A 57,671-nucleotide genomic window follows, 5' to 3' on the forward strand; every position below is an offset into this window, starting at 1 on the left:
CGGGGTGGAGCAGCCTGGTAGCTCGTCGGGCTCATAACCCGAAGGTCGTCGGTTCAAATCCGGCCCCCGCAACCACTATTTAAACACCTGAAAGGGTGTTTTTTTGTTTCTGCCGTTCCCCTTCTCTTCTGTTTTCTCTCTTTCCACGGCGAAAAGTCTGCGGATAACCGGGGCTACCCGCACGTTAATTAGCGATGCGCCAGCGCGGCCCCGCTCTCTACATAGGCTTTGATGCCGTTCAGAATCGCCTCCGCAACCTGATGCTGATAGCGGGTGGTGCGTAACTTCCGCTCCTCCTCCACGTTACTGATAAACGCCGTTTCCACCAGAATAGAGGGGATATCCGGGGCTTTCAGCACGGCAAATCCCGCCTGATCGACGGTGCGCTTGTGCAGATGGTTGATGCGGCCCATGCGATGCAGCACCTCTTTACCGAACTTCAGGCTGTCATGGATCGTCTGACGCTGCACCATGTCGAACATGGTGTGATCGAGATAGCGGTCCCCGCTTTTGCTGACGCCGCCAATCAGATCGGATTCATTCTGCGTCTGAGCCAGAAAACGGGCCGCGGCGGAGGTTGCCCCGCTGGTGGATAAGGCAAAGACTGACGAACCGCGTGCCGCCCGGCTGGTGAAGGCATCTGCATGGATGGAAACAAAGAGATCGGCGCGCTGTTTGCGGGCTTTAGCAACCCTGACGCGCAGCGGAATAAAGACATCCTCATTGCGCGTCATGTACGCCTTCATGTTGGACTCTTTGTCGATCAGCGCTTTAAGCCGCCGTCCGATCTTCAGCACGATATCCTTTTCACGGGTCTTATATTTGCCGTGTGCGCCCGGATCTTCCCCGCCGTGCCCCGGATCGATCATGATGACAATTGGTCGATCGCGTCCCGCCCTGCCCGGCAGAGGGGCCTGAACCCCGGCGTCTTTCTCCAGCGCGCCCTGATTATAATCTTTCAGCAGGGCCAGCAACGGATCGTCTTCCGCCTGGTTCTGGGTCGGATAGAGATCCACCACCAGCCGGTGATTGATTCCGGCGACCGGGGCCAGATTAAAGATCTTCGGCGAAACGTTGCGCTTTAGTTCGAGAACGACGCGAACCGTGTCGCTGTCGAACTGGCCGACCCGGGCATGTTTAATAAAGGGATCATCGACCCGCACCAGTTTATTGACCCCTTTCAGGACCGGATTAAGGTGCAGGCCCTGAATATCTATGACCAGGCGTTCAGGATTGCTCAGCGCAAACTGCTTATATTTCAGCTCAACGCTGGACTCCAGCGTCATCCGTGAATAGGTCGATGAGGGCCAGATACGCACGGCCACAATGTGATTTTTTGCCGCCAGCCCGGTGCGGCTGACGCTTAACAGCAGTAAGGCGCCTGTCCCCTGTAAAAATCGTCTGCGTGAAAAATGGGAATTAACGTCTGACATGCCGCTCCAGCTGCTGAGTAATGTCTAAAAAAGCGCCAGTTAATAAAATGGCGGCGAAAACTTTATCCAATCCCCGGAATGATGTCACCCCGGAAAACCTAAATAATGCAGGCTGTTAGCGGCTTTGACACTCAGAAAAACGTAAATTTTCGTCAGGATTAAGGCTTGCAAAATGGCACGCAAAAGCATAAAAATACAAAAAATACGAATAAACATTCATTGAGGGTTGGCCGTGAAGGAACGTAGTACCGAGCTGGTTCAGGGGTTTCGCCATACCGTTCCCTATATCAATGCCCACCGGGGTAAAACCTTTGTCATCATGCTGGGTGGCGAGGCGATTGAGCATGAGAACTTCTCCGGCATCGTCAATGATATCGGCCTGCTTCACAGCCTGGGTATCCGTCTGGTGGTGGTCTATGGTGCCCGTCCGCAGATTGATGCCAGTCTGGCGCAGCAGCAGCTGGAGCCGGTTTATCATAAGTTTACCCGGGTGACCGACGCGCAATCCCTGGAGCTGGTAAAACAGGCGGCCGGCCGGCTGCAGTTAGATATTACGGCCCGCCTCTCGATGAGTCTGAACAACACGCCGCTGCAGGGTGCGCATATCAATGTGGTGAGCGGCAACTTCATCATTTCTCAGCCGCTGGGCGTGGATGATGGCGTGGATTACTGTCACAGCGGCCGCATCCGTCGTATTGATGAGGCGGCGATTCATCGTCAGCTGGATAACGACGCCATTGTGCTGCTTGGCCCGGTGGCGGTTTCCGTGACCGGCGAGAGCTTTAACCTGACCTCCGAAGAGGTCGCTACCCAGCTGGCGATCAAACTTAAAGCGGAAAAAATGATCGGCTTCTGCTCTGAGCAGGGCGTGCTGAATAGCGACGGCGAGATCATTTCTGAACTCTTCCCGAACGATGCGCAGGCCCGCATCGACGAGATTGAAAAGGAGGGTGACTACCTTTCCGGCACGGTGCGCTTCCTGAGGGGGGCGGTGAAAGCCTGCCGCAGCGGAGTCCGCCGCAGCCACCTGATCAGCTATCAGGAAGATGGCGCGCTGTTGCAGGAGCTCTTTTCTCGCGACGGTATCGGTACGCAGATCGTGATGGAGTCGGCAGAACAGATCCGCCGCGCCAACATCAACGACATTGGCGGCATCCTCGAACTGATCCGGCCGCTTGAGCAGCAGGGCATTCTGGTTCGCCGCTCACGCGAGCAGCTGGAGATGGAGATCGATAAATTCACCATCATTCAGCGAGATAACCTGACCATCGCCTGTGCGGCACTCTATCCCTTTATGGATGAGAAGATTGGCGAAATGGCCTGTGTGGCGGTGCATCCGGACTATCGCAGCTCTTCACGTGGTGAGATGCTGTTGCAGCGTGTGGCGCTTCAGGCGCGGCAGATGGGGCTGGAAAAACTGTTCGTGTTAACCACCCGCAGCATCCACTGGTTCCAGGAGCGCGGCTTTACGCCGGTAGATATCGAGTCACTGCCGGAAAGTAAAAAAGAGATGTACAACTATCAGCGGCGCTCAAAAGTGCTGATGGCCGACCTCACCTGATTTTACCCCTCCGGGGGAGAGCGATCATGGATGTGAACTCTCCCCTCTCTTCTATCCTGCTGCGCTCAGTCGATCGACCAGACCACTGCGTCGCTGCGTCTGCAGCTGCACGGCGCGCTGAAACACACCCGGTTCGCTGTAGATGGTCAGCTGACGCCGCGCGCGCGTAATGGCGGTGTAAACCAGTTCGCGGGTCAGTACCGGCAGAGACTGGGTTGGCATGACCAGCGCAGTGTGGTCAAACTCCGACCCCTGTGATTTATGCACCGTCATGACCCAGGCGGTTTCATGTGAGGGTAAACGGCTCGGCTGAATCGCTTTGATCGTGCCATCCGGCAGCGGGAAAAAGACCCGGAGGTTGCCCTCATCATCACGCAGCGCAATGCCAATGTCGCCGTTAAACAGGCCGAGCGCGCTGTCATTGCGGGTGATCATCACCGGCCGCCCGGCATACCAGCGGCTACCGATGCCAGGCCGACGGAGGCGCTGCAACTGCATCAGCCGCTGTTCGATGCGCTGATTCAGCCCCTGTACGCCAAAGGGACCGTCTCGCAGTGCACAGAGCAGCTGATAACGGCCAAACGCCGCAATCACCTCTGCGGGTGAGGCCTGCTCCCTGATCAGCTGCAGGAAGGGCTGATAACCAGCGGCGACTTCATCCAGCATCGCCTGATAGGCTTCCGCACTGTCCAGCGGCTGATAGCTGACATCCTCATAGGCCTCAGCAAACACCGCCCTGACCTCCTCCGCGTCACCACGATTGATGGCTTTTGCCAGCAGACCGATGCCGGATGAGGCGTCAAAACGGTAACTTTTCTGCAGCAGGCAGATGCTGTCGCGCACCGTCGGTGCCTGCAGATCGTCACTGCCCTGCAGGGTGCAGCCGGTCAGCAGGGCAAGCTGTTCTGCCCGCGCCTGGCTGTAGCCACTTTCGGTACAGCGGCAGATGTCGCCCAGCACCGCCCCCGCCTCAACCGAGGCCAGCTGGTCGCGATCGCCCAGAAACACCACGCGGGCATGCGGCGGCAGCGCGGCAATCAGTTTGGCCATCATCGGCAAATCGACCATCGAGGCTTCATCCACCACCAGCACATCGAGATGCAGCCGGTTACCGGCATGATAGCGCAGGCGCTGGGTATCAGGTTGCGCACCCAGCAGGCGATGCAGGGTCGTGGCTTCAGCAGGAAAACGCTGACGCTCTTCGTCACTCACGGCCAGATCCTGCAGTGCCCTGCCCAGAGATTCGGTCAGCCGCGCGGCAGCTTTACCGGTCGGGGCCGCCAGCTGGATCCGCAGCGCGCCGGGATGCAGACGAATCAGCGCCGCGAGCAGTTTCGCCACGGTGGTGGTTTTCCCGGTGCCGGGGCCGCCGGAGATCACCGCCGTCTTGCGGGTCAGCGCCACCGCCGCCGCTATCTTCTGCCAGTTTTCCGGCTGGTCACCAAACAGGCTGTTGAGCACCTCACCGGTGGCACGCATATCCAGCGCGGAGCTCATCTCCTGAGCGGCAAAAAAGTCGGCGACCCGGCCTTCGCTGTGCCACAGACGATGCAGGTAGAGACGCTGATTGCTCAGCACCAGGGGTGTCACCCGACTGCCGTCGCTGACCGCCGACCAGTCAGCAAGACGAGCTGACCAGTTATCGGGCGCACCAGCAGCCTGCCAGATCGCCTGAGCCAGTGCAGGCTGCCGGCCGGCGAACAGCCGGGCTTCACAGAGGTTGCTCAGCGGTAAACAGACGTGCCCTTCGCCCGCCTCGGCGCTGACGCAGGCCGCCGCGAGCAGCAGCGCAGGCTGTGATTCAGCAGCCACAAGGCGGGCAAACTGAATATCCAGCGGACGCAGGAGACGTTTGTCGACTGCCTGCAGCAGCAGACTCAGCATGTCACTCATCCTCTCTCTCCGTTCTTACCAAACAGTGCATCCATCTCCTCCACACACTCTGCGGAGGGACGGGTAGCAAAAATGCCGTTGTCGGGCGAGCTGCCATCCATCCCGCGCAAAAACAGATAAAAGACGCCGCCAAAATCGCGATCGTAGCGGTAATCCGGCAGGCGATGGGTCAGATAGCGATGCAGCGCCAGCGTATAGAGCTGATACTGCAGATCGTAGCGGTGCCCGATCATCGCCTGCGCCATCGCCTCCTGGGTGTAAGCGCTGTGGCTTTCCCCCAGCCAGTTCGACTTGTAGTCGAGCAGATAATATTTTCCCTGCCAGCGGAAGACCAGATCGATAAAGCCCTTCAGCATGCCCCGCACCTGACGAAAATCCAGCGAGGCAGCCTGCTGAGAGAGGCTGTCGTGCCGCCGCAGCAGCGCATCCAGCCCGGCTGCCGTCAGCAGATTATCGATCGGCAGATAAAACGCCATCTCGATCAGCCGTTCGCTGCTTTTGATCGCCGACAGCGTCAGCCCCTCCGCGTTGAGCGGGGTCTCTAACACCCGCGCGATCCACGTCTCCAGCACCGGTAACCAGCTCAGCGGGTAGCCATTGTGCTGCAGCTGATCTTCCAGCCAGATGCGCTCCGGCGGTTCAGTAAAGTCGATAGACTCAAACAGGCCGTGCAGAAACGTACCGGGTGCCGCACCGCGCGGAAAATGGTGCGGCGTCAGTGCCGTCTCTTCACCGCTCTCCTCTTCGCCCGCCGCGTCAATATCGAAGCTGGGCAATGCGTCCAGCAGCGGCGAACTGTGGTGCTGCTGCAGGCCGGAATAACTGGTGACCCGCCAGACATCCGTTCGCGCCTGAGTCACGACGCGGCTGCTCAGGACGTCGTCGCCCGGCTGCGCATCCTGCCATCGTTCGCCGGGCAGCAGATCTGCCTCGACCAGCGCAATGCCCGTCCCGGTTAACGCCTGCAGAGAACGGCTGAGCTGCTGCGCATCGGCCGCCTCGCCTTTCTGAATCAGATAGCCGAGCGCGCTCTTGTGCAGATCGCTTTCGCCCTCTTTTTTACGCGTGCCTTTGATCAGCGGCGCAATCCCGACGCTGCAGTGATACACCGAGCGGGTCAGCGCCACATAGAGCAGGCGCAGATCCTCTGCCAGACGCTCCTCTTCCGCCAGCGCCAGGCTTTGCGCATCGCCCTGAACGTCCAGCAGGGCCGCAAAACTTTCGCGGTCGTGGTAAAGCGCACTGGCCGCTTCGCGGAATCCGGCAGCAAACGGCAGCCAGACCAGCGGGTATTGCAGCCCTTTCGATTTGTGGATGGTGATAATCTGCACCAGGTGGCGGTCGCTCTCCAGACGCAGCTGCTGGCTGGCGGCCTGGCTGTTCGGGCGGGCGATCTGCTGCGCCAGAAAACGCACCAGCGCATGCGGGCTCTCCAGCTGCACCGAGGCCTCCTGCAACAGTTCACCCAGGTGCATCAGATCGGTCAGGCGCCGCTCTCCGTTCTCCGACGCCAGCATATTCTCCGCCAACTGCCGTTTGATCATCACGTCGCGCAGCATCGGTAACACACCGCGCTGGTGCCACAGCTGCTGCCAGACGGCAAACTGCTCGACCAGCGCATCCCACTCGCGTTCGTTCTGGCTCAGCGTTTCCAGCGTCGCGGCATCAATGCCAAATATGGAGGTGGCCAGCGCGCTGCGCAGCAGCCGTTCCTGCTCCGGGGCCTGAATCGCCTGCAGCAGCCAGAGTAATTCACGCGCTTCCGGCGTGGTATAGACGCTGTCGCGGCTGGAGAGGTAGACCGAGGGGATCGCCAGCGCATTCAGCGCATCGCGGATTAAGGTGGCTTCATTGCGGCTGCGCACCAGCACCGTGATATCGGAAGCCCGCACCGGCTGCAGCGCCTCACCTTTACCCGTAAAGGCGCGCCCCTGCTGTCCGGCCACCAGCCAGCGGCTGATGTCGGCGGCACACTGCTGCGCCATAAACTGCTGATAATCACTGCTGCCGACGCCCTCACCGGGTTGCAGCCAGAAGCGTAACGCCGGTTGCGGCTGCCCATCATAAATCAGTTTCAGTGACTGATTGGGTGCCGCAGGCTGCACCGGCTGAAAAGGGATTGCCGAGAACAGGAACGGTGACTCAAGCTGCGAGAAGAGGCGGTTAACGCTTTCGACCATTTCCGGCGAAGAGCGCCAGTTCGTATCCAGCGTGTAGTGAGCACTGACTTCGTTTCTGGCCCGCAGATAGGTAAAGATATCCGCGCCGCGAAAAGCGTAGATCGCCTGTTTCGGGTCACCGATCAGAAACAGCGCCTGCTCCGGCTGATTCACATAGAGCGTGCGGAAAATACGATATTGCTGCGGGTCGGTATCCTGGAATTCGTCAATCAGGGCAACCGGGAAACGCGCCCGGATGGTTTCCGCGAGCAGAACCCCGCCAGGCTGTTGCAGCGCCTCATCCAGCTTACTGAGCAGGTCGTCAAAACCTAACAGCGCCCGCAACCGCTTCTCGCGCTGAACCGTGGCGCGCACATCGATCAGCGCCTGAGCAATGATCACATCCCGCAGCGACAGCGGCTCTGCCAGAAACTGGTCGATGGCCTCAAACAGGGCGTGACGTGGTGCTACACCCTTTTTGGTTTTCTCCTCCAGCACCTGCTGGCCAAACCGCTCCAGCTCCTTCGGCAGCTGATAATCCAGCGTCTCACTGCTTGCCCACTGGGTGACTCTGGCGACCCAGTTGGGCAGATGTTTACTGCTGTAGCTGCGCTTATCCACGCCTGAGGCGCTGATGATGCCTTCAACGTCGCGACTCAGCGCCTGCCACTGCTGTTTGATGGCGTTGATGCGCGCCAGGTTGCGGGCATGGCGGGAGGCCAGTGTCTCATCGGCCGCGGGCGGTCGTTTCAGTCCTGGCGTTTCGCCCTGAAGCCAGGGACGCAGCGTGGCCAGCAGGCTGTCCGGCCCGCTCCACTCTGCGGCGATAATCCGCGCTACATCCAGCGACAGCGGATAGCACTGGCGACGCCAGAAGTCGGCGGCGGACTGCTTCAGCAGCGCCTGCTCATCTTCGATCAGCTCCTGCTCAAACAGCATGCCCGACTCAAACGCATTCAGATTGAGCATCCGCTGACAGAAGCCGTGGATGGTAAAGATGGCGGCTTCATCCATCTGCCTTTCGGCGGCCAGTAGCTGCGCCGCGGCCTGACTCAGATCCGGCTTCTGCTCCAGTAATCGCTGATGCATCGGATTGCTGCTTTTGCCCCGGATACAGGCCAGACGCAGCTGGTGGATGTTCTCGCGGATACGGCCGCGCAGCTCGGCGGTGGCGGCCTCGGTAAAGGTCACCACCAGAATCTCTTCAACCGAGAGCGGCCGGCTGTAGGCGTTTTCTTCACCCAGCCCCAGCAGCAGGCGCAGATAGAGCAGGCCAATGGTAAAGGTTTTTCCGGTGCCCGCAGACGCCTCAATCAGCCGCTCACCCCTGAGCGGCAGCGTTAAAGGATTCAGCGATACGGGGGGTAACTGCGTCATTGGGTCTCACTCTTCACCGGCAGCGACTGCTGCAACTGCGCCACTTCATCCCAGGTTTTCCAGCCAGGCTGCCGGGCATAGTCAATTTTGCCATTGTTACTGCCTGCAATCTGCGAGGTCATGACCATGCCATTATGTTCGATAACCGCTTTACGGAAAAAGTCTGCCACGCTGGCCGGGGTGAGCAGCTGTACCTGCTCTATCACTTTCTGCCGGGTATCAAACGTCTCATTCTGACGATCGAAGTCCCGGCTGTAACGATCGGCTTCTTCATCCAGCGTCTGGGGACGCTGCTGCAGGTCATTGATCATCGCCTGCTGATACTGCGCAAAATCGGCCTGGCTCATGTTGCGCAGACGTTTTTCCGCCTCGGGATAGAACGCCTGGTAACGCTGCAGCAGCCAGTCAGGTTGTCGGCTGTTACTCTGCAGCAGGAAGCCAACGCCCCACTGTCGGCCGACCGGCATCTGGAAGGCAAACACCGCATAGCCGAGCTGCTCTTTTGTGCGCAGCTGATTGTAGAACCACGGCTGCACGATCTGGCTCAGCATGGAGCTGTTGGCCATGCTCTGATATTCGCTGTAGCCCAGCGGAATATAGAGCGCGGCAAGCGCCGAGTCGGTACTGCTGCCCGGCTGCTGCAGATTGGCCTTCAGCGGTTTATCGAACGAGACATACTGACTCTGCCAGTCGCGGGTCGCGTGACTCTGCATCTGCTGTTTCAGTTCATGTCCCAGCTGCGTCACGCTGTCTGCACTGAGGTTGCCGACCACCAGCATCTCTGGCGTCGCATCGCGGAACAGCGCGTCGCGGTAAGCCGTCACCTCATCAAGCGTGATCGTGCTGACCAGTCTGCGGCGCGTCTCGCGCTGGGTATAAGGCAGCTGAGAGAGCATCTGCATCGGCTGAATCGCCTGTTCAAACGCCTTGCCCTTTTCCGCCGCCTCCAGCCGCTCCAGATACCAGGATTTTGCCTGCGCCAGTTGCTGCTCTGTCGGCTGGAAGTGGGCATACCCTTCGACCAGTTTCTTCAGCAGCACCGGCAGGCGCTGCGTGAAGCCGCTGGCATTGAACACCAGACCTTCATCTTCACCGGTTGAAAAGCTGATGCCGCCCACCGAAGCCTGCGAATTTAGCTCGTCCAGCGCCAGGCTGGAGAGGTAGTCATTCAGGCCGAACAGCACCTGCTGACGCGCATCGCTGATGGCGTGCCTGTTGCGTAAGGCCAGGGTGATCGCCGCCTTTGGCTCGCGGGCATAATAGCGGCTGGGCATCCAGTAAATGCGCATGCCGTCGTCGTTAGCCAGTCTGACCGGATGCTGCCAGGTTTTACCGTCAGCGGGCAGCAGCGTGAAGTCGTCCGGAATATAGGGGTTCAGCGCAGGCATTGCCAGCGCGATCTGACTGGCGCGCTGCTGCCAGTCAGCAAAGGTCTGCGGCGTGATTTTCTCTGCCTGATAAGGCGCGTCCACAAAGTAGGCTTTTTTGTTGTGCGGCTCCTGCGGGCTGATGTACCAGATACGCGCACGTTGCGGCGTCATCTCCTGCAGGCGGGCAGCGATCGCGGCGGCATCGTACTGATCGGCCAGGTAAGGCGCATCCAGCGTGTGTTCCACCGGCACCCGCAGCATGGTGTCGGCCAGCCACTCAATGTAATCCATATCGCGGGTGATGGAGGGATAGCGGAAGTCGAGCGCCAGTACGTGAGAGACCTCATCGAAATAGCGCTTATCGTCGCCCTGCTGACGCAGCAGATTGATGTAGCTGAAAACCGCCGCCACCACTTCATCACGCTGCGCCAGGCCTTTATCCGTCAGGGAGACCGTAATGGCAAACACGCCGCTGTTACGTTCGGTCATCGGGTCGGCGCCGGCATTGACACCGTCCGCCAGCCCCTGCTTCTGCAGCCAGTCGGTCAGCGTATTTTTGCTGCGGTTACTGATTAAGTAGCTGATCAGCGTGTCCGTTTTACTGCGAAAACGATCGCTGTTGTTCCCGATGCGGAATTCAATTTTGAGCTGCTTGCGCGGCTGGGCGGGCACATAGTGAATGATGATGCCCTGCTGCGCATCGGTGACCACCGGCACGTTGATCTCCGGCACGCTGGCATGGTGATTTTTGATGCGGCCAAAGGTTCTGGCCGCAATCGACGCCATCTCCGGCAGCGGTTTGTTGCTGTAGATGACCGCCTTCATCAGGTTGGCGGAGTAATGCGTGTGGTAGAAGTCCAGCAGCGCCTGGTGCAGTTTACTGCCCGGCTTATCTTTCAGGGTCTCTAAATTACCGCCAGAAAAACGCGACGCCGGGTGTGCCGGGTTCAGGGTTTCGGCGCCGACCTGAGCCATGCGCAGGCCATCACGCGCGCGCGCCATGGTCAGCTCGGCATTGACGGCGTGACGCTCGCGGTCAGCGTTGACCGGATCCAGCAGCGGTGCCGCCACGGCATCCGCCAGGCGGTCGACCGCCGGTTCCAGCGCCGCATTTTCCACTTCCAGATAAAAGGCGGTGCGATAAGAGGCGGTGCTGGCATTGTGACTGCCGCCATGCTTTTTCAGGAACTCGGCCAGGTTGTCCGGCTGCGGGTAGTGCTTTGAGCCCATCAGCACCATATGTTCGAGGTAGTGAGCCAGTCCTGCCTGCTGATCGGGATCGTCCAGCGATCCAATCGGCAGCGTCAGCGCCGCCAGCGATTTCGGTGCCACCGGATCGGACACCAGCAATACCGTCAGTCCGTTATCGAGACGGATGGCCTGATAGTTTCGGGGGTCCTGGTCACTTTTGCGAATGGTGTCGTTAACTGGCTGCCAGCCTGCAGATGTCTGCGCCAGGGCTGAGCAAGCCACCAGGCTCAACAGTAGTGCCGCTATCCAGCGTGCGTGTAGCCGCATATAAACCCCTCTTGTTTCCCGATAAGCCGCCAATTACTGACGCGGCGGCTCAAAGTCAGGCAAAAATTTCTGTGTGTGTAGTCAGTCTGCAAAATACGATCTGACCTGCTATTCATCATCCTGATGTGCGGCCAGCACCGGCAAATACCAGCGCTGCGCCGCCTCAGTGATCTGCTGCAGTTGCGCCTCATCCAGCACGCGGCAGAGCCGCTGCAGATAGGGGTCGCTGCCTTCACCCTCCACCTGGTAGCTGCCTGACCAGGCCGTCAGCAGGCGATTGCGCGCCTTCAGCTGCGTGGCCTCATCCGTGAGTAACTGCTGGCTCTTTTTGTCGTAGCTGGCGGTCAGCCACGCACCGCCACTTTTGCTGAGCAGCATCAGCGGCTGACGCAACCCGTCGAGGTAACCGGCGATATAGTCATTCAGGGCGGCCATCGCCTCTGACTGCGGCACGGCAGGAAAACACCAGCGGCTCTGCTGGCGGCCATACATACGGCTGCTGCCGGTGCCGCCCAGCGCGCAGTAAATCAGATGCTCCAGCCAGAGCAGCAGGCCATCGTTCATGTTGAGGACGCCAGGCCGCCAGCGCAGGAGCCCGTCGCTCTGCACCTGCGTCAGCCAGCCGGTTAAGCTGACCTGCTCCAGTTGCAGATTCACTTCCCAGCTCTCGCCGTCGCTGCGCTGGTTCACCACTTCCGCCGCCACTTCCTGCATCTCATCACGCTGCGCCTGCCAGAAAAGTTCGCCAAATGCGCCGTAGGGCAGGTTACCGGCGGCGCGATGGTGCGCATAGAGCCGCTGGGTATCCTCACCTTCGACCAGGGCATTCAGCAACTGGGCATTGATCTGATAACGCTCCAGGTTGTCGAGCGCAAAAGGTTCGCTGTCGGGCAGCTCATCCTCCTCCAGCCAGAAGCTCACGCCGAGACGCTGGTGGAACCAGGCGCGAACCGGGTGCCGCCAGAAGCGCAGAAAGGCCTCTAAGGTGAGTGCATCAATGTCCGGGGCCGTCAGCGGCTGGACAAATTCGGGTTGCGGCTGCCCCGCCCCCTGGGCGGCAGGCAGCCACTCGCGGGCGAAGCTCTGCAGTCTGGCGGCAGGCTGGAAGTTCTCAGCGGCAAACGGCATCCTGCTGTTGAGGTGCTGCAGATGCGCCCGCACCCGTCCGGCACTCTCATCCAGCTCCAGATGACCATCCCCCTCCAGGTAAAAACTCTGTCCGATGTAATCCAGCAGTTCTGTGACCAGCACCGAGGGATAGCGTTCCGTATTATCCTGAATCGCCCGGCCGATATAGCTGATGTAGAGCTGCTGCTGAGCGGAGAGCATCGCCTCAAGAAACAGGTAACGGTCATCATCACGGCGGCTGCGGTCGCCTTTACGGGACTGCTGCTGCATCAGATCAAAGCCTAACGGCGCAAGCGTGCGCGGATAGACGCCGTCGTTCATCCCCAGCAGACAGACCAGCTGGAACGGTATTGAACGCATCGGCATCAGGGTACAAAAGTTGATCTGCCCGGCCAGAAAGCGCTGGCTGATGCGCTGCTGATCGAGCCGGCTGCGCAGGTCGTCGCGCAGCAGCGCCACCGGGATCGCCTCCTCAAACCGCGCATCCATTCCGTACTGAATCAGTTGCTGCCACTGCTCTTCCACCAGCAGTAAAGCGGCCTCGGTTTCCGCGTCAGGCGTGAAGAAGGCGTTCAGCAGTTCCCGGCACATCGGCAGCCACTCCGCCAGCGGGCGGGGTTCCGCCAGCCGCTCACGCCAGTGATTCAGCCGCGCGAGCAGCTCAGCCAGATGGCCCGCCAGCTCCCCCACCAGGCCACTCGACTCGTCATAAGGCAGAATCCCCTCCCAGTCGCCGTTGTGGCTCTCCATCGCATAACCCAGCAGCATACGCTGCAGGCCAAAGCGCCAGGTGTGCTGGCCGGTAATCGGCAGTGAGAGGGCTTCAACGCTGGCATCATCCAGCCCCCAGCGAACGCCTGACTCGCTGACCCAGCGCCGCAGCAAACGCAGGCCGCTTTCATCAATGGCGAAGTGGGACGCCAGCGCCGGCACATCCAGCAGCGCCAGCACATCTTCTGAGACAAAACGGCTGTCCGGCAACGCCAGCAGATGCAGAAACGCCACGATGGCCGGATGCGCCTGACTGGCCCGCCGGTCTGAAATCGCAAAAGGCAGATAGCGATCGGCGGGCGCATTGGCGAACACGGCCTGAATGAACGGTGCATAAGCGTCGATGTCGGCCACCATCACAATAATGTCGCGTGCTTTCAGCGTCGGATCAGCCTCCATCATCGCCAGCAGATGATCCTGCAGCACCTCAACTTCGCGCTGCGCACTGTGGCAGACCTGCACTACGATCGAACGATCCGCCGGATCGAGGAGGCGCTTGCGATCGCTGTGCGCCAGTTCCGCCGCGTTCAGCCCGATGATGGCACTGTCCTGCAGATTGAGAAGATCGTACTGCATGCAGTGCAGCAGGTTGTCCGGCTCTACATCCACAAAGGCATCGATGTCATCGCTGGCATCCATCTGGCTGAGCAGAAAGAGGTTGTCACGCCCCAGCTTGCCCCAGGAGGCCAGCAGCGGATTCGTCAGTTGCTGTTCACCGGCCTCGTTAAACAGCTGCGGCGCCTGCTCTGCGTCCCGGAACAGCCCACGCGCCGCCTCAGCGTCATGGCGGCGGCGCTGGCGGCTTTGCAGCTTCGCCAGGAAGGCATAGTCCTGAATGTCGCCCCAGTAGTCGCGGCAGGGATTGGTAAACAGCAGGTGGATGTCGATGTGACGTCCCAGCGCCTGCAGCGCCTGCAGATAGATCGGTGGCAGTGCGGAGATACCACAGATAAAGACCCGCCTGGGCAGGTTTTCCGGCGTGCTCTTCGCCTGCTCCAGCGTGCGGATGAATCGCGCATAGAGATTCGCGCGGTGCCATTCCGGCTGTCGCAGCGTGCGGGTGTAGCTCACCAGATCGCGCCACAGGGCGGCCTGCCAGCGCTGCGCTTCGCCCAGCCCGTCGATACTTTCGCCGCGCTCCCAGCTGTTGAGCCAGTCAGCGCGATAGACCAGATACTGGTCAAACAGATCCGCGACACGGGAGCTGAGCTGAAACAGTTTGCGCTTGTCGCCGTCGTCATGGAGATAGTGACGTAAGGAGGTAAACTCCTCCTGCTCCAGCATCACCGGCAGCCGGTGCATCAGCTTCCAGCTCATGCTGGCCTTGCTGAAGGCACTCTCTACCGGGATGTCGGGCAGCACGCGCACGAACATCTCCCAGATGAAACTGGCGGGCAGCGGAAATTCGATGTTGGCTGCAATGCCAAAGGTCTGCGCCAGCTCCATCTGCAGCCACTGCGCCATACCCGGACTCTGCACCAGTATCATTTCTGACGCGAAAGGGTCATCAAGAGGATCATGTTTAATCACCGCAGCCGCGAGAATTTTCAGCACATCAAGCTGATTTGAGTGATAGACGTGAAACATGACAACTCCTGTGGTAACTCAGAACATGACTGCGGTATTGCGGCCCTGTCACTTTACCGCGTATCGCTGTTGAAACCCATCAAAAGGGCGTCCCGCAGGCGTTAACATCGCAGTCGGCTCAGGGAGGCATGACGCCCGAAGGGACCGGTGACGTCGGCCCGTTCCAGCATGCAGCCCGCGGGCCCCGGCTGCTGTTGCAGCGTGGATTGCCAGCCCGCAACCTCATGCCCCGCCAGGCGCTGTTCAGCGACGTACCAGGCCTCCTGCTGCGCCCACTGCTGACTGAATCCCCGCGCCAGAGCGCGATGATAGTGCAACAGCGTGCTGCTGCTTAATGCCATCAGCAACAGAGCAAATAACACCTCTGGCAGGGAGAAGCCTGCGCCTTTACAGACAGGCGGCGGGAGGGGTGAGCGGGCAGTAGTCAATCCAGCCGTGCGGCAACGCACGGATCTGATTGTCCCGTAACCGAACCCACTGCCAGACCGCCATGCCACTGCCGCTGGCTTCTCCTTTAAGCAGACCTTCATCTTTTTCACTCCGTTGCAGACAGCTGACCCAGCCCTGACGCACCTCCTGCTGACAGCCTGAATCCGCATGCGCTGACCAGCTCAGCGTTAAGCCCCATTGCAGCGCAGACTGCGCCCGCCAGAAATCCTGGATAAACTGCTGTTCATCCGCCAGCACGCGCATACCCTGCTCTGACAGCCTGCGGCTGGCGTGCAGCGCCACGCTGCCCATCACCATGATCATCAGAACCATGCCCAGCGCGCTGCTGCCTCGCTGCTTCACAGGTTCTCTCCTTCTACCCAGCGCTCTGTCATTTCGTGCCAGCGTCCGGCCCGCCCCTGCAGCATGATCCTGATCTGTCCGCCCTGCCGGCTGACGCTGAACTGCTCCACGCGCATAAACGCGGGGTCGGAGAGCCGCTCCCAGCCCGCAGAGTGACACTGGTCCACACCCCGCTGCATCTCCAGCTGCTGCTGTCGCAGGCGATAGCCGTAATAGTCACTTTCGGCATGGCCGACCCCTTCCCACCTTCCATTGCTGTTTTCATCCCAGCGCAGCAGCAGGCAGTTCTCCTGCAGAGTGAGTGCGCCACTGCCGCACTCGCCGTGACAGTAACCGGCACGCCGCACCGCCTTTTCCAGGGTAGCCATCATCTGCTGTAACTCCTGACGCAGTTGTGCCCGCTGCAGCATCCCGGCGTTCTCTGTCAGCAGCCGCGGCAGAAGCCGCCCGGCACTCATCATCACGACCGCGCTGATGGCCAGGGCGACCAGCATCTCCGGCAGGCTGAATCCGGCGACTTTCAACGGCAGTTCTCCTCATCGTTCAGGCAAAGACGAATACGGGCTCTGGCGGAGATAATCAGCCAGATGCGCCCGGCAGCATTGCCCAGCTCAATGCTGCCCGCCCTGGCGACATTACGACGACCATAGAAGCCCGGTTCACCGCGCAGCCCATGCAGCGTAACTCCGGCATGGGGAGCGATGAAATGGAGCCGTTTTCCCCCTTCACACCCGGCCGCAGGCAGGCGGCCTGCCCCGATACACCATGGGCTGCCCGGCTGCGACCACAGGATCAGGTCACGGTTTTGCCGGTTGGCCTGCGCACGCAGCCGCAACAGGAAGCCCTGTAGTTGCTGTGCGCTGTCGCGCAGTTGCTGCCGCTGTTGCCAGCGCTGCCAGCCATGCAGTGCGGCAAGGCTCAGCATGCCGGCAATCACCATCACCAGCAGCAGCTCCGGCAGGGTAAAACCCCGAACGTTTGCACTTTTCATGGCATCAGACTGGCGGGAATGAGCGGGTGAGACAAGCCGCAGCGTCACGGGCTGGAGAGGCTGTCGCAGAGAACCGGCGTGACAGACAGACAATCTCAGGAAGCGTGCGCGCGATGCCGCAGATGTTCCGGACAACAGGCAAAAAAAAGCCCCGGCGGAGTGCGCCAGGGCTTGATGTTTATCGCGGGTCAGATGGCGACGGGGGCTTTGATCGCAGGATGCGGATCGTAGCCTTCAATCTCAAAATCGTCGAACTGATAGTCAAACAGTGACGCCGGTTTGCGTTTGATAACAAGCTTCGGCAGCGGGCGCGGTTCACGGGTCAGCTGCAGACGCGCTTGCTCCAGATGGTTGCTGTAGAGGTGCGTGTCACCGCCGGTCCAGACGAAGTCGCCCACCTCCAGTTCGCACTGCTGCGCCACCATATGCACCAGCAGCGCATAGCTGGCGATATTAAACGGCAGGCCCAGGAAAATGTCGCACGAACGCTGATAGAGCTGGCAGGAGAGCTTGCCGTTCGCCACATAGAACTGGAAGAAAGCATGGCAGGGTGCCAGCGCCATCTGGCTCAGTTCGCCGACGTTCCAGGCTGAAACGATGATCCGGCGTGAGTCGGGATCGCGCTTCAGCTGCTCCATTACCTGGCTTAACTGGTCAATTTCCTGACCGCTGGCCGTTCCCCAGCTGCGCCACTGTTTGCCATACACCGGGCCGAGATCGCCCTGCTCATCGGCCCACTCATCCCAGATGGAGACCTTGTTATTTTTCAGATAACCGATGTTGGTCTCCCCTTTCAGGAACCACAGCAGCTCATGAATGATCGAGCGGATGTGGCATTTCTTGGTGGTGACCAGCGGAAAACCATCCTGCAGATTGAAACGCATCTGGTGACCAAAAATTGAAAGCGTACCGGTGCCGGTACGGTCAGCTTTTGGCGTGCCTTCATTCAGCACATGCTGCATTAAATCCAGATACTGTTTCATTTTTCCTCGCGAAATTGTGGCTGCGGGCGACGACGATACGCCCAGATCATCATAATTATACCGGCAATAATCATCGGCACAGAGAGGATCTGTCCCATACTGATACCGCCTTCAAACAGGCCCAGCTGAGCATCCGGCTGGCGGAAGAACTCAACGATAATGCGGAATGCGCCATAGCCGATCAGGAACAGGCCAGACACGCTGCCCATCGGACGGGGTTTACGGATAAACAGGTTCAGGATGATGAACAGCACTACGCCTTCCAGCGCCAGCTCATACAGCTGCGACGCATGACGTGGCAGCACGCCGTAGGTGTTGAGCAGCGCCTGATATTGCGGATTGGTGGCGGCCAGCGCCACATCTTCGCTGCGGGAGCCGGGGAACAGCATCGCATAGCGGAAGTTCGGATCGACACGACCCCAGAGTTCGCCGTTGATGAAGTTACCGAGACGCCCGGCACCCAGACCAAACGGGATCAGCGGTGCAATAAAATCGGAGACCTGGAAGAAATTACGTTTAGTCCGGCGGGCAAAAATCAGCATCACCACAATCACCCCGATCAGGCCACCGTGGAATGACATGCCGCCATCCCAGACTTTGAACAGATAGAGGGGATTTTCCAGGAAAAGCGGCAGGTTGTAGAACAGCACATATCCAATGCGTCCCCCCAGGAAGACACCCAGGAAACCCGCATAAAGCAGGTTCTCAACTTCCTCTTTTTTCCAGCCGCTGCCAGGTTTGTTAGCACGGCGTACCGCCAGCCACATGGCGAAAACAAAGCCCACCAGATACATCAGACCGTACCAGTGAAGCGAAACCGGTCCAATCGAGAAGATCACCGGATCGAACTGCGGAAATGCAATATAGCCGTTATTCATCTTTCACCGTCTATTTTTCTACCCTGAAAAGGGGCGTTGTCAGGCACATAAATTAAGGCTGCGCATCATAGCACAGCCGGTTTTTTGAATTGTCGTGCAAATGTAAACACGAATAACGCGCAGAGGCAGAACGTGAAGATCGTGAGCACCCGTCCGGGACAGGACGAAAATTCAGTCTGTCAGGATGGCGCTTAGCGCCCGCCGCGAATCAGGCCACCCAGGCCGCGCCGCTCCATAAAGGCCGACACCAGATGGCGCACTTCGGTGGCGGTATGCGCATTCATTCCCTGCTCGCTGAGCTTCTGCGTTTCTTCGTGATCCAGATGACGCAGCAGATATTTCACCCGCGGGACATTTTTTCCGTTCATGCTGAGATGGCGATACCCCAGCCCGACCAGCAGCGCCACGCACATCGGATCACCGGCCATTTCACCACACAAACACAGTTCAATATTCGCGAGACGGGCTTCCTGCGCGATGGCATTCAGCGCGCGCAGCATCGCCGGATGCAGCGAGTCGTACAGGTTCGCGACGCGGGTATTGTTGCGGTCTACCGCCAGCAGATACTGCGTCAGGTCGTTGGTGCCGACCGAGATAAAATCGATCCGCGACGCCAGATGCGGGATCATAAACAGCATGGAAGGCACTTCGATCATCACCCCAATGCGCGGCGCGGGGATCGGATAGCCCAGCATCTCCTCCACTTCGCGACCGGCGCGATCGATCAGCCGTTTCGCGTCGTCGATCTCGTCGATGTGACTGATCATCGGCAGCAGAATGCTGAGATTGCCGGATGCCGCATTGGCGCGGAGCATGGCACGCACCTGCACCAGAAAAATTTCTGGCTGATCGAGCGTCAGGCGGATGCCGCGCCAGCCCAGGCAGGGGTTCTCTTCACTGATCGGCATATAGGGCAGCTGCTTATCCGCCCCGACGTCCAGCGTTCGCAGCGTGACCGGCTTGTTGTGAAACAGCTGCAGCATGCCCTGATACTGCGCCACCTGCTCCTCTTCCGACGGGAAACCGTTCTGCAGCATAAACGGAATTTCGGTGCGATAGAGCCCGATGCCATCCACCCAGCTGCCGAGCGCCTGCTCATGCTCCGGGCTTAATCCGGCATTGAGCATCACCTGCACCCGCTCGCCACTTTTCAGTTCGCCCGGCTGATCGACGACCCCTTCCGCCATCCTGCTCAGCGCATTCTCTTCGCTGATCAGGCGCTGATACTCCTGCACCAGCACCGGCTCCGGATCGATCAGCAGCTCACCGCGATAGCCATCGACAATCAGCAGACGTTTGTTGAGCTGATGCGGCTGGATATCCGCGCCCATCACGGTCGGGATCCCCATCGCCCGGGTCAGGATCGCCGCATGGGAGTTGGCTGCACCATCCCGCACCACCACGCCTGCCAGCCGCTCCTGCGGCAGCTCAGCCAGGGTCGTTGCGGTCAGCTCATCGGCCACCAGTACGAAGCGTTCCGGCCAGGCGTTAGTCCCGACCAGCGAGTCATCAAGGTGAAACAGCAGACGCTGGCCCAGCACCCGCAGATCGCCTGCGCGTTCACGCAGATAGTTATCCGTCAGGCTGGCGAACTGCTTAGCAAACTTCTCGATCACCTGTCTGACCGCCCACTCGGCGACCGATCCGCGTTCGATCTCATCGAACAGATCTTTCTTCAGCCGGGCATCGGTCAGCAGGTGGGAGTAGAGGTCGAAAATGGCCGCGCTCTCTTTCTGTGCGCTGGCGCTGAACCGTTTACTGAAGCGGCGAAATTCACTCGCGGCTTCGGTCATGGCGATCGACAGTCGCTCGCGCTCACGCTGCACATCCAGCGTGGAGGCGGCGGAAACCTGATCGAGCAGCGGCTGCGTCTCATCGACCCAGCCAGGTGCCACCGCCACGCCAGGCGCGGCCGCAATCGCGCGCACCCGCGTCTGCCGGAACTGACCAAACAGCTGGCCCATCTGAGACTGCGACAGCAACGCCGCCATCTGGGTCGCCAGGGTGACCAGAAACGACTCTTCGCTTTCATCAAACTGACGGTGTTCGCGCTGCTGCACCACCAGCACGCCCAGAAGCTGACGGCGGCTGATAATGGGCACGCCGAGGAAGGAGCGATAGCGCTCCTCTTTCACTGCGGGGATATATTTGAAGCTGGGGTGGCTCTGGGCGTCTGCAAGGTTAATCGGCTCGGCCAGACGGCCCACTAAACCGACGATCCCCTCGTCAAACGCCAGCGTCACAGTGCGGCCACGCGGTTTTTTGAGTCCGCGCGTCGCCATCAGGTAATAGCAGCGACGATCGTGGTCGGCGAGGTAAACGGAACAGACTTCCGTTTCCATCGCCAGACAGATCTCATTGACCAGAATGTCGAGTGCTTCATTGAGACGCGGCGCACTCGCCACTTTTTCTACAATTTCGCGCAACTGAGTGAGCATAAAGGGCGTGGCCTATCCTCTCTTACGTCGATGGGCAGGATTGTTTCGCTGCCCCGCACTCTCCTGCATAGACATCACCACGCCAGCGAATTCCTTCATCACCCGGCGGTAGACGTCGCGTTTAAAGGAGACAACCTGACGCACCGGATACCAGAAACTGACCCAGCGCCAGCCATCGAACTCCGGCGTGCTGCTGTGCTGCACATTGATATCCGCGTCATTACACATTAACTGCAGAAGAAACCACTTTTGTTTCTGGCCGATACATACCGGCTTTGTGTCCCAACGCACCAAACGTTTTGGCAACTTGTAACGCAGCCAGTTACGGGTAGAGGCAAGTATTCGGACATCTTTCCGGTGCAATCCGACCTCTTCAAACAGTTCGCGATACATCGCCTGTTCTGCGGTTTCACCGGGATTGATGCCTCCCTGAGGAAATTGCCAGGAGTGCTGTCCAAAGCGCCTGGCCCATAACACTTGTCCCTGCCGGTTACAGATTACGATACCAACATTCGGGCGGTAGCCATCATCATCGATCACCGGACTACCTCAAAGCAAAATTTGAATAAGCTGATTGTTTCACACTCCTTACAGGCGGTAAACCACTGGATTCATGGGGGGTTGCGCCGTCTCTGTCGGGATAACTCACAGAAAATGGTAAAGTTATGAACAGTAATCAGAAAAATGATCGATCTTATTCACCTTTTCTGTGGATAGCTTTGTGCAGAACACGGGAGTTAACTGAATAACCTTTTCAGCGCACTCTGAACCGCTGAAAAGAGGCCGCATTTTATGTCGTTGATTTAAGACATAATAACTTTAATTTCGCCACGTTAATGCGTTTCCTGACAGGCGGATAAATTCACGCCCGCTGACAATCGGTTAAAATATCACCACACCGCTTTTTATCCACAGAGAATCGCTCAGGGTTAGGCCAGAGCGACGAAATTATGGTCAGATCGTGAAAAGTCAAGGCTGTAAATGGAACCAGTACCGCATCGGTAAGGGGGTTATCCCATTTTTCTGTGGATAACCGGGCTGGAGATCCTGTTCATTGTTGCGGGTAAGCCGGGATAACCCTGGCAGCCTGAGGGTGACATCCTGCGGATCCACTAAAAAAAGCACGATCTATCATGTTATTATCGAAGCCCGATAGGGTTTATTTCAGCCGCACAGGTTACCCTCTTTTTATTGTTCACATTTTAACCAGCAAGAGTTATCAACATGAGTCACCCACCAGGCCCGCCTGAAAATGAAGCCAGCCTGCTGGCCCGGGCGCAGGAGTTAGCCGGATTAACACTGGAAACGCTGGCCGCTCGCGCCGGGCTGCCTATGCCTGCCGATCTTAAACGCGATAAAGGCTGGGTCGGGATGCTGCTGGAGTGGCATCTGGGCGCCAGCGCAGGCAGCAAAGCGGAGCAGGACTTTGCCCATCTGGGTATCGAACTGAAAACTATTCCGATTGATGCACAGGGCAAACCGCTGGAAACCACCTTTGTCTGCGTCGCCCCCCTGACCGGTAACAGCGGCGTGACCTGGTCGAACAGCCACGTGCGGCACAAGCTGGCGCGGGTGTTATGGATCCCGGTGGAAGGCGAGCGTGAGATTCCACTGCGGCATCGCCGTGTCGGCGCGCCGCTGTTGTGGAGCCCGGATGCAGAAGAGGAGGAGATGCTGCGTCAGGACTGGGAGGAGCTGATGGATATGATCGTGCTGGGTCGCGTTGAGCAGATCACCGCCCGGCATGGCGCCTGGCTGCAGATTCGACCCAAGGCCGCCAACAGTAAAGCGCTGACGGAGGGCATTGGCGATCAGGGCCAGCCGATCATGACCCTGCCGCGCGGTTTCTATCTGAAGAAAAGTTTCACCGGCCCCCTGCTGGCGCGTCATTTTCTTCTCTGAACTCCCCCGCCCTGGCGGAAATGTCGCAATTTTGTGGGTGATCGGTGCAGCCATTGCGTATAATCGCCGTTTACTTTTCGTTTAGGATTGAATGTCGGTATGTTTGAGTGGATTTCCGATCCCAACGCCTGGCTGGCGCTGGGTACCCTCACCATCCTTGAGGTGGTGCTGGGTATTGATAACATCATTTTCCTGTCACTGGTGGTCGCGAAACTGCCTAAGCACCAGCAGGCCAGCGCCCGTCGCATTGGCCTGATGGGCGCGATGCTGATGCGTCTGGCCTTACTGGCCTCAATCGCGTGGGTTGCCCGTCTGACTAATCCGCTGTTTACGCTGCTGGATCACCCCTTCTCGGCGCGCGATCTGATCCTGCTGTTCGGTGGCCTTTTCCTGCTGTGGAAATCGAGCATGGAGATCCATGAAACGATTGAAGGCGGCGAAGGGGAACACAATACCCGCGTTCACTCCTTCCTCGGCGCGATTGTGCAGATCATGATGCTCGACATTATTTTCAGCCTGGACTCCGTTATCACCGCCATCGGCCTCTCCGATCATCTCTTCATTATGATGGCGGCAGTCGTGATTGCGGTGCTGCTGATGATGTTCGCGGCACGGGTTATCGGTGAGTTTGTCGATCGCCATCCGTCAGTGAAAATGCTGGCCCTCTCTTTCCTGATTCTGGTCGGTTTTACCCTGATTCTGGAGAGTTTTGCGGTCCACGTACCAAAAGGTTACATCTATTTCGCCATGTTCTTCTCAATGGCGGTTGAGTGCCTTAACCTGATGCGCAGTAAGAAAAAGCCCGCCTGATAAAGTCAAGGGCGAGCCTGCTCGCCCGGATATTTTCAGAATTCTGCGATTAATCCTGCCGGCAAAACCATTTATTACTACACTTTTTGCACTTGACGATTTGTGAGGGGAAGGCGTGATGAAAGGGCTGGCAGGATTAGCAGCGGTAGTGATAACCGCAGCGTTATTAAGCGGATGCAGTTCAGATTATGTGATGGCGACCAAAGATGGCCGCATGATTATGACCGAAGGCAAGCCGAGCATTGATAAAGAGACCGGCCTGGTGGAATACACCGATCAGTCAGGTCACGCAGTGCAGATTAACAGCGATGAGGTTTCAACGATCATTGAACGTTAAGTGCCTGATTTAATCATCTGCCACCCATTCTGCGCTGGCAGATGATTTCCCCGATTTTTCCCCCTTCCTTCCCCGCCATGGCTCGCGCTATAGTCCCTCAGGACACAACATTCCATTCGCTCTATTCCCGTTAAAGAAAAGGAAGCTGGCAATGCACTATCATCGTATTCCCCACAGCACGCTGGAAGTGAGTCAGCTGGGGTTGGGCACCATGACGTTCGGCGAACAGAACAGCGAAGCTGACGCGCATGCTCAACTGGATTTGGCTATCCGTTCCGGCATCAACTTTATTGATACTGCCGAGATGTATCCGGTGCCACCGCGCCCGGAAACCCAGGGTCTGACCGAACAATACATTGGCAGCTGGCTGAAACAGCGCGGCAGCCGCGACAAAATCATTCTGGCCAGTAAAGTCGCCGGCCCTTCCCGTGGCAACGACGCCTCAATCCGTCCGGACATGGCGCTGGATCGCAAAAACATCCGTGCCGCCCTCGACGCCAGCCTGAAACGGCTGAACACCGACTATCTGGATCTCTACCAGCTGCACTGGCCGCAGCGCCAGACTAACTTTTTTGGCAAGCTCGGCTACCAGTACAGCGAAACCACCGCGCAGGTAACCCTGCTGGAGACGCTGGAGGCGCTGACCGAACAGGTGCGGGCAGGAAAGATTCGCTATATCGGGGTCTCGAACGAAACGGCGTGGGGGGTGATGCGCTATCTGCAACTGGCGGAGAAGCATGAGCTGCCGCGCATCGTCAGCATTCAGAACCCCTACAGTCTGCTGAACCGCAGTTTTGAAGTGGGTCTGGCCGAAATCAGCCAGCATGAGGGCGTTGAACTGCTCGCCTATTCGAGCCTGGCGTTTGGTACGCTGAGCGGTAAATATCTGAATGGCGCGCAGCCTGCGGGCGCACGCAACACCCTGTTCAGCCGCTTCACCCGCTACAGCGGTGAGCAATCACAGCAGGCGATTGCTGAGTATGTGGCGCTGGCCCGACAGCATCAGATTGACCCGTCGCAGATGGCCCTCGCCTATGTGCGTCAGCAGCCGTTTGTCGCCAGCACGCTGCTGGGTGCCACCACCCTTGAGCAGCTGCAGACAAATATCGACAGCTTCAATCTGACCCTGAATGCCGAGATTCTGGAAGGGATTGAGGCGATTCACCGTCGTTTTACCTACCCGGCTCCCTGAGTGCGACTGCCAGCTGCCGCAGAGGCGGCTGGCTTCTCTCACAGCGCGCGGCAGTAGAGCGAGACAGGCTTGTCAGGATACTCCAGCGCCTCCCCCGCCGCCTGCCAGCCAAACCGTTCGTAATACCCTCTGAACGCCGACCAGAGCCACAAGCGTGGAAAGCCCCGCGCCTTTGCATAGCCGATAACGTGCTGCTGCAGCGCCTCGCTGACTCCTCTGCCGCGCGCCGATTCATCCACATAGAGCGCCGCCAGCCAGGGGAAGAGATCCTGACGACTGATCAGATCGCAGCGCCAGAATCCCACTGTACCGATCGCCCTGCCCGCTTCCACGGCCACAAAGGTGATGGGAAACTCTGCCCCCGTCAGGCTGCTGTTAACCACGCTGGCGAAGAACGCCCGGCTGCTGGCCTCACCGAATGCCCGCCACTGCCAGTCAGTAACCTGATCGGCAAAGTGGGGCGCGTCGCTGAGCAAGACAATCTCCATCTCCCGCTCTCCTCTGAAAAACGCTGATGCGGTAAGCCCGCGTACAGGCCGTCCGGTCGTACTGTATCGCTTATTCGCCAATCTCCAGTGCCAGCAACGACTGAATGGTCTGCGCACGGCGGATTTCGCGCGGCTGGCCCTGTTCAAACAGCACTTCCGGGATTAACGGACGGCTGTTGTAGTTTGAGGACATCGAGGCACCATAAGCGCCCGTGTCGTGAAACACGAGGTAGTCGCCGACGCTGGCCGCCGGGATCGCACGCGGTTCTACCATACCGCCTTCCAGCTGGGTAAAGACATCGCCCGACTCACACAGCGGCCCCGCGACGACCGTGTCGATCGTCTGCCGATCATCAATCGCGCGATCATCACCCGCCATCAGCGAGATGTGGTGATAGCTGCCATACATGGAAGGACGCATCAGGTCACTGAAACCGGCATCGACCAGCACAAAGTGACGGCTGCCCATCGACTTAACCGCTCTCACCTGAGAGACCAGCACACCTGACTCAGCCACCAGGAAACGGCCCGGTTCAATCTCCAGCTTGACCGCGTGCCTCAGATGCTGAGCAATCCGCTGCCGGGCCGCATCCCACAGGCCGAAATAGTGATCGGTGTCGATCGCCTCTTCGCCAAAGCGATAAGGGATAGAGAGGCCGCCGCCTGCAGAGATTGCCGTCAAATCCTGACCGGACGCCATAACCAGTCCGACCATCGCATCGCAGACCTGCTGCAGGTGCGCATAATCGACGCCCGAACCGATATGCATATGGATGCCCACCAGCTGCAGGCCGTGCTGCTCAATGGCGGCCAGCGCCGCGGCTAAATCACCGTGCCAGATACCGTGCTTGCTGTTTTCGCCGCCGGTATTGGTTTTCTGGCTGTGACCATGACCAAAGCCAGGATTGACCCGCAGCCACACTGCGTGACCGGGTGACACTGCGCCAAGCTGATGCAGCATATCGATTGAACCCGCGTTCACCGGAACCTTCAGCGCCGCAACCCGCTCCAGCGTCGGCTGGTCAAACAGATCGGCGGTAAAAACAATCTCATCGCCACCTGGCTGGTAGCCTGCCGCCAGCGCACGTTCGATTTCACCCAGCGAAACCGAATCCACTTTGACCCCCGCCGCCCGCATCAGGCGCAGGATATGAATATTTGAGCAGGCTTTCTGCGCAAAACGTATGACGTCAAACGCCTGCAGCTGCGCAATGCGCGCCTGAATAATCTGCGCGTCATAGGCCCAGAAAGGTCCGGCGTAACGGCGGGCCAGCGGCAGCAGATGAGCGGCGTTGAGGGTGGTTTCGGTACTCTGTAAGGAACGTGGCATAACAATTCTCCTGTGGCGATAGTTCCATTAAGCCAGAATCATGCCATAGCGAAAAATATCTGTTTTAATAGCATCTATGCAGAATGGATATAGGGTGGCGACATGGCGAACATCAACTGGCGGCATATTGAAATTTTTCATGCGGTGATGACCAGTGGCAATCTGACTCAGGCCGCCACGCTGCTGCACACCTCTCAGCCGACGGTGAGCCGGGAGCTGGCGCGGCTGGAGCAGCAGCTGGGACTACAGCTGTTTGAACGGGTACGCGGCCGGCTGCAGCCGACGGTGCAGGGATTGCGCCTGTTTGAAGAGGTGCAGCGCTCCTGGTACGGTCTGGATCGCATCCGGGAAGCCGCAGAGGGACTTCGCCAGTTTCGTCAGGGCGAGCTGTCGATTGCCTGCCTGCCGGTTTTTTCTCAGTCGCTGCTGCCGCCGCTGTGCCAGCCCTTTTTAGCACGTTACCCCGACGTGAGCCTCAATGTGATCCCGCAGGAGTCGCCGCTGCTGGAGGAGTGGCTCTCAGCACAGCGCTACGATATCGGTTTAACCGAAACCCAGCACGCCCCGGCCGGTACCGATCGTCTCGCCCTGCTGACCTGCGATGAAGTGTGCGTTCTGCCACAGCACCATCCCCTGAGTCAGCGTGCCGTGCTGACCCCGCATGATTTCGCTGGCGAGCGGTATGTCAGCCTCTCGCGCAGCGACAGCTATCGTCAGCTGCTGGATGCGCTGTTTCAGGAGCAGGGGGTTGAACGGCGGCTGGTGATAGAGACGCACAGCGCAGCCTCAGTGTGCGCTATGGTCAGGGCGGGTACAGGCATTTCGATTGTTAATCCGCTGACGGCGCTGGATTACGCCGACAGCGGATTGGTAATGCGTAAGTTCAGCGTGGCAGTGCCGTTTACCGTCAGCCTGGTCAGGCCGCGGCACCGACCCGCCTCAGCGCTGGTCGATGCCTTTGTCAGCCATCTGCAGGAGCAGGTGACCGCCTTTCCGGCACGTATCGCCGCCCGCCTGGCTTAGGCGCGGACGCTGGCAGCCGGGCGGCCTGGTTTGCGGAAGGTCATCAGGCAGACCAGCAGGCCGATGAGCGCCAGCGCAGCCGCCGCGACCGGCACCGCCGTCAGGCCATAACCGCGACCGATGACCGCACCGCCGACCCAGGCACCCAGCGCATTGCCCACGTTAAAGGCCGCAATGTTCAGGGTGGAGACCAGATTAGGAGCCTCTTTACCGTGACGGACCACGTTGATCTGCAGGCCCGGTACCGTGGCGAAGGTGGCCATCGCCCAGAGGAACAGGGTGATCTCCGCCAGCCACAGCGCGTGGCTGGTCCAGCTGAAGAGCAGAGAGAAGATGGCGATCAGCGAAAAACTGAGGATCAGGCTGAATGAGACTTTCCAGTCGGCCAGTTTGCCGCCAAGGATATTCCCCACCGTCAGGCCCGCACCAATCAGGAACAGCGTCCAGCTGACGCCGCGGTCGCTGATCCCGGTGATCTCTAACAGCAGAGGCGCGATGTAGCTGAACAGCGCAAACATCGCCGCCGCGAAGCAGACCGTCATCAGCAGAGAGAGCCACAGTTTTCCGTTAGCCAGCGCGCCAATTTCACTCGCCAGATGAACCGGCTTCTCCTGTTTGTTTGTCGGCAGGCTGACAATCAGGGCGATAAAGGCCAGCACACCGATCACCGCCACACCCCAGAACGTGGCCCGCCAGCCAAACATCTGACCGAAGCTGGTGCCCAGCGGCACGCCCAGCACGTTAGCCAGGGTCAGTCCGGTAAACATCAGGGCGACAGCGGAGGCCTGACGTCCGGCTGGCACCAGACTGGCGGCGACGACCGCACCGATACCGAAGAAGGCCCCGTGACAGAGCGCGGTGACGATACGTGCCAGCATCAGCAGGTTGTAGTTGTACGCCAGCGCGCAGAGCAGGTTGCCGACAATAAAGATCACCATCAGCAGAATCAGCGTTTTTTTACGCGGCAGTCTGGCGGTGAGCAGCGCCATAATCGGCGCACCGATCGCCACGCCCAGCGCATAGCCGCTGATCAGCCAGCCCGCCGACGGAATGGAAACCTGAAGGTCGCGCGCCACGTCAGGCAGCAATCCCATGATGACAAATTCGGTGGTTCCGATGGCGAACGCACTCAACGCCAGCGCCAGTAATGCAACAGGCATAACACTCTCCCAGTCTTATTTGCAGGTGAACCGCGCGGACACGCAGCCCCTCGACGCTTATTAAAATTTGATCTGCGTCACAGTGAGTATTACAGCACAGCCCGGATAAGCGACATAGCCTGCGTAGCGCAAAGGATTATTGCCGTTGCCGCAATAATCCTCGCCTCCTGATGCTCTCTCTCGCTATCTGCGGGGCAAAGGCTGCCCTGTCTGTATCGCGTCAGGTTGCCATTTCCCGTTAACCGGTTACCTTTTTTATATGTGATTCATTAATTATTCCGCAACGTTGCCGATATATCCCTAATCAATTGCCAGGTGTAGTTATCAACTTCTGACGCAGGGAGAGAGAATGCAACGACTCATAGCCTTGATGGTCTTTGCTCTGACCGGCTGCTCGGTTGGTCATTATGAGTACAGTAAAGAAGCTGAAAAGCGGGTTGATATGACCGTGACCGGCATTCCGACCATACTGGGTATCGGCACGCTCGGCACCACCATCCCGCTGACGCCGGAGTACAGCCTGACCGCCGCCCATGTGGCGAAGTTTTCGCTTTATCGGGTCAAAGCCTGGCATCCGCAATGCGACCTGGCGGTGGTCTACCACAAAAACAGCGAAGTAAACCTGCCTCCCAGCTTCCGCAACAGCCATATCGGCGACAAGGTGAACCTCTACGGCTACAGCTTTATTTCGGCGATGCCGGTCAGTTCCAGCGGGCAGAACCTCATCAATACCACGCTGGCGAACAGCTGGAACAAGCCAGACTGCGTCGTGGTAGCGGCGAATGCGGGAGTGGTAAAAGGCATGTCAGGCGGTGCGGTTTATAACGCCTCTGACGATACGCTGGCGGGGGTGATTGTGGGCTACAGCAATAACATCGATGACAATGTCACCGGTAAGACGCTCTTCAAGAACGTTGCGCTCTATGTGCCCTATTCCCGCTTTCAGACCTGGCTGGATCAGGCGATTAAATCCTGATATCTGCTGAACTTACTGACAACAGCTGGCCCGTTTCGCTATAAGACGGTGCCGGCTCAGGGAGCAGGGTCAGATCGGAAAGACGCAAAAGCCGTCATCCCTGACCGCTCGGCCCGCGCCCTCCCTGGCGCGAGACGCTTTCCTCTTCTGACCCTGCTCCCTGCGCGCTGAGTTTATCTGTTGCTGTCAGACACACGCTGATTCGGCGTTGGCAGCATAAAAAAAAGGCCGGGATTTCCCGGCCTTTTCTGTTAACAGTCAAACTTACTTGCTGCCTGGACGCAGTGCCGGGAACAGGATGACGTCACGGATGGTGTGGCTGTTGGTAAACAGCATCACCATACGGTCGATACCGATACCCAGACCGGCGGTTGGCGGCAGACCATGTTCCAGTGCGGTAACGTAATCTTCGTCATAGAACATCGCTTCGTCGTCACCGGCATCTTTGGCATTCACCTGCTGCAGGAAACGCTCAGCCTGATCTTCCGCATCGTTCAGCTCCGAGAAGCCGTTACCGATTTCACGACCACCAATGAAGAACTCAAAGCGATCCGTGATTTCCGGGTTCTCGTCGTTACGACGGGCCAGCGGCGACACTTCTGCCGGATATTCGGTGATGAAGGTTGGCTGAATCAGATTCGCCTCTGCCGTCTCTTCGAAAATCTCCGTTACGACGCGGCCCAGACCCCAGCTCTTCTCAACTTTGATGTGCAGCGATTGCGCAATCGCCACCGCTTTATCAAAGTCTTCCAGATCGGCCAGATCGGTTTCCGGACGATACTTTTTGATCGCTTCGCGCATGGTCAGTTTTTCAAACGGCTTACCGAAATCAAACTCCTGCTCACCGTAAGGCACCACCGTACTGCCCAGCACATCCTGCGCCAGCGTGCGGAACAGGCTCTCGGTCAGCTCGATCAGATCTTTGTAATCCGCGTAGGCCATATAGAGTTCCATCATGGTGAACTCTGGGTTATGACGTGGCGAAATTCCTTCGTTACGGAAGTTACGGTTGATCTCGAACACGCGATCGAACCCGCCCACCACCAGACGCTTCAGGTAAAGCTCCGGGGCAATACGCAGATACATGTCGATATCCAGCGCATTGTGATGGGTGATGAAAGGACGCGCAGACGCGCCGCCCGGGATCACCTGCATCATCGGCGTTTCCACTTCCATAAAGTCGCGGCTCACCATGAACTGACGAATGCCGGCCATGATTTGCGAACGAATGCGGAAGGTATTGCGCGACTCATCGTTGGCGATGAGGTCGAGATAGCGCTGACGGTAACGGGTTTCCTGGTCGGCCAGGCCGTGGAACTTGTCCGGCAACGGACGCAGGGCTTTGGTCAGCAGGCGCAGTTCAGAACAGTGAATCGACAGTTCGCCGGTTTTGGTTTTAAACAGCTTGCCGCGCGCGCCGAGGATATCGCCGAGATCCCACTTTTTGAACTGCTCGTTGTAGATCCCTTCCGCCAGGTCATCACGCGAAACGTACAGCTGAATGCGGCCACCCACATCCTGCAGGGTCACGAAAGAGGCTTTACCCATGATGCGACGGGTCATCATACGACCCGCCACACTCACTTCGATGCCGAGATCTTCAAGCTCTTCGTTGCTCTTCTCGCCATAGCTGGCGTGCAGCTGGTCAGAGAGGCTGTCACGACGGAAATCGTTAGGAAACGCCACGCCATTTGCACGCAGCACGCTCAGCTTTTCGCGACGCGTTTTCAGTTCGTTATTTAACTCAACGGCGGCGTCAGCGCTCTGCGGTTGTTGTTCAGACATGTCGGTTCCTTATAACCCTGCTTTTAAACTAGCTTCAATGAATCGATCCAGATCGCCGTCCAGTACCGCCTGGGTGTTACGCGTCTCTACGCCGGTGCGCAGATCTTTGATGCGGGCATCATCAAGCACGTAAGAACGGATCTGACTTCCCCAGCCGATGTCAGACTTGTTGTCTTCCAGCGCCTGTTTCTCAGCATTTTTCTTCTGCATCTCAAGCTCGTACAGCTTCGCCTTCATCTGCTTCATCGCCTGATCTTTGTTCTTGTGCTGAGAACGGTCATTCTGACACTGAGTCACCGTTCCGGTCGGAATGTGGGTAATACGCACCGCAGATTCCGTCCGGTTAACGTGCTGACCGCCCGCGCCCGATGCGCGATAGACGTCAATACGCAGATCCGCCGGGTTGATGTCGATATCAATATCGTCATCCACTTCCGGGTAAATAAAGGCGGAGCTGAATGAGGTGTGACGACGGCCGCCGGAGTCGAACGGGCTCTTACGCACCAGGCGATGGACGCCGGTTTCCGTGCGCAGCCAGCCAAAGGCGTAGTCGCCTGACACGCGAATGGTCACGGATTTGATGCCCGCGACTTCACCTTCAGACTCTTCGATAATTTCGGTTTTGAAGCCTTTTGCTTCGGCCCAACGCAGATACATACGCATCAGCATGCTGGCCCAGTCCTGCGCTTCGGTGCCGCCGGAACCGGCCTGCAGATCGATGTAGCAGTCAGCGCTGTCATACTCGCCGGAGAACATGCGGCGGAACTCCAGTTCGCCCAGCTTGCCCTCAAGCACGTCCAGCTCGGCAACCGCTTCGTTGAAAGTCTCTTCGTCTTCCGCTTCGACGGCCAGCTCCAGCAGACCCTGCACATCTTCCAGGCCCTGCGACATCTGATCCAGCGTCTGCACGATCGCTTCCAGCGAGGCGCGCTCTTTGCCCAGCGCCTGAGCACGCTCAGGTTCGTTCCAGACATCGGGCTGTTCCAGCTCGGCGTTTACTTCTTCGAGGCGTTCTTTCTTGGCATCGTAGTCAAAGATACCCCCGAAGAACGTCGCTGCGCTCACTGAGGTCCTGAATACGGTTTTTGACCGGGTTGATTTCAAACATGGCTTTAGCGTCTTTCTTATGTTCGATGGGACAGGAAATTTAACGCACAAGTTTACCCGAAACTGGCGGCAGTTTGTAGCGTTGAGACAGGGGGGATGCGGGAACGGCGTGACGCGCCGCATTTTCTTCCCGGCTGATGGCGCTGTGGCCCCGTCAGAGGAGACAACGGGAGGCAGTCAGGCATGCGCGCCTGCCATCATCGCAGAGGCGCAAACCTGACAGAACCTAGTTCAGCGGCCAGAGATGGTCGATGATCAGCTGTACCGAGCGGTTACCGCGATACTCATTGATATCCAGCTTATAAGCCAGTTCGACCTGACGCACGCTGCTGTCGGGCCACAGTGTGGTATCGACATTAAAGGCGATACCGTCGATCAGCGGACCGCCGTCGAGCGGTTCGACCATCACTTTCAGATGCCGCTCGCCCACCAGCCGCTGTTGCAGCAGCTTAAACCGGCCGTCGAAGGCCGGTTCCGGGAACGCCTGGCCCCAGGGGCCCGCCTCACGCAGCATCTCAGCCGTCTGCAGCGAAAAATCCTGCGGTTGCAGCGCACCGTCAGACCAGATGATGCCCTGCAGCGATTCGCCATCCAGCCACTCACCGACCAGGTCGGCAAAGCGCTGACGGAACTCCTCGTAGCGGTCCGTTTCCAGCGATAAGCCTGCCGCCATCGCGTGGCCACCAAACTTCAGCATCAGGCCGGGGTTCAGGGTATCCAGCCGCTCCAGCGCATCACGCAGATGCAGACCGGCAATCGAACGTCCCGAGCCTTTCAGCGTGCCATCGCCCGCGGGCGCGAAGGCAATGACCGGACGATGAAAACGCTCTTTCAGTCGTGAGGCCAGAATGCCGACGACGCCCTGATGCCACTCGGGATGATAGAAGGCCAGTCCCAGCGGCAGATCGCGCTGCTCACGCTCCAGCGCCTGACACAGCGCCAGCGCCTCGCTCTGCATGCCCTGCTCGATCTCTTTTCGCGTCTGGTTGAGTGCGTCCAGCTCACTGGCTAACATCCGCGCCTGACTCAGGTCATCAGTCATCAGCAGCGCCACGCCCACCGACATGTCGTCGAGCCGCCCCGCGGCATTAAGCCGTGGCCCCAGCGCAAAACCGAGATCGCTGGCCGCCAGCTGACGCGCATCGCGATTCGCAATCTCCAGCAGCGCCCGGATGCCTGGCCGGCATTTTCCGGCCCGGATACGGCTCAGCCCCTGCCATACCAGAATACGGTTGTTAACGTCGAGCGGCACCACATCGGCGACCGTGCCGAGCGCCACCAGGTCCAGCATCCCGGCCAGATTTGGCTCGGCACGGGTAACGCCGAACCAGCCCTGGGTGCGCAGATGGGCGCGCAGCGCCAGCATCAGATAGAACGCAACGCCAACGCCCGCCAGCGCACGCGAAGGAAAGTCGCAGTCGGGCAGATTAGGATTCACGATCGCCTCAGCGGCCGGTAAGGTCTCGCCCGGCAGGTGATGGTCGGTGATCAGCACCGGAATGCCGTGCTGATGCGCGTACTCCACCCCGGCGTGGGAGGAGATGCCGTTATCGACCGTCAGGATCATGGCGGCGCCCCGTGCACGCGCCTGCTCTACCACTTCCGGGCTGAGGCCATACCCATCTTCAAAGCGATTCGGCACCAGATACTGCACGTTACTGCCGCCCATACTGCGCAGCGCCATCACCGTCAGCGCGGTACTGGTCGCGCCATCGGCATCAAAGTCGCCGACCACCATGATACGACGGCCATCCAGCAGCGCCTGATGCAGCAGCGCAACGGCGCTCTCAATCCCGCTTAAGGACTGAAACGGCAGCAGATTTTTTGCACCGCGCTCCAGCTCTGCGGCATCGCGTACACCGCGATGCAGATAGAGTCGCTTCAGCAGCGGCGGCAGGGTCGCCGGCAGTGCATCGTCTACCGTCACCTCACGGCGACGGAGTTCCACATCCTGTTTTACCACCGATTAACCACCACGCTTCTGATTGTCCAGCACCTGCTTCAGCTCCTGCGGCGTCTGATAACCGGGGATCATCATGCCGCTGTCGGTGAGCATGGCAGGGGTGCCCTGAATGCCGAACAGCACGCCCAGTTTGTAGTGCTGAGCAATATCAATTTTGCAGCTGTCGGGAGCAGCCATCTTCGGCGCACTGCCTTTCATTGCCTCGTCAAAGGCTTTGTTGCGGTCGGCGCTGCACCAGATCGCTTTCATCGCCGGTGCGATCTGACCATTCAGCCCTTCGCGTGGAAACGCCAGGTAGCGCACGGTGATACCCAGTGCGTTGTAGTCCGCCATCTGCTCGTGCAGCTTGTGACAGTAGCCGCAGGTAATGTCGGTAAAGACGGTCACAACATGCTGCTCTTTAGGCGCTTTGTAGACGATCATCTCCGGCGCCAGCGCCTCGACCTTTTTGTCGAGCAGCTTATTGGTGACGTTCACCGGCTGAGTGCCGCTGACGTCATACAGCGGGCCCTGAATCATATGTTTACCGTCGTCGGTCACGTAGAGCACGCCGCTCTCTGACAGCACGGTTTTGAACCCTGGCAGCGGGGACGGGCTGATCTCTGTCTGATTCAGCCCGAGCTTTTTCAGGGATTGCTGAATGGCGCTGTCATCGGCCTGAGCAAGACCGGAAAAGGCGCTGGCTAACAGGGCCAGCATGGCAAAATGCTTGTTCATCGTTGTCCTTATGGCCGCGGTTCAGGCTCGCGGATGGTGTTGTTGATGCAACTGACGCAGGCGCTCGGTGGCGACATGCGTATAAATTTGCGTGGTGGAGAGATCGCTGTGCCCCAGCAACATCTGTACGACACGTAAATCGGCGCCGTGGTTCAGCAGATGCGTGGCAAAGGCATGGCGCATCACATGCGGTGATAACTTTTCGGCGTCGATGCCGGCCAGCGTGGCGTAATGCTTAATACGATGCCAGAAGGTCTGGCGCGTCATCTGCTGCGCCCGATTACTGGGAAACATTACGTCCAGCGTCTGACCATTAAGCAGCCACGGGCGACCATGTTCCATATATTGCTCCAGCCAGTAAACCGCTTCTTCACCTAATGGCACCAGCCGCTCTTTATCGCCTTTACCGATTACCCGGACGACGCCCTGACGCAGGCTGATGTCGCTGAGCGTCAGCCCCGTCAGTTCGGAGACGCGCAGGCCGGTGGCATAGAGCAGCTCCAGCATCGCCTTATCGCGCAGCTCCAGTGGGATATCGGTATTAGGTGCCTGCAACAGCCGCTCGACCTGCGCCTCAGTGAGATCTTTCGGCAGTTGCTGTGGCAGTTTGGGTGCCGAGAGTAGCGCACTGGGATCGTCGGGGCGCACTTTTTCACGGTACAGATACTGGAACAGGCGACGCATGGCGCTGAGCAGCCGCGCTGAGCTGGTCGCCTTATAGCCTCCTTCCAGCCGTTCAGCCAGAAACTGCTGCAGATCGGCTGGCGTCACGCTGAGCAGCGTCAGCTGGTGATGCGCCAGCCAGCCGGTCAGCGTCTGGAGATCCTGGCGATAGGAGGAGAGCGTGTTCTGCGCCAGATTGCGCTCAATCCAGAGCGCATCAAGAAACTGTTCTGTCAGTTCGCTGTCCTGCACGTTATCTCCGCCGTCTGGTGTAAAATCATGCTCATTATGCCTGATTCAGCAGCGCTTCTGGTACAATTGCGCCAAAGTCAGTATTTACAGAGTGTTATCTGCATGAAAATCGGTCTGTTTTACGGTTCCAGTACCTGTTACACCGAAATCGTGGCGGAGAAAATTCGCGATTTCATCGGCGACGAGCTGGTCACGCTGCATAACGTTAAGGATGATGACCCGCGCCTGATGGAGCAGTACGATTTGCTGATCATGGGCATCCCCACCTGGGATTTTGGTGAGTTGCAGGAGGACTGGGAGGCGATCTGGACGCAGCTGCCCGCGCTGAATCTGCAGAATAAGATTGTGGCGCTGTATGGTATGGGCGATCAGATTGGCTACGGTGAATGGTTTCTGGATGCGCTCGGCATGCTGCACGATTTGCTGCAGCCGATGGGGGTACGTTTCGTAGGCTACTGGCCGCTGGAGGGCTATGAGTTCACCAGTCCCCGACCGCTCACTGCCGATGGCACACAGTTTGTCGGCCTGGCGCTGGATGACGTGAATCAGTTTGAGGTGACGGATGAGCGCGTTGAGCAGTGGTGCGAGCAGGTGTTAACCGAGACTGCCGGACTGCTGTAACCCTCTTCAGCCGTTGCGGCCGCCAGCCACATACGGAGACGGCGCGGGATGCCTGGCAGAACCTGACAGGCCACGGGTCAGTCGAAATGCGCGCTTATGCCTCTTCGCCGTTAATGTGGCGCCCTGCTGAAGCAGCAGGCGCGCAACGCCCGCCATTCGTCAGGCTGCATAGCGTCCTGCATCAGCCACCAGCGCAGCCTGTCACCCTCTTCGCTCTTCGCCACCAGCAGCACGCCCGCTGGTAACCAGCGCAGTGGCTGAGTGGGACGCCAGCGTTTTCCCTGCCAGATCCAGCAATGGACACTTTCCCGCTCCAGCGTCCCGCGCCGCAGCCTCAGCCGCCGGCAGACACGACCGCCCTCCGCCAGCAGCAGCAGGATCATTCCGCTCCGCAGCAGCTCCCCACCCACGGGCAGCGCCATCAGCAGCACGCCCGAGACGGCAGCCACCAGCCAGACGCACAGCACCCCGCACGCCAGCCGGGAGGGCCGCAGCTTACATTGCCACCGGGCCGCGCTCATGGTTGCGCTGCTGGATGAGATTGACCATCCGCTTAAGCTCAGGATCCTTTGGCTCGCCGTGATTCATCAGCCAGTTGAACAGATCGGGATCGTCACTCTTCAGCAGCGCGACAAAGACCTGCTTATCGGTGTCGCTCAGCGTGTCATACTCAAATTTGAAGAACGGCATAATCGCCACATCCAGTTCCAGCATGCCGCGACGGCAGGCCCACTGAATACGTGATTTATCATTAATATCCATGCATCAGTTTCCACAGTTCACAACGTGGCGCTTAGTGTAACCTGGTTTAATACGGCTCGCAGGCGCTGCGTCGCATGCTGTGCAACCTGCCACATTTCAGGCGGCCTCTTTGCAGGGTTATCACGCCTTTTGTGCGCCGTTTTCAGTAAACAGGTTGCATTGCCAGGCGGCTCTTTTAACATTGAAGACATTGTTCCGGATGAACCTTCTTACACAGGATATCTCCATGCCCACTTTTACTTTACCGCCGCGCCAGCCTGCCGCGTCGTCCCGTCTGCCGTTAACCCTGATGTCACTGGACAGCTGGGCACTGGTTTCGATTACCGGTGCGGACAGCACTGCCTACCTGCAGGGTCAGTTAACGCTGGATGTCGCGGCGCTGGATGCCAATCATCACTCCCCCGCCGCGCACTGCGACGCCAAAGGCAAAATGTGGAGCAATCTGCGTCTGTTTCATCGCGGTGAAGGGTATGCCTACCTGATCCAGCGCGAACTGCGCGACACCCAGCTGGCCGAGCTGAAGAAATATGCGGTGTTTTCAAAAGTCACGATGACGCCCGACGATGAAGCACTTCTGCTGGGTGTGGCTGGTTTCCAGGCGCGTGCTGCCCTGGCTAACCTGTTTGAGGCGTTGCCTGACAGCGAGAAGCCGGTGGTGCATCAGGGTGAAACTACCCTGCTGTGGTTTGCGCATCCGGCCGAACGTTTTCTGATTGTGACATCACCGGCCCAGGCCGACGTGCTGAAGCAGAAACTCAGCGAGGATGCACAGTTCAACGACAGCCAGCAGTGGCTGGCGCTGGATATCGAAGCCGGTATTCCGGTGATCGTTCCAGCCACCAGCGTGCAGTTTATTCCGCAGGCAACCAACCTGCAGGCGCTGGATGCCATCAGCTTTAAAAAAGGGTGCTATGCCGGACAGGAGATGGTGGCCCGGGCGAAATATCGCGGTGCTAACAAACGCGCCCTTTACTGGCTGGCGGGTAAGGCAAGCCATCTGCCTGAAGCCAACGCGCCGCTGGAGCTGCAGATGGGTGAGCGCTGGCGTCGTACCGGCAGCGTGCTGGCGGCTGTGCAGCTGGATGATGGCACCAGCTGGATTCAGGTGGTGCTGAACAACGATCTGGAGCCGGACAGCGTGCTGCGGGTTGAAGGCGATGAAGGTGGTCATCTGACGGTGCAGCCCCTGCCCTATTCGCTGGATGAGAACTGAGTCACCTTCCGGCCCTGACGTCACGTCAGGGCAACATTCGCGAAGCGTCAGCGTACATAGAAGTAGATGGCGCAGAAATGACAGAGTGAGCCGCCCAGTACGAATCCATGCCAGATGGCATGATTGTAGGGAATGCGGCGTGCCACATAGAAAATCACCCCCAGCGAGTAGATTATCCCGCCTGCTGCCAGCAGCCAGATGCAGGCTGGCGGCATAATCATGGCCAGCTGATAAACCACGATCAGCGACAGCCACCCCATACAGAGATAGGTCACCAGCGACAGCACTTTAAAGCGATGGGCAATGGTAAGCTTAAACAGAATACCGGCCAGCGCCAGCCCCCAGATTACCGCCATTAATCCATACGCCAGCGGCGTCCTGAGTCCCACCAGCAGAAACGGCGTGTAGGTTCCGGCGATCAGCAGATAGATCGCGCAGTGGTCGAACGTTTTCAGCCAGGGCCGGACCGGGCCATCGGGAATGGCGTGATAGAGCGTCGAAGCCAGAAACAGCAGGATCATACTGCCGCCATAGAGGCTGTAGCTGACAAAGGTCAGGGTATCCGCCTGGCGTTCGATGGCCTGATGAAGCATCAGCACCAGGCCAGCGATGCCTGACAGACAGCCCAGACCATGACTGATACTGTTGGCAATTTCTTCGCCGAACCAGTCGTCCGCTGCGGGTCGTGGTTTGTGAGAAAGTGTGGGGGTCATAAGTGTGTCCTGAACAGCGTAATCGCAGTGATAATATTCTCCAGCCGGGTTGATAACGATTTCAGTGTACGCCTGTACGCTAAAATTATCTTATGAAATTCTGTAACCGTTAAACCGGCTGCTGAATCTGATAAACTGACCCCAGGTCAACCGTTCAACGAGTCATCCATGTTTTCGCACCGCGATCTCGCCCGTCTTAACGATCTGGAAATGCAGGTCTATCAGTTCATCATTAAACATCGTGAAGGCGTCAGTTATATGACCATCCGCGAACTGGCTGAGCAGGCGGGGGTCTCCACCACCACCGTGCTGCGCTTCTGCCGTAAGATGCACTGTGAAGGCTGGTCAGAATTTCGCATTCGTCTGCGCTTAGCCGAACAGCAGCATACGCCTCAGCTGAATACCGCCGGGGTGAGCGAGATGCTGAGTTTCTTTAACAGCATTAACAATCCGGCGTTTGAACAGCTCATCGCTCAGGCCGCACAGAAAATTGCTCAGGCTGAGCAGGTTTTCTTTATTGGCGTCGGCACATCAGGCAGCCTGGCGAAATATGGCGCCCGCTTTTTCTCTAACCTCGGTAAATTCAGTCACGCAATTGATGATCCCTATTATCCGATCAGTCCCGACCTCTATCAGAACGCGATAGCGATTATTTTATCCGTCTCCGGTGAAACCGAAGAGATCCTGCGTATTGCCAGCCAGTTCAGCCTGAACAAGTGCAGAATCATTGCGATAACGAATACGGGGAGCAGCTCGCTGGCGAAAATCGGCGATTTTACCCTCTGCTACCATGTGCCGATTATTCGTCTGGCTGACAACACGGATATTACGACACAGGTTCCGGTAACCTATATTATTGAGGCGATCGGCCGCCAGCTGCGAAAATAAAACAGCCTGTTTTTCACAGGTAACAAACGCCATTTCTCGCGCGGTGTTATATCGTGACTTTCATTATTGCCTTGCTACACTCATCGCAATTTCTTTATCCGGAACGGAGTGAAACATGAGTGCAGAATTGCAGTTACCCAAAGACTTTCTCTGGGGTGGCGCGGTGGCAGCGCATCAGGTTGAAGGCGGCTGGGATCAGGGCGGCAAAGGAGTCAGCATTGCAGACGTGCTGACCGGCGGCTCACATGGTGTTGATCGGGTCATCACCGATGGCGTGCAGCCCGGCCATTTCTATCCGAACCATCAGGGCGTGGAGTTCTACTCTCACTATAAAGAGGATGTCGCGCTGTTTGCCGAGATGGGCTTCAGATGTTTCCGCACCTCCATTGCCTGGACCCGCATCTTCCCGAACGGGGATGAGCAGCAGCCCAACGAAGCGGGCCTGCAATTCTATGACGATCTGTTTGATGAACTGCTGAAGTATGGCATTGAACCCGTCATCACTCTCTCTCACTTCGAAATGCCTTATCACCTGGTTAAAGAGTATGGCGGCTGGCATAACCGCAAAGTGGTCGACTTCTTTGTGCGCTTCAGTGAAGTGGTGCTGAAGCGCTATAAAAACAAAGTGAAATACTGGATGACCTTTAACGAGATCAACAACCAGCGCAACTGGCGTTATCCGCTGTTTGGATACTGCTGCTCAGGGGTGATCTTCACTGAACATGAGAAGCCTGAAGAGGCGATGTATCAGGTGATGCACCATCAGTTTGTTGCCAGCGCAAAAGTGGTGAAACTCGGGCACGACATCAATCCGGACTTTCAGATTGGCTGCATGATCGCCATGGTGCCAGTCTACCCGTTCTCCTGCCATCCGGATGATGTGGCCCTGGCGCAGGAAGCGATGCATCAACGCTACGTGTTCAGTGATGTACAGATGCGCGGATACTATCCGGCCTATACCCTGAAAGAGTGGGCACGCAAAGGGTATGACATTCAGATAGAAGCTGACGATGCCGAAACGCTGCGTCAGGGCTGCGCAGACTACGTTGGCTTCAGTTACTACATGAGCAACGCCGTGAAGACCGATGCCAGCGGCGTTGACGATCCGATTACCGGCTTTGAAGGCGTAGTGAAAAACCCGCATGTGAAAGCCTCCGACTGGGGCTGGCAGATCGACCCGGTTGGCCTGCGCTATGCCCTGAACGATCTTTATGAACGTTATCAGAAGCCGCTGTTTATTGTGGAAAATGGCTTTGGCGCGATCGATAAGCCGGGTGCCGACGGGAAGATTGACGATGATTACCGCATCGACTATCTGCGCGCACACATTGAAGAGATGAAGAAAGCCGTCAGCTATGATGGCGTGGAGTTAATGGGCTACACCCCGTGGGGCTGCCTGGACTGCGTCTCGTTCACCACCGGACAGTACGACAAGCGTTACGGCTTTATTCATGTGAATAAAAACGATGATGGCAGCGGTGACTTTTCCCGTGCGAAGAAGAAGAGCTTCGGCTGGTATCAGCAGGTTATCGCCAGCAACGGCGAAAACCTCTGACGCGGCCCGCCGCCGCGAAACGCCTCAGCGCCCACCGGCAGCGTCAATGATGCTGCCGGTCACGTATGAGGCCGCTTCACTGGCCAGCCAGACGATCGCTTCCGCAATTTCCTCCGCTTCTCCCCCTCGTCCCATCGGAATCGCACTGGCAAGCCGGTCTACTCTGCCCGGCTCGCCGCCGTCGGCATGCATCTCTGTATAGATGAAGCCCGGCCGGACACCGTTTACCCGGATGCCCTGCTGCGCCACTTCCAGCGACAATCCTCTGGTCAGGGTATCCATCGCCCCTTTTGAGGCGGCGTAATCGACATATTCGCCCGGTGCACCGGTGCGGGACGCCGCCGATGAAACGTTCACGATCGCCCCACCCTGGCCGCCATGATGGGTACCCATCCGCTTAACCGCCTCCCGGCAGCAGAGAAAGGTGCCGATAACATTGGTGGCAAACACCTTTTGCAGACGCGCCGCATCCAGCTGTTCGGTGCGGCACTGCTGAAACAGAATACCGGCGTTGTTCACCAGCAGCGCCAGCGGTTCCGCCTGCTGATCGAGCTGCGCAAACATCGCCTTCACCGCCTCTTCATCCGCGATATCAGCCTGAATCGCAAAGGCTTCTCCGCCCTGCTGCCGGATTTGGCTGACCACCTCCTGCGCTTCTGCCTCGCGCTGGCAATAGTTCACCGCGACCCGATAACCGCGAGCGGCCAGCAGCCGCGACGTTGCCCGTCCGATGCCGCGGCTGCCTCCCGTAACCAGTGCCAGTTTCATACTGTTTCTCCATAAAAAAGGGCCGGAAACCGGCCCCTGGGGATGAGATTCTGCTGCCGCGATTTACTGATAGTCGCTGATCGGTACGCAGGAGCAGAACAGATTGCGGTCGCCAAAGACATCGTCAAGACGCTTCACCGTCGGCCAGTACTTGTTGTGGCTGCCCGCCGGGAAGACCGCCAGTTCACGGCTGTAAGGGTGAGACCACTCACCGACGATTTCCAACTGGGTGTGCGGTGCATTCACCAGCGGGTTATCGTCCAGCGGCCATTCACCGGCCGCCACCCGGTCAATCTCGATGCGGATCGCCAGCATCGCATCAATAAAGCGATCCAGTTCGATTTTACTCTCCGACTCGGTTGGCTCAACCATCAGGGTGCCCGCGACCGGGAAGGACATGGTCGGCGCGTGGAAGCCGTAATCGATCAGGCGCTTGGCAATATCCAGCTCGCTGATGCCGGTCTGCTCTTTCAGCGGACGAATGTCGAGAATACATTCATGCGCCACGCGGCCGTCGCGGCCGGTATAGAGTACCGGATAGGCGGACTGCAGGCGGCTGGCGATGTAGTTAGCATTGAGGATAGCGACCGAGCTGGCCTGTTTCAGCCCCTCGGCTCCCATCATACGAATGTACATCCAGCTGATAGGCAGGATGGAGGCGCTGCCAAACGGTGCAGCGGAAACCGCGCCCTGCTGCGTCAGCACACCGTCAATCTGCACCACGCTGTGACCCGGCACAAACGGAGCCAGATGCGCCTTGACGCCAATCGGTCCCATACCCGGACCGCCACCGCCGTGCGGGATGCAGAAGGTTTTGTGCAGATTGAGATGCGACACATCCGCGCCGATATATCCCGGCGTGGTGATGCCGACCTGCGCATTCATGTTTGCGCCATCCAGGTAGACCTGACCGCCATACTGATGAACAATCTGGCACACTTCGCGGATGGTCTCTTCGTAGACGCCATGGGTAGAGGGATAAGTCACCATGATGCAGGAGAGTTTATCACCTGCCTGAGCGGCTTTTTCGCGCAGGTCACCCAGATCGATGTTGCCCTGTTTATCACAGGCCACCACCACCACATCCATACCCGCCATCTGAGCAGAGGCCGGGTTAGTGCCGTGGGCCGAGCTGGGGATCAGGCAGAGATGGCGATCCCCCTCGCCGCGACTTTCATGATAGCGGCGGATCGCCAGCAGTCCGGCGTACTCCCCCTGCGCCCCGGAGTTAGGCTGCATACAGAGCGCATCATAGCCGGTGAGTTGCACCAGCCACTGTGAAAGCTGACCGATCATCTGCAGATAACCGGCGGCCTGTTCAGCCGGGCAGAAAGGATGCAGCTCAGCAAACTCCGGCCAGGTGATCGGGATCATCTCCGCCGCGGCATTGAGCTTCATCGTGCAGGAGCCGAGCGGGATCATCGCCTGGTTCAGCGCCAGATCTTTTTTCTCCAGGCTGTGCATGTAGCGCATCATCTCAGTTTCGCTGTGATGACGGTTGAAGACCGGATGAGTCAGAATGTCGCTCTGGCGCAGCAGACCGGCTGGAATAGCGTGGCCTTCGCTGGCGACTTCGCTGTCGAGTTTGTCCAGGTCCGGACGCTGATCGTCACCCAGCAGAATAGCGAACAGCGTCAGAATATCTTCGCGGCAGGTGGTTTCATCCAGCGTGATGCCGACCGCGTTGTGAATATCGCTGCGCAGGTTAACGCCAAAGCTCAGGGCGCGGTTCAGCACGGCGGCTTTATCCGCCACCTCGACCGTCAGCGTATCGAACCAGTGCTGATGGCGCAGCGTCAGTCCGCCCTGCTGCAGGCCGGCTGCCAGAATCGTGGTGAAGCGGTGAATGCGTGAGGCGATACGTTTAAGTCCGGCCGGGCCGTGGAACACCGCATAGAGACCGGCAATGTTGGCCAGCAGCACCTGTGAAGTACAGATGTTGGAGTTGGCCTTTTCGCGGCGGATATGCTGCTCGCGGGTCTGCATCGCCATGCGCAGCGCCGTGTTGCCTGCAGCATCGCGCGAGACACCAATGATGCGGCCCGGCATAGAGCGTTTATGCTCGTCACGGCTGGCGAAGAACGCCGCGTGAGGCCCGCCGTAACCCATGGGCACGCCGAAGCGCTGAGCCGAACCAAACACGATGTCCGCGCCCTGCTTACCTGGCGCTTCCAGCAGGACTAACGACATAAAGTCGGCGGCCACGCTGACGACCACTTTGCGCGCTTTGAGTGCGGCAATCAGAGCGCGGTAGTCGTGCGCTTCACCGGTGGTGCCCACCTGTTGCAGCAGCACGCCAAACAGATCGTCATGCTCAGGCGCTTTCTCTGCACGATCGATAATCAGTTCAAAGCCGAACGTTTCTGCACGGGTTCGCACTACATCCAGCGTCTGCGGATGAATATCATCGGCAATGAAAAATTTATTCGCGTTTTTGAGCTTGCTGACGCGTTTTGCCATTGCCATCGCTTCGGCGGCGGCGGTCGCTTCATCCAGCAGTGAGGCGGAGGCGATATCCATGCCGGTGAGATCCAGCGTCAGCTGCTGGAAGTTCAGCAGTGCTTCCAGACGGCCCTGCGACACCTCAGGCTGATAAGGGGTGTAAGCGGTGTACCAGCCGGGATTCTCCAGCATGTTACGCAGGATCACCGGCGGGGTGATCACCGCACTGTATCCCATGCCGATCCAGGATTTGTAACGCAGATTCTGGCTGGCGATGGCTTTCAGTTCCGCCAGCGCCTGCTGTTCAGTGGCGGCTTCGCCTACCGCAGGCGGGCCTGGCAGTTGAATGTCGGCAGGCACAATGGTGCCGATTAACGCGTCCAGCGAACGGGCACCAATCGCGTCAAGCATCTGCGCCTGCTGCTCAGGTGAAGGACCGATATGGCGCTCAATAAAGGCACCGTTGTGTTCAAGCTGGCTGAGAGTCTGAGTCATTAGCAGTAAATCCTGAATCGGGCTGGGGAACCGGGGATCAAACAGAAGTCAGCGGCCTCTGCAGGAGGCCGCCTGACGATTACTCGTCGATGGAGGCTTTATAGGCATCCGCATCCAGCAGCGAGTCAAGTTCGGACGCGTCGCTGGCTTTCATTTTGAATAACCAGCCGCCGGCATAAGGCTCGCTGTTAACCTGCTCCGGTGAGTCGGTCAGCGCGTCGTTGACCGCCACAATTTCACCGCTGAGGGGCGCATAAATATCTGAAGCCGCTTTAACGGATTCCGCTACCGCACACTCTTCACCGGCTGAGAACGTCGCGCCCACTTCCGGCAGATCGACAAACACCATGTCGCCCAGTAACTCCTGCGCATGTTCAGTAATCCCCACGGTGTAGCTGCCATCCTCTTCTTTGCGCACCCATTCGTGGCTGTCGCGGTATTTCAACGTATTCGGCACATTGCTCATTGGCCATTTCTCCTGAATAAAATTTACTGAGCGACCGGCTTACCGGCGCGGACAAAAATGGGACGGGTGACCTGTACCGGCATCTGGCGGTTACGGATCTCAACGATGGCGGCGCTGCCGACGGAAGCGGGGACGCGCGCCAGGGCGATGCTGCAACCCAGGGTCGGTGAGAAAGAACCGCTGGTAATGATCCCTTCCTGCTGCTGTCCCTGCTCATCCGTGAAACGCACCGGCTGCCCGTGACGCAGCACCCCTTTTTCCGTCATGATCAGTCCCACTAGCTTTTCCGTTCCGCGTTCACGCTGTAGCTCCAGGGCTTCCCGGCCGATGAAATCGCGGTCTGCTGGCTCCCAGCAGACGGTCCAGCCCATGTTGGCGGCCAGCGGTGAGACACCTTCATCCATCTCCTGACCATAGAGGTTCATCCCCGCTTCCAGACGCAGGGTGTCGCGCGCGCCCAGTCCGGCCGGTTTCACCCCTGCAGCCAGCAGGCGCTGCCAGAACCCCGCCGCCTCGCCTGCGGGCAGCGCAATCTCATATCCCGCTTCACCGGTGTAACCCGTTGTAGCGATAAACAGATCGCCCGCCTGCACGCCGAAAAAGGGCTTCATGCCTGCGACGGCCTGACGCTGCTCTTCGCTGAACAGCGTCTGCGCTTTCTGCTGTGCCTGCGGACCCTGCACGGCAATCAGCGCCAGATCATCGCGTTCGGTCAGCGTAATGCCGTAGTGCTGCGCGTGCTGCGCTATCCAGGCGAGATCTTTCTCACGGGTCGCGGAGTTCACGACCAGCCGGAAGAACGTCTCGCTCATAAAGTAAACAATTAAATCGTCAATGACGCCACCCGAGGCATTGAGCATCCCGGTGTAGAGCGCCTTGCCGGGCTGGGTCAGTTTTGCCACATCGTTCGCCAGCAGGTAGCGCAGAAACTCGCGGGTACGCGGACCGGTCAGATCGACAATGGTCATGTGGGAGACATCAAACATGCCGGCGTCACTGCGCACGACATGATGTTCATCCATCTGGGAGCCGTAGTGCAAAGGCATCATCCAGCCATGAAAGTCCACCATACGGGCACCGCAGGCCTGATGCTGTTCAAAGAGAGGTGTTTGCTGAGTCATAACCATCCTGTGCAGAAGCGAATGAGTACAAAAGCGCGCCGTCATACTGTGCCGACGCAAACGTTCTCCTGAGGCTGACGTTACCACCGAATCTGGCGATTAACCATAAGCAAATCGGGGTCGAAAGCAGAGGCACAGACTAACCAGGAATCGGAAGCGACAGGATAATAAACTGCATTTTTGTGATTAATCGCGCAATAAATGCAGGCTATTTAAATATACGCAGCAAATTTATGCGGCACGACGTCCAGGTTGTTAAAAAGATCCCGCCTTCCGCGCGCTTCCGGATAAAAAAAAGTAATGCGAAATCTCACGCAAAATTAGAATAAATCAAACGAGGAACCCTGCTGGTGCAGCGTTGCCTTTTTGTGGTGCAGAGGGGTTTGAGAGATAAAAAAAGCCAGCAGAAGCTGGCTTAGCAGAGAGGCAGATTCAGCGAAGCCAGGCGGGCAAATCGGTCAGGCCCATCGCCTGTTTCAGCATCATCGGTTTGACGCCCGGTAAACGGTCCGCCAGCTTCAGACCGACATCACGCAGCAGTTTTTTCGCCGGGTTGTTACCTGCAAACATTTCGCGGAAGCCCTGCATGCCCGCCAGCATCATGGCGGCGCTGTGTTTACGGCTGCGCTCATAGCGGCGCAGATAGAGGTGCTGACCGATATCTTTGCCCTGCTGATGGAGACGCCGGATCTCTCCGATCAGCTCTGCGGCGTCCATGAAGCCCAGGTTAACCCCCTGTCCTGCCAGCGGATGGATGGTGTGAGCCGCATCCCCGACCAGCGCCAGACGGTGCGCCGCGAAGTTGCGGGCGTAGCGCGCCACCAGCGGAAACGTTTTGCGCTCGCTTTCCAGCTGGCAGAGGCCGAGGCGCATATCAAACGCCACGGAGAGCTGCTGGTTGAACAGCGCGTCCGGCATGGTTTCCAGGCGGCTGGCTTCCTGAGGCGACAGCGACCAGACGATAGAGCTGAGGTGTGGGTCCTGCATCGGCAGGAACGCCAGTATGCCGTCGCCGTGGAACACCTGACGCGCCACCGCGTCGTGAGGTTGTTCGGTGCGAACGTTAGCCACCAACGCATGGTGGTCGTAATCCCAGAAGGTCAGTGGAATATCCGCTTTGTTGCGCAGCCAGGAGTTTGCACCATCAGCAGCAATCATTAAGCGCGCGCTTAGCATGCTGCCATCCTGCAGCGTAATAAAGGCTTCGTTGTCACCAAATGCCACCTGCTGCAACTGCGAAGGCGCCATCAGCGTGACGTCACTGCAGGTGCTGGCGCGTTGCCAGAGCGCGCTCTGGATCACCGGATTTTCGATGATGTAGCCAAGATGCGACAGGCCCTGCTGCTCATCATCAAACGCGATGGCTCCAAAACTGTCCTTCTCCCACACTTCCATACCGTGATAGGGGCTGGCGCGCAGGGAAAGGATTGTCGACCAGACATCCAGCTTCTGCAGCAGACGTTCACTGGCGGCATTAATTGCCGAAACACGGACGGAGGGTGACGCACTCAGCGCCAGGGGCGGCTCCGGCGATTTTTCCAGTACGGCGATGCGCAGTCCACTGCCCTGCAAGCCGCAGGCGACAGCCAGCCCCACCATTCCGCCACCGGCAATCACCACATCAAAAGTTTGCATCTGAGCCTCTTTGTTAACGCTTAACCCAGCCAAGCGTGCGCTCAGCCAGTTGATTTCGTAGCCACGGCAGATGGTCCATCGCCAGCAGGCCCAGGTTACGTCCTGCCACCAGCGGGGCGTAACGATTGGCAAAGACGCGAACCAGCCCGTCTGTGATGCCAATGGTGGCGGCACGGTCCGACTGCCGGCGTTGCTGATAGTGATTCAGGACCGCATAGCTGCCAGGGTCCTGCTGTTGCCGATGGGCAGCGGCCAGCGTTTCCGCCAGCGACATCACGTCGCGCAGGCCCAGGTTAAAGCCCTGCCCGGCAATCGGATGCAGCGTCTGTGCCGCATTGCCTACCACCGCCACGCGATGCGTTACCGTCTGCACCGCCTGGTGCAGCGCCAGCGGGTAGCATTCGCGCTGACCGGTGTGGGTGAATCTCCCCAGCCGCCAGCCAAAGGCGCGCTGCAACTCGCTGAGGAATTCAGCATCACTCCACTGCACTATTTTTTCGCGCTGCGACGCCGGATGGCACCAGACCAGCGACAGACGGTTCCCGGACATCGGCAACAGCGCCAGCGGGCCATGCTCGGTGAAACGTTCAAATGCCCGGCCCTGATGAGGCAGTGCGGTGGAGACGTTGGCGATAACCGCCAGCTGCTGATACGCCTCAGTCTGCCACTGGATGCCACAGGATGCCGCCAGTGCAGAGCGTGTGCCGTCTGCCGCCACCAGCACTTTTCCGCTGAGTTGCTCGCCGTTGTCCAGCGTCACCTCAACCTGCTCTTCGCTGCGGGTTGCCTGGGTCACGCGAGCCGGACAGCGCAACGTCACGCCCGGCGCTTTTTTCAGTTCAGCAAACAGTCGCTGACCGACGTCAAACAGCTCGACAACCTGCCCCAGCGCCGGAATCTCATAGTCAGCCGCCGCCATCGAGACAAAGCCTGCGTGGCCGCGGTCGGAGACATGGATATCAGTAATCGGCGTGGCACAGCTGGCGATGCGCTGCCAGAGGTTAATCGCCGCCAGCTGCTGGCAGGTGCCGGCTGAGAGCGCAATAGCCCGGCCATCAAAACCGGGGTGCGCCCGGCTGGCAGGCTCGCTGCGCTCGATCAGCGTCACCGGCAGTTTGCCCTGGGTGAGATGGGAGATCGCCAGCGCCAGCGTCGCCCCGGTCATGCCGCCACCGGCAATCAGAATCGTCATGCCTGTTTAGCCGCCGCCATCAGCGCCTCAATCTCATCGGCCTCTTTCACAACGCTGTCGGTGAGATTTTCAATGCCCTCTTCGGTGATCACGATGTCATCTTCGATACGGATACCGATGCCGCGATACGTCACAGGGACATCCGCATCCGGCGCGATGTAGAGGCCCGGTTCAACCGTTAACACCATGCCCGGTTCCAGTATCCGGTCGCGGCTCGGCGTGCCGTAGTGGCCAACATCGTGAACATCCAGCCCCAGCCAGTGGCCCAGACCATGCATGTAGAACTGACGATGCGCCTCTTCGGCAATCAGCGTATCGACGTCACCGTCGAGAATGCCCAGCTCAACCAGGCCGGTGATCATAATGCGTACGACTTCATCGTTGACTTCGCGAATGCTGATGCCAGGCCGGAACATCTCCAGCGCCCGGTTCAGTGAAGCCAGAACGATGTCATAAATCGCGCGCTGCGCCGGGCTGAATTTGCCGTTAACCGGGAAGGTGCGGGTGATATCCCCGGCATAGCCGTGGAACTCGCAGCCGGCATCGATCAGCACCAGATCGCCGTCGCGCATTTCACTTTCATTTTCGGTGTAGTGCAGAATGCAGCCGTTTTCTCCGGCACCGACAATGGTGTTGTAGGCCGGGAAGCGCGCGCCATGACGGGCAAATTCGTGATGAATCTCTCCCTCCAGCTGATACTCAAACATGCCTGGCTGGCAGGCCAGCATGGCACGGGTATGGGCCAGGGCACTGATCTTCCCGGCGCGACGCATCAGCTCGATTTCATCCGCATCCTTGAACAGGCGCATCTCATGCACCCAGGGACGCCAGTCGGTCAGGGTGGCAGGCGCGCTGAGGTTCTGGCGGAACCCACGACGCAGTTTTTCCAGGGCGCTGAACACCAGGGCATCGGCATGGCTGTAGTCACCCTGTGCGTGGTAGATCACATCCAGGCCGTTGAGCAGCAGGTGCAGCTGTTCGCCAATGTCGTCCCAGGGCAAGGCGCGATCCACGCCCAGTTTCGCAGGAGCCGCCTCCTGACCCAGCCGACGGCCAGACCAGATCTCTGCCGTGAGGTCACGCACGCGGTTAAACAGCACGCTGTGGTTGTGATTCTCATCGCTTTTGATCAGGACCAGCAGCGCCTGTGGCTCGTTAAAACCGGTGAAATAGCTGAAATCGCTGCTCTGACGAAACGGATACTCGGTGTCATTACTGCGCGTCACTTCAGGCGCAGCAAAAATTAACGCGGCGCTGCCTGGCGCCATCTTCGCTAACAGCGCCTGACGGCGCTGCAGGAATCGTTCCAGTGAAATCATCTCTGCACTCCCTGTAAACTGACCGGTTAAACTCGTTGACCTGAAACGCCTGACTTAATGCAGCGTCGGCTTTTGCACTTCTGGCGCAGTGGGCTGTGGGCGGGTAAAGGTGTCATGACACAGCAGGGCTGCCACGCGCACATACTCAATCACCTCTTCCAGCGACTGCTCCAGTTCCTCCTGGTCTTCATCCTCTTCATAACCGAGCTGAGCGATGGTGCGCAGGTCATCAATGGCTTCGCCGGTTTCCCCGGTGACCTTATCCAGTTTAGGCTGTGTTACGCCCAGGCCGAGCAGAAAATGGTTCACCCAGCCCGCCAGCGCATCGGCACGGTCAAAGACGGTGATGTCATCATCAGCGGGCAGCAGCAGCTGAAACAGAAAGCCTTCATCTTCCAGCGTGGTCGCCGTGTGCGCGTGCAGTTCTGTCAGTGGCACTGCGAGAGAGTGAGAAAACGCCATGCCTTCGTTAGCCAGATCGTGGACCAGCGTCTTCCAGCTGGTGTCCTGGTTACCGCCGCAGAGGATCCCACTCAGCAGGCCGTGCATTTCTGCGGGCGTCATTCCAACACCCTGCTGTGAGAGCACCGCCGCAAGCGCGTTGTAATCGGGGGTTGCGTTCTGTAAGGACATAAGTTTTCATCGTCGTTGGCAGAATAAGTTCGTGTTATGCTACCACTAGCTGCCTCAAGGTTTCCAGAAAAGGGGTTGTATCTTATTTCGTGGGTCTATATAGTTGCCCGCCTCCCAAGCCATTGACTGCTAAGGGAGTTGCGAGCGAAGTAATCAGTCAGGAAGGTGGCATGTCTGCACAACCGGTAGATTTACAAATTTTTGGTCGTTCGTTAAGAGTGAATTGTCCGCCAGAGCAGCAAGATGCGCTCAATAGTGCGGCTGACGATCTCAATCAGCGGTTGCAAGATTTAAAAGTTCGCACTAGAGTCACAAATACAGAGCAACTGGTGTTCATCGCCGCGTTAAACGTCTGCCATGAACTGGCGCAAGAGAAAGTGAAAACGCGCGATTATGCTGCTAATATGGAACAGCGTATCCGTATGCTGCAGCAGACGATTGAGCAGGCGTTAGTTGAGCAGGGTCGCATAACCGACCGCCAGGATGCGAAGTTCGAATAAAACTTCATGGTTGCTGTGCTACAGTAACGGTGAGGTAAATTTTCTCTGAGATGTTTGCAAGTGGGCCAGTCCCCTGAGCCGATATTTCGAAAAAACAGAATGTGACGCTCTGTAACCTGTGTGCATGCTCGGTCCGTCCGAGAAGCCTGATGGTTACGACGGCATGTTCACCTTGAACCAAGGGTTCAAGGGTTACAGCCTACGGCGGCATCTCGGAGATCTCCCTTTCAGCACTCCTGCTTTTTTCCCCCGACCGACATGTTATAGTCGCTGAACAGCGACTTATCCGGCGGGGAAATCATGTCTGAACCTTCCATCTCTGCACCTTCCATGTTACAGCGTCAGGAAATTCGCCAGCAGGTGCGTCATCTGCGCCGGGCGCTGACGGACGAGCAGCAGGCCCAGGCGGCCGAACAGCTTGCGGAGCTGGCCCTGAACTACGCCCCGCTTACTGCCGCACAAAACATTGCCCTGTTTCTGTCAGTGGATGGGGAGCTCAATACCCGTCCGCTGATTGCCCGGTTGTGGCATCTGAAAAAAACGGTCTGTCTGCCGGTTTTGCACCCCTTCTCTCCCGGTAATTTACTGTTTCTGCGCTATTCGCCCGATACCCCCTTGCAGACCAATAAGCTGCGTATTCCCGAACCGCCGCTGGATATCCGGCAGTTGATCACCCTGGATCAGCTGGATCTGATGATGGTGCCGCTGGTGGCGTTTGATCACGCCGGTCAGCGTCTGGGGATGGGCGGAGGCTTCTACGATCGCACGCTGCAGAACTGGCGGCAGCACGGCTTTTTGCCCGTGGGTCTGGCCCACGATTGTCAGCAGGTTGACAGCCTGCCGGTGGCAGAATGGGATGTGCCTTTGCCGGCCGTAATGACGCCGTCAAAGCTGTGGCAGTGGGAGTAGAGGAAGTGATATTACGACACTTTCAGATGGCTTAATCCCCTGTCCGGGCGCATCTGTCTGCAATGAAACCTGAAGAGACGCGACTCAGCGCCTCTCCAGACGGGTAGCGCTTAGTAAAGTAAACGCGCGCGGATAGTCCCCGGAATAGCCTTCATCAGCTGCAGAGCTTTCTCAGCCACTTCCGGCTCAGCATCGATATCGATGACCACATAGCCCATAAATGGCGACGTCTGCAGATACTGAGCGGCGATGTTAATGCCCTGCTCGGCGAAAATCTGGTTGATCGCCGTCAGCACGCCCGGACGGTTCTCGTGGATGTGCAGCAGACGGCTGGCGCTGATGCCGTGGATCGGCAGTGAAACTTCCGGGAAGTTGACCGCCGACAGGGTGGAACCGTTGTCGGAGTATTTCGCCAGCTTGCCCGCAACTTCAATACCGATGTTCTCCTGCGCTTCTTCTGTCGATCCGCCAATGTGCGGCGTCAGGATCACGTTGTCGAACTCACTCAGCGGAGAGATAAAGGGATCGCTGTTGGTGGCTGGCTCGACCGGGAAGACGTCGATGGCCGCGCCTCCCACATGCTTGCTGGCCAGTGCCTCGCACAGCGCCGGGATATCCACAACCGTGCCGCGAGAGGCGTTAATCAGCAGCGCGCCAGGCTTCATCTGCGCCAGCTGCTCCGCCCCGATCATATCCTGTGTCGACACGGTTTCCGGTACGTGCAGGCTCACAACGTCGCTCATGTTGAGCAGTTCCGCCAGATGGCGAACCTGAGTGGCGTTACCCAGCGGCAGCTTGTTTTCAATGTCGTAGAAGAAAACGTGCATGCCCAGGCTCTCTGCCAGCACGCCCAGCTGCATCCCGATATGGCCGTAACCGATGATACCGAGTTTTTTCCCACGCGCTTCGAATGAGCCTTTGGCATTCTTGTTCCAGATACCACGGTGCGCTTTGGCGTTCGCTTCCGGGATACCACGCAGCATCAGCAGCATCTCACCAATCACCAGTTCAGCGACCGAGCGGGTATTGGAGAACGGCGCATTGAAGACCGGGATTCCGCGACTGGCGGCGGCCTGCAGGTCAACCTGGTTGGTTCCGATACAGAAACAGCCGACAGCGACCAGCTTTTCAGCTGCCGCAAAAATCTCTTCAGTGAGCTGGGAGCGGGAACGGATACCAATGAAGTGCGCATCACGGATGGAGGCTTTTAATGCATCAGCGTCCAGCGCGCCCTTGTGAAATTCGATGTTGGTATAGCCTGCAGCCCGCAGGTTGTCCAGCGCGCTCTGATGCACACCCTCCACCAGCAGGAACTTAATCTTATCTTTATCCAGTGATACCTTTGCCATTTCCCGATCCTATTCAGCATTCAATGAGGAGTACCATAAGCCAGCCTTCTGTCAAAATATCAAAAAAATCGCGTCGGGCAATACAAACGATTGCCCGGGAGCCAGCACGGCAACGGCTGGCAGCACCACAATGCCAGACAAAATCACGGGGTCAGGGTTGAAGAGAGAATGAAACCGTTGCGGATAACGGTTATGTGACATAAGTCACCAAATTTCACCCGGGCGAGAAAAGATGATTTGCAGGCAGAAATAAGCGGCGCCGTATCGACGCCGGACAGATCATTTTTTGATGGTTTTCACGCCATCCGGACCGCCTATCAGCGCAATATCGGCGCCGCGTGCGGCAAACAGGCCCACGGTGACCACGCCAGGCAAAGCGTTGATGCTCTTTTCCAGCGCAATCGGATCGAGAATAGTCAGATTATGCACGTCGAGAATGATGTTGCCGTTATCGGTGATGACATTCTGGCGATACTCCGGCAGGCCGCCCATTTTAACCAGCTCACGCGCAACGTAACTGCGCGCCATCGGGATCACCTCGATCGGCAGCGGGAAGCGGCCCAGCACATCGACCTCTTTAGAGGCGTCGGCGATACAGATAAAGGTCTGCGCCACCGCGGCCACGATCTTTTCACGCGTCAGCGCCGCGCCACCGCCTTTGATCATCTGCATCTGCGGGTTGATCTCATCCGCACCATCGACGTAAACCGACAGAAGATCGATCTCGTTCAGGTCAAACACCGGAATGCCCAGGCTTTTCAGTTTCAGGGTCGAGGCATCCGAGCTGGAGACGGCACCTTCGATCTGATGCCTGACTGTGGCAAGCGCATCGATAAAGTGGGCAGCGGTGGATCCGGTGCCTACGCCAACAACCGTCCCCGGCTGCACGTACTCAAGTGCAGCCCAGCCAACGGCTTTTTTCAGTTCATCCTGGGTCATGGTATGTTTAAAACCTGTGCGACAACGAAGTGCGCGTAGTATAAAACAAGGCTGGCTGAAAATGCTCGGCTGACCGACGTGGATTTAACGCTTTGGAAGCCAGCCCACAAAAAACAGGTGAGCCATCACAGGCGGCACTTTTGTGGCATAGTGACGTCCACCCTGAAGGAGAGAGAAGAATAATGAAACGCCCGGATTATCGAACGCTTCAGGCGCTGGATTCAGTGATCCGCGAACGCGGATTTGAGCGAGCCGCACAGAAACTCTGCATCACCCAGTCGGCGGTGTCTCAGCGTATTAAGCAGCTGGAGAACCTGTTTGGTCAGCCGCTGCTGGTGCGCACCGTGCCGCCGCGTCCGACCGAACAGGGCCAGAAACTGCTGGCGTTACTGCATCAGGTCGAGCTGCTGGAAGAGGAGTGGCTGGGTGATGAGAACAGTGGAACCACGCCGCTGCTGCTGTCGCTGGCGGTCAACGCCGACAGTCTGGCGACCTGGCTGCTGCCCGCCCTGAAAGATGTGCTGGCCGACTCGCCCGTGCGCCTGAATCTGCAGGTGGAAGATGAAACCCGCACCCAGGAGCGTCTGCGCCGCGGTGAGGTGGTGGGCGCGGTCAGTATACAGCCGCAGCCGCTGCCCAGCTGCCTGGTGGACCAGCTCGGCGCGCTCGACTATCTGTTTGTGGCGTCGCGCGACTTTGCCGATCGCTTCTTCCCCAACGGGGTGACCCGCTCTGCCCTGCTGAAGGCGCCTGCTGTCGCGTTCGACCACCTTGATGATATGCATCAGGCCTTCCTGCAGCAGAATTTCGACCTCTCACCCGGGAGCGTGCCCTGCCATATCGTCAACTCATCGGAAGCCTTTGTGCAGATGGCGCGACAGGGGTCGACCTGCTGTATGATTCCGCATCTGCAGATTGAGCGCGAGCTGGCAAGCGGGGAGTTAATCGATTTGACGCCTGGCCTGTATCAGCGCCGGATGCTCTACTGGCATCGTTTTGCGCCGGAGAGCCGTCTGATGCGTCGGGTCACCGATGCGCTGATAGCGCATGGACATCGGGTGCTGCGTCAGGATGACGCGGCAGCCTGAAAACAAAAACGGGGCGAAAGCCCCGTTTTTGTTGCTGACAAATCGGGATAAAGAAGACTCTTACAACAACAGAAAAGTTAAACGCGCAGGGAGCAGGGTCAGAAGAGGAAAGCGTCCCGCGCCAGGGATGGTGCGGGCCGAGCGGCCAGGGATTGGCCTTAGCGACTTTCCGATCTGACCCTGTTTCCTGTGCAGGCACCGTCTCACAGCGAACCGGGCCAGGTTTTGTCAACAATTTCAAACGGGACATCAGCCCCGTTTTGCATTATGGCGAGTTGGGCTTGAGTTCAAACACCACATCGACCTGATCGTCAAAGTTAATGCTCTGCTGATCGTAGGTTTCCTGGGCTGAGGTATCGGCTGCTGCCGCCGCTTTATACATGCGGTTCATCGGCATCGGCTGATAGTTAGCGACCTGATAGCGGATGCTGTAGATCGGGCCCAGCTTCGCGTTAAAGCCTTCAGCCAGCTGTGAGGCC

The 57,671-nt window shown here is 58.4% G+C and carries 49 protein-coding genes and 1 other RNA gene (1 of these 50 running past the window's edge); 15 read left to right on the forward strand and 35 right to left on the reverse strand.

Annotation, left to right across the window (positions count from 1 at the left end):
* Positions 1-188: 188 nt before the first annotated feature.
* The gene (gene amiC, locus HFD92_RS14690) at positions 189-1,433 is read right to left on the reverse strand and encodes an N-acetylmuramoyl-L-alanine amidase AmiC (protein ID WP_046102475.1); all 1,245 of its coding nucleotides are present in this window, start codon (positions 1,431-1,433) and stop codon (positions 189-191) included.
* A gap of 232 nt (positions 1,434-1,665) precedes the next feature.
* Between amiC and argA the strand changes: the two genes are divergently transcribed.
* Positions 1,666-2,994 (forward strand): amino-acid N-acetyltransferase, encoded by a 1,329-nt coding sequence (argA, locus tag HFD92_RS14695; protein ID WP_009087010.1) that lies wholly within the window; start codon positions 1,666-1,668, stop codon positions 2,992-2,994.
* Positions 2,995-3,045: 51 nt separating this feature from the next.
* Here the strand turns inward: argA and recD are convergent, their stop codons facing one another.
* The 12 genes from recD to rppH form a co-directional block, all read right to left on the reverse strand.
* A complete protein-coding gene (gene recD, locus HFD92_RS14700) occupies positions 3,046-4,887 on the reverse strand; it encodes an exodeoxyribonuclease V subunit alpha (protein WP_167429171.1) in 1,842 nt (613 codons plus the stop codon).
* Complete coding sequence (recB, locus tag HFD92_RS14705) at positions 4,884-8,423, reverse strand: exodeoxyribonuclease V subunit beta (RefSeq protein WP_167429172.1); 3,540 nt, start codon at positions 8,421-8,423, stop codon at positions 4,884-4,886. The genes recD and recB overlap by 4 nt, the downstream gene beginning before the upstream one ends.
* Positions 8,420-11,311, reverse strand: a complete 2,892-nt coding sequence (gene ptrA, locus HFD92_RS14710; RefSeq protein WP_167429173.1) for a pitrilysin — start codon at positions 11,309-11,311, stop codon at positions 8,420-8,422. The genes recB and ptrA overlap by 4 nt, the downstream gene beginning before the upstream one ends.
* Before the next feature lie 108 nt (positions 11,312-11,419).
* On the reverse strand, positions 11,420-14,797 hold the full coding sequence (gene recC, locus HFD92_RS14715; RefSeq protein WP_140925011.1) for an exodeoxyribonuclease V subunit gamma: 3,378 nt from the start codon (positions 14,795-14,797) through the stop codon (positions 11,420-11,422).
* A 101-nt stretch (positions 14,798-14,898) separates the two neighbouring features.
* Positions 14,899-15,138, reverse strand: coding sequence for a prepilin-type N-terminal cleavage/methylation domain-containing protein (locus tag HFD92_RS14720; protein WP_033736452.1), 240 nt, complete (start codon positions 15,136-15,138; stop codon positions 14,899-14,901).
* A gap of 46 nt (positions 15,139-15,184) precedes the next feature.
* Positions 15,185-15,589 (reverse strand): DUF2509 family protein, encoded by a 405-nt coding sequence (locus tag HFD92_RS14725; protein ID WP_167429174.1) that lies wholly within the window; start codon positions 15,587-15,589, stop codon positions 15,185-15,187.
* Positions 15,586-16,113, reverse strand: coding sequence for a prepilin peptidase-dependent protein (locus HFD92_RS14730; protein ID WP_185185206.1), 528 nt, complete (start codon positions 16,111-16,113; stop codon positions 15,586-15,588). The genes HFD92_RS14725 and HFD92_RS14730 overlap by 4 nt, the downstream gene beginning before the upstream one ends.
* Entirely contained in the window at positions 16,110-16,580 is a 471-nt protein-coding gene (locus HFD92_RS14735; RefSeq protein ID WP_167429175.1) for a prepilin-type N-terminal cleavage/methylation domain-containing protein, read from the reverse strand. Before HFD92_RS14735 ends, HFD92_RS14730 begins: the two co-directional genes overlap by 4 nt.
* Before the next feature lie 188 nt (positions 16,581-16,768).
* Positions 16,769-17,563 carry a thymidylate synthase gene (thyA, locus tag HFD92_RS14740; protein ID WP_167429176.1) on the reverse strand — a complete coding sequence of 265 codons (795 nt, stop codon included), beginning with the start codon at positions 17,561-17,563 and terminating at the stop codon, positions 16,769-16,771.
* A complete protein-coding gene (gene lgt, locus HFD92_RS14745) occupies positions 17,560-18,441 on the reverse strand; it encodes a prolipoprotein diacylglyceryl transferase (protein WP_009087037.1) in 882 nt (293 codons plus the stop codon). Before lgt ends, thyA begins: the two co-directional genes overlap by 4 nt.
* Before the next feature lie 191 nt (positions 18,442-18,632).
* Positions 18,633-20,879 carry a phosphoenolpyruvate--protein phosphotransferase gene (ptsP, locus tag HFD92_RS14750; protein ID WP_058958021.1) on the reverse strand — a complete coding sequence of 749 codons (2,247 nt, stop codon included), beginning with the start codon at positions 20,877-20,879 and terminating at the stop codon, positions 18,633-18,635.
* Between the two features lie 12 nt (positions 20,880-20,891).
* On the reverse strand, positions 20,892-21,419 hold the full coding sequence (rppH, locus tag HFD92_RS14755; RefSeq protein ID WP_009087042.1) for an RNA pyrophosphohydrolase: 528 nt from the start codon (positions 21,417-21,419) through the stop codon (positions 20,892-20,894).
* A 684-nt stretch (positions 21,420-22,103) separates the two neighbouring features.
* On the opposite strand from rppH, the gene mutH reads away from it, so the two are divergent.
* The 4 genes from mutH to HFD92_RS14775 all read left to right on the forward strand — a co-directional run bounded on the left by mutH (position 22,104) and on the right by HFD92_RS14775 (position 25,120).
* Complete coding sequence (gene mutH, locus HFD92_RS14760) at positions 22,104-22,781, forward strand: DNA mismatch repair endonuclease MutH (RefSeq protein WP_058958022.1); 678 nt, start codon at positions 22,104-22,106, stop codon at positions 22,779-22,781.
* A 99-nt stretch (positions 22,782-22,880) separates the two neighbouring features.
* A complete protein-coding gene (locus HFD92_RS14765) occupies positions 22,881-23,591 on the forward strand; it encodes a TerC family protein (protein WP_046102486.1) in 711 nt (236 codons plus the stop codon).
* A 118-nt stretch (positions 23,592-23,709) separates the two neighbouring features.
* Positions 23,710-23,928 (forward strand): YgdI/YgdR family lipoprotein, encoded by a 219-nt coding sequence (locus HFD92_RS14770; RefSeq protein WP_009087047.1) that lies wholly within the window; start codon positions 23,710-23,712, stop codon positions 23,926-23,928.
* Positions 23,929-24,079: 151 nt separating this feature from the next.
* Complete coding sequence (locus HFD92_RS14775) at positions 24,080-25,120, forward strand: NADP(H)-dependent aldo-keto reductase (protein WP_009087049.1); 1,041 nt, start codon at positions 24,080-24,082, stop codon at positions 25,118-25,120.
* 38 nt (positions 25,121-25,158) lie between these two features.
* Here HFD92_RS14775 and HFD92_RS14780 read toward each other — a convergent pair whose 3' ends face one another.
* A complete protein-coding gene (locus HFD92_RS14780) occupies positions 25,159-25,608 on the reverse strand; it encodes a GNAT family N-acetyltransferase (protein ID WP_140029497.1) in 450 nt (149 codons plus the stop codon).
* Between the two features lie 70 nt (positions 25,609-25,678).
* Complete coding sequence (lysA, locus tag HFD92_RS14785) at positions 25,679-26,938, reverse strand: diaminopimelate decarboxylase (protein ID WP_167429177.1); 1,260 nt, start codon at positions 26,936-26,938, stop codon at positions 25,679-25,681.
* Positions 26,939-27,040: 102 nt separating this feature from the next.
* On the opposite strand from lysA, the gene HFD92_RS14790 reads away from it, so the two are divergent.
* Positions 27,041-27,961, forward strand: a complete 921-nt coding sequence (locus HFD92_RS14790) for a LysR family transcriptional regulator (protein WP_009087056.1) — start codon at positions 27,041-27,043, stop codon at positions 27,959-27,961.
* Here the strand turns inward: HFD92_RS14790 and HFD92_RS14795 are convergent.
* Positions 27,958-29,121, reverse strand: a complete 1,164-nt coding sequence (locus HFD92_RS14795; protein WP_111208376.1) for an MFS transporter — start codon at positions 29,119-29,121, stop codon at positions 27,958-27,960. The two genes, HFD92_RS14790 and HFD92_RS14795, sit on opposite strands and share 4 nt — an antisense overlap.
* Before the next feature lie 349 nt (positions 29,122-29,470).
* Here HFD92_RS14795 and HFD92_RS14800 point away from each other — a divergent pair, with 349 nt between their 5' ends.
* Positions 29,471-30,097, forward strand: a complete 627-nt coding sequence (locus HFD92_RS14800) for a serine protease (RefSeq protein WP_167429178.1) — start codon at positions 29,471-29,473, stop codon at positions 30,095-30,097.
* 264 nt (positions 30,098-30,361) lie between these two features.
* On the opposite strand, the gene lysS is transcribed toward HFD92_RS14800, so the two are convergent.
* The 5 genes from lysS to xerD all read right to left on the reverse strand — a co-directional run bounded on the left by lysS (position 30,362) and on the right by xerD (position 36,584).
* Positions 30,362-31,882 (reverse strand): lysine--tRNA ligase, encoded by a 1,521-nt coding sequence (lysS, locus tag HFD92_RS14805; RefSeq protein ID WP_009087062.1) that lies wholly within the window; start codon positions 31,880-31,882, stop codon positions 30,362-30,364.
* Between the two features lie 9 nt (positions 31,883-31,891).
* Positions 31,892-32,990 (reverse strand): peptide chain release factor 2 gene (prfB, locus tag HFD92_RS14810; RefSeq protein ID WP_153009225.1). Its coding sequence is split into 2 segments (ribosomal slippage): positions 31,892-32,914 and positions 32,916-32,990, totalling 1,098 coding nucleotides; the frame shifts between segments, so codons are not numbered across the junction.
* Positions 32,991-33,215: 225 nt separating this feature from the next.
* Positions 33,216-34,952, reverse strand: a complete 1,737-nt coding sequence (recJ, locus tag HFD92_RS14815; RefSeq protein WP_046102491.1) for a single-stranded-DNA-specific exonuclease RecJ — start codon at positions 34,950-34,952, stop codon at positions 33,216-33,218.
* A 3-nt stretch (positions 34,953-34,955) separates the two neighbouring features.
* On the reverse strand, positions 34,956-35,669 hold the full coding sequence (gene dsbC, locus HFD92_RS14820; RefSeq protein WP_167429179.1) for a bifunctional protein-disulfide isomerase/oxidoreductase DsbC: 714 nt from the start codon (positions 35,667-35,669) through the stop codon (positions 34,956-34,958).
* A 21-nt stretch (positions 35,670-35,690) separates the two neighbouring features.
* On the reverse strand, positions 35,691-36,584 hold the full coding sequence (xerD, locus tag HFD92_RS14825) for a site-specific tyrosine recombinase XerD (RefSeq protein ID WP_167429180.1): 894 nt from the start codon (positions 36,582-36,584) through the stop codon (positions 35,691-35,693).
* A 102-nt stretch (positions 36,585-36,686) separates the two neighbouring features.
* Between xerD and fldB the strand changes: the two genes are divergently transcribed.
* The gene (fldB, locus tag HFD92_RS14830) at positions 36,687-37,205 is read left to right on the forward strand and encodes a flavodoxin FldB (RefSeq protein ID WP_046102492.1); all 519 of its coding nucleotides are present in this window, start codon (positions 36,687-36,689) and stop codon (positions 37,203-37,205) included.
* Positions 37,206-37,315: 110 nt separating this feature from the next.
* Here fldB and HFD92_RS14835 read toward each other — a convergent pair whose 3' ends face one another.
* Positions 37,316-37,726, reverse strand: coding sequence for a protein YgfX (locus tag HFD92_RS14835; RefSeq protein ID WP_140029503.1), 411 nt, complete (start codon positions 37,724-37,726; stop codon positions 37,316-37,318).
* Positions 37,701-37,967, reverse strand: coding sequence for an FAD assembly factor SdhE (sdhE, locus tag HFD92_RS14840; protein ID WP_009087078.1), 267 nt, complete (start codon positions 37,965-37,967; stop codon positions 37,701-37,703). Before sdhE ends, HFD92_RS14835 begins: the two co-directional genes overlap by 26 nt.
* 226 nt (positions 37,968-38,193) lie before the next feature.
* On the opposite strand from sdhE, the gene ygfZ reads away from it, so the two are divergent.
* Entirely contained in the window at positions 38,194-39,180 is a 987-nt protein-coding gene (gene ygfZ / locus HFD92_RS14845) for a tRNA-modifying protein YgfZ (protein WP_167429181.1), read from the forward strand.
* Positions 39,181-39,227: 47 nt separating this feature from the next.
* On the opposite strand, the gene HFD92_RS14850 is transcribed toward ygfZ, so the two are convergent.
* A complete protein-coding gene (locus tag HFD92_RS14850; RefSeq protein WP_140029505.1) occupies positions 39,228-39,893 on the reverse strand; it encodes a hemolysin III family protein in 666 nt (221 codons plus the stop codon).
* A 168-nt stretch (positions 39,894-40,061) separates the two neighbouring features.
* Between HFD92_RS14850 and HFD92_RS14855 the strand changes: the two genes are divergently transcribed.
* Entirely contained in the window at positions 40,062-40,781 is a 720-nt protein-coding gene (locus HFD92_RS14855; protein WP_167429182.1) for a MurR/RpiR family transcriptional regulator, read from the forward strand.
* 115 nt (positions 40,782-40,896) lie between these two features.
* A complete protein-coding gene (locus tag HFD92_RS14860) occupies positions 40,897-42,336 on the forward strand; it encodes a 6-phospho-beta-glucosidase (RefSeq protein WP_167429183.1) in 1,440 nt (479 codons plus the stop codon).
* A 24-nt stretch (positions 42,337-42,360) separates the two neighbouring features.
* On the opposite strand, the gene HFD92_RS14865 is transcribed toward HFD92_RS14860, so the two are convergent.
* The 8 genes from HFD92_RS14865 to HFD92_RS14900 all read right to left on the reverse strand — a co-directional run bounded on the left by HFD92_RS14865 (position 42,361) and on the right by HFD92_RS14900 (position 52,407).
* The gene (locus tag HFD92_RS14865) at positions 42,361-43,104 is read right to left on the reverse strand and encodes an SDR family oxidoreductase (protein WP_167429184.1); all 744 of its coding nucleotides are present in this window, start codon (positions 43,102-43,104) and stop codon (positions 42,361-42,363) included.
* 63 nt (positions 43,105-43,167) lie between these two features.
* Positions 43,168-46,041 (reverse strand): aminomethyl-transferring glycine dehydrogenase, encoded by a 2,874-nt coding sequence (gcvP, locus tag HFD92_RS14870; RefSeq protein WP_009087088.1) that lies wholly within the window; start codon positions 46,039-46,041, stop codon positions 43,168-43,170.
* A gap of 79 nt (positions 46,042-46,120) precedes the next feature.
* Positions 46,121-46,507: a glycine cleavage system protein GcvH gene (gene gcvH / locus HFD92_RS14875; protein ID WP_111208368.1), complete on the reverse strand. Its 387-nt coding sequence runs from the start codon at positions 46,505-46,507 to the stop codon at positions 46,121-46,123.
* Positions 46,508-46,530: 23 nt separating this feature from the next.
* Positions 46,531-47,628, reverse strand: coding sequence for a glycine cleavage system aminomethyltransferase GcvT (gene gcvT, locus HFD92_RS14880; protein ID WP_058958033.1), 1,098 nt, complete (start codon positions 47,626-47,628; stop codon positions 46,531-46,533).
* Between the two features lie 432 nt (positions 47,629-48,060).
* Complete coding sequence (gene ubiI / locus HFD92_RS14885) at positions 48,061-49,263, reverse strand: FAD-dependent 2-octaprenylphenol hydroxylase (protein WP_167429185.1); 1,203 nt, start codon at positions 49,261-49,263, stop codon at positions 48,061-48,063.
* A gap of 13 nt (positions 49,264-49,276) precedes the next feature.
* A complete protein-coding gene (gene ubiH / locus HFD92_RS14890) occupies positions 49,277-50,455 on the reverse strand; it encodes a 2-octaprenyl-6-methoxyphenyl hydroxylase (RefSeq protein WP_167429186.1) in 1,179 nt (392 codons plus the stop codon).
* Positions 50,452-51,774 carry a Xaa-Pro aminopeptidase gene (pepP, locus tag HFD92_RS14895; protein WP_185185207.1) on the reverse strand — a complete coding sequence of 441 codons (1,323 nt, stop codon included), beginning with the start codon at positions 51,772-51,774 and terminating at the stop codon, positions 50,452-50,454. The genes ubiH and pepP overlap by 4 nt, the downstream gene beginning before the upstream one ends.
* Before the next feature lie 54 nt (positions 51,775-51,828).
* Positions 51,829-52,407: a YecA family protein gene (locus tag HFD92_RS14900; protein WP_009087101.1), complete on the reverse strand. Its 579-nt coding sequence runs from the start codon at positions 52,405-52,407 to the stop codon at positions 51,829-51,831.
* A gap of 170 nt (positions 52,408-52,577) precedes the next feature.
* On the opposite strand from HFD92_RS14900, the gene zapA reads away from it, so the two are divergent.
* From zapA to HFD92_RS14915, 3 genes are all read left to right on the forward strand, one after another.
* Positions 52,578-52,907: a cell division protein ZapA gene (zapA, locus tag HFD92_RS14905; RefSeq protein WP_009087102.1), complete on the forward strand. Its 330-nt coding sequence runs from the start codon at positions 52,578-52,580 to the stop codon at positions 52,905-52,907.
* Between the two features lie 39 nt (positions 52,908-52,946).
* Positions 52,947-53,130: non-coding RNA, 6S RNA (gene ssrS / locus HFD92_RS14910), on the forward strand.
* Positions 53,131-53,207: 77 nt separating this feature from the next.
* Positions 53,208-53,816, forward strand: coding sequence for a 5-formyltetrahydrofolate cyclo-ligase (locus HFD92_RS14915; RefSeq protein WP_140924980.1), 609 nt, complete (start codon positions 53,208-53,210; stop codon positions 53,814-53,816).
* A 110-nt stretch (positions 53,817-53,926) separates the two neighbouring features.
* Here HFD92_RS14915 and serA read toward each other — a convergent pair whose 3' ends face one another.
* Together serA and rpiA are read right to left on the reverse strand one after the other, a co-directional pair.
* Positions 53,927-55,165: a phosphoglycerate dehydrogenase gene (gene serA, locus HFD92_RS14920; RefSeq protein ID WP_009087106.1), complete on the reverse strand. Its 1,239-nt coding sequence runs from the start codon at positions 55,163-55,165 to the stop codon at positions 53,927-53,929.
* A gap of 279 nt (positions 55,166-55,444) precedes the next feature.
* Positions 55,445-56,104, reverse strand: coding sequence for a ribose-5-phosphate isomerase RpiA (gene rpiA, locus HFD92_RS14925; RefSeq protein ID WP_046102502.1), 660 nt, complete (start codon positions 56,102-56,104; stop codon positions 55,445-55,447).
* Positions 56,105-56,286: 182 nt separating this feature from the next.
* Here rpiA and HFD92_RS14930 point away from each other — a divergent pair, with 182 nt between their 5' ends.
* Positions 56,287-57,192 carry a LysR family transcriptional regulator ArgP gene (locus HFD92_RS14930; RefSeq protein WP_167429187.1) on the forward strand — a complete coding sequence of 302 codons (906 nt, stop codon included), beginning with the start codon at positions 56,287-56,289 and terminating at the stop codon, positions 57,190-57,192.
* 265 nt (positions 57,193-57,457) lie between these two features.
* Here the strand turns inward: HFD92_RS14930 and HFD92_RS14935 are convergent, their stop codons facing one another.
* Positions 57,458-57,671 carry the end of an oxidative stress defense protein gene (locus HFD92_RS14935; RefSeq protein WP_167429188.1) on the reverse strand. The gene runs 509 nt beyond the window's last position, so only the last 214 of its 723 coding nucleotides appear in the window; its start codon lies beyond the right edge, outside the window; it ends in the stop codon at positions 57,458-57,460.

It is taken from the genome of Pantoea sp. EKM101V (assembly GCF_011800325.1).
Classification (GTDB): Bacteria; Pseudomonadota; Gammaproteobacteria; order Enterobacterales; family Enterobacteriaceae; genus Pantoea; species Pantoea anthophila.

Excerpts from the sequence above, each read along its gene's own strand:
- HFD92_RS14800 (WP_167429178.1), top strand. The coding sequence starts at position 29,471 with ATGCAACGACTCATAGCCTTGATGGTCTTTGCTCTGACCGGCTGCTCG.
- HFD92_RS14900 (WP_009087101.1), bottom strand. The coding sequence starts at position 52,407 with ATGTCCTTACAGAACGCAACCCCCGATTACAACGCGCTTGCGGCGGTG.
- mutH (WP_058958022.1), top strand. The coding sequence starts at position 22,104 with ATGAGTCACCCACCAGGCCCGCCTGAAAATGAAGCCAGCCTGCTGGCC.
- serA (WP_009087106.1), bottom strand. The coding sequence starts at position 55,165 with ATGGCAAAGGTATCACTGGATAAAGATAAGATTAAGTTCCTGCTGGTG.
- lysA (WP_167429177.1), bottom strand. The coding sequence starts at position 26,938 with ATGCCACGTTCCTTACAGAGTACCGAAACCACCCTCAACGCCGCTCAT.
- rpiA (WP_046102502.1), bottom strand. The coding sequence starts at position 56,104 with ATGACCCAGGATGAACTGAAAAAAGCCGTTGGCTGGGCTGCACTTGAG.
- HFD92_RS14835 (WP_140029503.1), bottom strand. The coding sequence starts at position 37,726 with ATGAGCGCGGCCCGGTGGCAATGTAAGCTGCGGCCCTCCCGGCTGGCG.
- fldB (WP_046102492.1), top strand. The coding sequence starts at position 36,687 with ATGAAAATCGGTCTGTTTTACGGTTCCAGTACCTGTTACACCGAAATC.
- ptsP (WP_058958021.1), bottom strand. The coding sequence starts at position 20,879 with ATGCTCACTCAGTTGCGCGAAATTGTAGAAAAAGTGGCGAGTGCGCCG.
- HFD92_RS14790 (WP_009087056.1), top strand. The coding sequence starts at position 27,041 with ATGGCGAACATCAACTGGCGGCATATTGAAATTTTTCATGCGGTGATG.
- HFD92_RS14930 (WP_167429187.1), top strand. The coding sequence starts at position 56,287 with ATGAAACGCCCGGATTATCGAACGCTTCAGGCGCTGGATTCAGTGATC.
- recC (WP_140925011.1), bottom strand. The coding sequence starts at position 14,797 with ATGTTTCACGTCTATCACTCAAATCAGCTTGATGTGCTGAAAATTCTC.
- gcvH (WP_111208368.1), bottom strand. The coding sequence starts at position 46,507 with ATGAGCAATGTGCCGAATACGTTGAAATACCGCGACAGCCACGAATGG.
- sdhE (WP_009087078.1), bottom strand. The coding sequence starts at position 37,967 with ATGGATATTAATGATAAATCACGTATTCAGTGGGCCTGCCGTCGCGGC.
- gcvT (WP_058958033.1), bottom strand. The coding sequence starts at position 47,628 with ATGACTCAGCAAACACCTCTCTTTGAACAGCATCAGGCCTGCGGTGCC.
- HFD92_RS14860 (WP_167429183.1), top strand. The coding sequence starts at position 40,897 with ATGAGTGCAGAATTGCAGTTACCCAAAGACTTTCTCTGGGGTGGCGCG.
- HFD92_RS14735 (WP_167429175.1), bottom strand. The coding sequence starts at position 16,580 with ATGAAAAGTGCAAACGTTCGGGGTTTTACCCTGCCGGAGCTGCTGCTG.
- HFD92_RS14915 (WP_140924980.1), top strand. The coding sequence starts at position 53,208 with ATGTCTGAACCTTCCATCTCTGCACCTTCCATGTTACAGCGTCAGGAA.
- gcvP (WP_009087088.1), bottom strand. The coding sequence starts at position 46,041 with ATGACTCAGACTCTCAGCCAGCTTGAACACAACGGTGCCTTTATTGAG.
- zapA (WP_009087102.1), top strand. The coding sequence starts at position 52,578 with ATGTCTGCACAACCGGTAGATTTACAAATTTTTGGTCGTTCGTTAAGA.
- HFD92_RS14775 (WP_009087049.1), top strand. The coding sequence starts at position 24,080 with ATGCACTATCATCGTATTCCCCACAGCACGCTGGAAGTGAGTCAGCTG.
- ptrA (WP_167429173.1), bottom strand. The coding sequence starts at position 11,311 with ATGCGGCTACACGCACGCTGGATAGCGGCACTACTGTTGAGCCTGGTG.
- HFD92_RS14850 (WP_140029505.1), bottom strand. The coding sequence starts at position 39,893 with ATGACCCCCACACTTTCTCACAAACCACGACCCGCAGCGGACGACTGG.
- amiC (WP_046102475.1), bottom strand. The coding sequence starts at position 1,433 with ATGTCAGACGTTAATTCCCATTTTTCACGCAGACGATTTTTACAGGGG.
- recD (WP_167429171.1), bottom strand. The coding sequence starts at position 4,887 with ATGAGTGACATGCTGAGTCTGCTGCTGCAGGCAGTCGACAAACGTCTC.
- ubiH (WP_167429186.1), bottom strand. The coding sequence starts at position 50,455 with ATGACGATTCTGATTGCCGGTGGCGGCATGACCGGGGCGACGCTGGCG.
- HFD92_RS14780 (WP_140029497.1), bottom strand. The coding sequence starts at position 25,608 with ATGGAGATTGTCTTGCTCAGCGACGCGCCCCACTTTGCCGATCAGGTT.
- HFD92_RS14795 (WP_111208376.1), bottom strand. The coding sequence starts at position 29,121 with ATGCCTGTTGCATTACTGGCGCTGGCGTTGAGTGCGTTCGCCATCGGA.
- thyA (WP_167429176.1), bottom strand. The coding sequence starts at position 17,563 with ATGAAACAGTATCTGGATTTAATGCAGCATGTGCTGAATGAAGGCACG.
- HFD92_RS14765 (WP_046102486.1), top strand. The coding sequence starts at position 22,881 with ATGTTTGAGTGGATTTCCGATCCCAACGCCTGGCTGGCGCTGGGTACC.
- HFD92_RS14720 (WP_033736452.1), bottom strand. The coding sequence starts at position 15,138 with ATGGCATTAAGCAGCAGCACGCTGTTGCACTATCATCGCGCTCTGGCG.
- HFD92_RS14855 (WP_167429182.1), top strand. The coding sequence starts at position 40,062 with ATGTTTTCGCACCGCGATCTCGCCCGTCTTAACGATCTGGAAATGCAG.
- lysS (WP_009087062.1), bottom strand. The coding sequence starts at position 31,882 with ATGTCTGAACAACAACCGCAGAGCGCTGACGCCGCCGTTGAGTTAAAT.
- pepP (WP_185185207.1), bottom strand. The coding sequence starts at position 51,774 with ATGATTTCACTGGAACGATTCCTGCAGCGCCGTCAGGCGCTGTTAGCG.
- lgt (WP_009087037.1), bottom strand. The coding sequence starts at position 18,441 with ATGAATAACGGCTATATTGCATTTCCGCAGTTCGATCCGGTGATCTTC.
- ygfZ (WP_167429181.1), top strand. The coding sequence starts at position 38,194 with ATGCCCACTTTTACTTTACCGCCGCGCCAGCCTGCCGCGTCGTCCCGT.
- HFD92_RS14865 (WP_167429184.1), bottom strand. The coding sequence starts at position 43,104 with ATGAAACTGGCACTGGTTACGGGAGGCAGCCGCGGCATCGGACGGGCA.
- HFD92_RS14770 (WP_009087047.1), top strand. The coding sequence starts at position 23,710 with ATGAAAGGGCTGGCAGGATTAGCAGCGGTAGTGATAACCGCAGCGTTA.
- dsbC (WP_167429179.1), bottom strand. The coding sequence starts at position 35,669 with ATGAACAAGCATTTTGCCATGCTGGCCCTGTTAGCCAGCGCCTTTTCC.
- ubiI (WP_167429185.1), bottom strand. The coding sequence starts at position 49,263 with ATGCAAACTTTTGATGTGGTGATTGCCGGTGGCGGAATGGTGGGGCTG.
- recB (WP_167429172.1), bottom strand. The coding sequence starts at position 8,423 with ATGACGCAGTTACCCCCCGTATCGCTGAATCCTTTAACGCTGCCGCTC.